The following is a 55,085-nucleotide window of genomic DNA, read 5'->3' on the forward strand; positions in this document are numbered from 1 at the left end:
GATGTGTATAAGAGACAGGCTCTGTCTGGGTCGACGGCAGCCGGGATGGGAGCTCCCCGCGCAGGTCGTCTCGCTGGGCACCGTTGAGGTTCAGGACCACAGTGAGATGCCGAAAGTTGGTGTGGGTAACTCCGCGGCTCCGGGCCTCATCGTCGAACGCATTGAGGAGGGCTTGCCGGGCCTTCCTGTACGGCTGTCCGGCGTGAGAGGAACGGGTCCCGCTGACTGCCCGCTCGACCTTCGCTAGATGGGCCGCCTGGTGCGAGGTCGGCTGGTTCCCCGGTGTTCCCCGTGGTTTACCCGCACAATCTGGCACGGCCTCAGGACGGCCGGCGGTTACGTCCAGGGAAGTGGTGTACGGGTTGCGACCTGATCCGGGGGTTTGCTCCGGCATCGGGATGGTGCCCGCATAGATGAACGGCCACCGGCTGATCTTCGAAGTGTCGAAGCCTCGAAGGAGATCAGCACGATGACCGCACCCGATCGTCTGGCCCTGACCGTGGCTGACCTCTGCATGTGGCACGGTTGTGGCACGAACCTCAGCCGACGACAGTCAGCCACGACGGCGGGTGCACTGGCCGACCAGGCGCGCGTATGCCTCGCTGCACCCCCACCGGCCTCAGCCACGCTATCGGAGGTGTCGTTGGCGACAGCCAGCAACGACGGCCGAACTTCTCACAACGGCGGGTAGCTCTACGTGACCCCGGTCGTTTGCTGGCCACCGCAAGAGGACTGGCTTTTTTCTTACCCTCAGTTAGAGGGCGCGCCATGCTCGGCGAGCCTATCAATACGAGTAAGTACCTGAATCATCTCGTCGGCCACCTCTTCCTTACGGATATGCCTTGCGAGCGCACCAAAGGAAACTGCCTTCCACTTTCCCTTCTGCAGGTATTCGTTCATCTCTGACAAAATGTCTTTAGGTGGGCATACGGAACGTCTATATTCCACGTCGGCCCATTTCAGTGCAAAATCGGCCAGTGTGGATGCCGTGATATTTACCTCGTGGAGCTTGGCTGATCTCTCTGTGGCCTGCCGCTCAAAGTTGATCTTTGCAAATACGTCACCATACATATTTTCCATGATCACGTTCATTGCTTGTTCGACCTCCGCCAGCGGGCATCCAGAGAGTCGAGAGATAGCTGCGGGTGAAATAAGGTAGCTTTCGAGTTCCTTCTTGTGCCATACATGGCAATGCAAGCCCGCTTCCGCCAGCTTTTCCGACACGGCCTCCACCTGTGCTGGCGTCCGGTAGTCGCGGTCAAGGATAATGATCGAGCCGACCGAACCCTTTAGAAAGTCTTTGACGAGCCACCCGAAGGCTTCAGCGCTGCCCCAATGGCTGTATCCATTGATAGGCACAACCGCCAGCTCCATGTCGGCCACGACATTAGTGAAGCTAAGATTCTTGGCGAGAATTCTTAGTGTCCTCAGATCCTTCCCTTCGACAAATACCACTCCTTTAGCTCTCAGTGCTTTCGCCATGCCCAAATTGAAAGCAGTGCCAAGTGTGGAACTGAGGATTTCCATACCCTCCTTCCGTGGGGCGCGAATGGCTCTCCTTTTTGACTTATCAATCCAAACGATCGCCTTACTGTCGGCTTCGGCCAGTACTTCGCTAGAGTGCGTCGCTAGTACAACCTGAATGCCCAGGGAGTCGATCAGTCGAATCAAGCGACGCTGCAAGTCGGCATGCAGAAAGACTTCGGGCTCATCGAGCACAAGCGTAGGAAAATTCTTCAGTCGGTAGATGTGCAATAGGAGTTGAAGCCAGATCTGTACGCCATCCCCGGCCCACACAAGCTCTTTCTCTTTGCCACTCCCAGGTTCCGTATAGAAGACATCAATATTTGTCTTTGGGCCATATCGAACAACGGGGACGGAGATCTCAATTCCACCCATCCAGGGTTCAGCGAAATCCAGGAAATCGTTCCATTCGTCGTAGTCTCCACTCAGGATGCGCAGCTGATTCCTGAAGTGGCGGCTGCTAAGTCGAGACGTCTGATTCTTCCTGACGTAGTCTGTCGTCAGGAATTCCTCCTCATGCTCGAGGGGAGTAAGTGCTGGAATGATTCCGATCGATGAGTATTCCTCTTTCACTTGTTTAGGCGTCTTTGGGATCCTTCCCATAACGTCCAGCAAATAAAAGTAGGGGGTGTCATCCCCTCCGGAAGTGCTCTCAGGCCAAATTGCCAGCAGCTTGCAACCGTTCTTCCAAGTCAATTCGAGGCTTGTCTCGTTGCTTTCTCTGAACTCGTGACGCACGCTCTCATTGAGGAGTTCGAACTCTTTTACCGGGATCGGATATCCTTGGACCCAGGAGTCGCCGTGCCTGCGACTCAGGGAGAACCTGGCCCGCTTCGCATTCCGCAGGCATGCTTCAGCAAACTTGAGTGATGACAGAATTGTGCTTTTCCCGGCGCTGTTCGGCCCCACGAGAAGCGATGATTCCTTGAGTGTGATGGTGAAGTCCTCGAAAGCTTTAAAGTTTCGAAGTCTGATCCTATCGATCATCGCATCCTCCCCAGCTGCGGCGTACTACAAGCCCGGAGACGGTGCCCGGCAGGCTTGATGTGAGGTGATCATAAGAGAGGGGGCAGGATGGCGGGCGTTGTTTCCCAATTCTGGGCATGTGGCATCCGCGGCTCTGATCGATAGGCGTTCGATGCAACGAACATGCGAACCCCGCTCAGTCGCAGCTCGCTGAGGCCTCTGCCATCGGTAGCTCACCATTGATAGCGCGGCACGGGCGCCGGCCGGGCTGGAGCGGGACGAAGGCAGGAGTGCAGGCCCGGCCGGGGGCCGGGCCGCGCGCGGGGAGCGGAGCGAGCCGCCTTGAACCCGTGAAGAAGGTTGTAACTCAGGCTACTGGTGGGCCTGACGGGTCCTCGGTGGCTTGAGCTTCCTTGGTCATCGCGAGGCTTCGGGATTCCGCGGCTGCTCGCCGGAGGGCGTCGGCTACCTGGTCGGCGTCGTCGGCGGAGAGCTGGATGTCTTGCGTCCAGAGGATCGACAGCCTGATGTTGCCGGTCGCGAGATTCAGGGCTACGTCGGCCTCCGCCCCGGTGCCGGTGACGTCCCGTGCCTCCAGGTTGAGATCGCTTCTGAAGACGCTCATCGTGGTTGCGTCTCGTCCTCGACGGCTGTCAGCTCCCAGAGGGGGGCTGCGTATCGATCCGGTCGGCTATGGAGGAGCAGTGCGCGGAGGTCTTCGCGCTGGCTGCCGGGAATGCCCAAAGCCTCGGTGAGCCGGCGGAACGTCGTGTGGGTGACTCCGCGGCTTCGGGCCTCGTTCTCGAAGTCGTCGAGCTGATGCAGCACGGTGGCGGGATCGAGTTCCACCGCCGGCTGGTCCTTGAGCCAGGCGGCCTTGTTGCGTTCGTAGTCGATTTCCGAGTAGCCGCAGACCTCGCGGCTGTGCGCCTCGACCTCGTCCAGGGTGCTGGTCGAGAGGATGGCGCGGGCCAGTTCGTTGCGGTTCAGGGCGTCGTCCAGGTCGACTTCGTGGAGCGTCGGGCCGGCGTCCGTGAGTGGGATGGGGAGTCCTGCATCCCGGACTTCGCAGATGCCGCGTATCCCTCGTGCTGTCGCTGCGAGCATCCCGGTTGCCTCGGACGGGTGCCACTCCAGGACTGCGCTGACCGGCTCAGTGTCCTTTGCGGTGAAGGTGTGGACGAGGGGGCCAAGCAGGCTGCGCACCTCGTCGGGCGGAAGTTCACCGTCCAGGCCGGGGCCTGCGACCAGGAGCCGCACGGGAGCGTTCACCTGGCAGCACGCGGCCAGAGTCAGAGCGTCGGCAAGCGGGCTCTTGAGCGTGGGCTCATCGCCTCGCGCGAGGATGTCACCTCCCACGTCCAGGAGGTCGATTGAGTCCGGCCTCAAACGGCTGATCAGCTCTTCGAGTTGGCGCGTGACACCTTCGACGCCGTGATACGGATCGATCAAAGCGAAGGTGTGCGGGAACTCTGCCGCGAGCCGGGGGAGTGTGGAGCCTGCTGGAGCGATCGGGCGGGCTTCGGCCGGCACCGACCAGACAGACGGGGTGAGTGGTTCGAGTCCCGTGAAGTCGGCGGGGCCGCGGGGACCCGGGACCGGGTCGACCAACAGGCGGTCCCACGCGTAGGTGAGGATCACCGCCTGGTCGGCGTCGCCGTACAAGGCGGCGTCAAGCATTGCGGAGGCGACTGCGTCGCCCCCTCCTCCTGCTGCGACGATCAACCGCGTCATGTGCGCAACATTACGGGTTCGGGGTCTGGCCACTCACCCTATAGTGGCTAGAGGCCATAGCCACTTGGACGAGGAGGGGACATGCCTCAGATCGAAGAGGCGCAACCGAAGTATCTCCAGATCGCTCATTACATCCGCGATCAGATCCTTCGGGGCGACCTCAGGCCGGGCGATGAGGTGCCCTCTGAGCGGCAGCTTGCGACGAACTGGAAGGTGTCCAGGCCGACGGCCGCGCGGTCGTTGGAGGCGCTGAGCAACCAGGGGCTCGTCGAGAAGCGGCAGGGCTCTGGCACGTACGTGCGCAGCCTTGAAGTGAACCGCAGGGCACGGGAGTTGTATGGGCGGGCGCGGCAGACGGGGAAGATCTACACCCCTGGTGAGTACGCGGTCATCACCTCGGCCGGCTGGTTGGATGCTCCGGATCACGTTGCTGAGGCGCTGGGTCTGGTGAAGGATCGGCGGGCCGTGCACCGTCGGCGCGTGACGAACAATCAGGACGGGCCCATCGCCCTGTCCACTTCGTGGTTCGCGCCGGACGTCGGGCAGCGGGCGCCCAAGCTCCTGGAGCCGGAGCGGATCCAAGAGGGCACCCTGATGTACGTCGAGAACATGACGGGGCGGCAGGGGAGTTACGCCGAGGACCGGATGTGTGCCCGGCAGGCGACCGACGAGGAGTCGGCAGACCTGCAACTCGACTCTGGATCCGCGGTCTTGATCGTGCACCACGTCGTCTTCGACCTCCAGGACCGGCCATTGGAGTTCGCCGAAGCCACGTACCCGCCGCAGCGCTGGGCGTTCGAGCAGGGCTACCCCCTCACCTGAGCGCACTTGATGGATCGTCATTTGGCGGTTTCGCTTGCGCAGCGTGAGTGGCTAATGCCACCATCCATTAAGTGGCTAAGGCCACTTAATGAAGGGGGCACGTTGTGACGGGTCAGCGGCCGGAGCAAGGCGCGCACTTAGCTTGCCGGGGATGCCGTGGGCGGGGCTGGAAACGCGTCAGCTCGCGCACGGCCCTGGTGCTGTCCACCGTCGACGACCGTGCCCGTGCCGCATCGAAACGGCGCTGCCTCGACTGTGACGGCAGCGGCAAGGAGTGAGCACGGATGGCCTTTACGATCGATCGCTATCCCTCTGAGGACTCGCCGCGACTCGGGGCGATGACCCTGTATCCCGTCGCGGAGTCCGTGCACCTGGCCAGGCGTTGGTTCCGGAAGTTCATCGCTCCGTACAACCCGGCCTGTTCGGTCGACGACTGCGTACTGATGATCTCGGAACTCGTGACGAACGCCATCGTCTACGGGCGGTCCGATGAGGTGTGGCGTGTTCGGGTGGAGTGGTTCCGGGACGGGGCCTCGCTCAAGGTCGAGGTGCACAACGCCGGCTTCCCGGCCAGGGTGAGGCTGCGGCAGCCTGACGCTGTCGACGCGCACGGGCGCGGACTGCTTCTCGTCGACTCCATCGCCGAGTCCTGGCACTCGGGGCCCAGTCGCTTCGGCGGGACGGTCGTCTCCTTCGTGATGGCCGATGCCTGGCCGACCTGAAGGCGGAGCCGGGTTCTTTTCTATATGCACTGTCGCTAGTCTGATTGACCAGTTGACTTGGCCAATCCTGACGGGCGGCGTGCATGGCGTATGAAGTAGAGGCGCCGAAGTACGTACGCCTCGCGCAGACGATTCAGCAGCGCATCGAGGACGGCACCTACCCGCCGGGCACGAAGGTCCCCAGTGAGAATCAGCTGGTCCAAGCGTTCGGAATGTCCCGCCCTACCGTCGTGCGCGCCCTTGAGCTGCTGAAACGAGACGGTTGGATCGAGTCCCGGCAGGGCTACGGCACCATCGTGCGGGGACGGCCGGCTGACGTCGAGCATCAGGAACGCCGCGGGCGCGAAGTGCTGGAGCGGGATGAGTTGCGGACTCCTGGACGCCTGGTTGTAGTGGACCAGGTGCCGGTTCCGGCGCGTGTGGCCTCCGTGCTCGGGCTGCCCAAGCGGGCCAAGGTCCTGATGCGCCGGTTCCTGGTCGAGGTGGATGGCGAGGCTGTTGAACTAGCGTCCTCGTACTTTCCGGCCGGCCTCGTCGAGGGCACTGAGTTGGGTGGCTCCGAGCCGCTGGGCGTGGGCGTCCGAGAGCACCTTGAGGGCCGGAAGAAGGTCCGATTCGACCATGTGACGGAGCGGGTCTCGGCCAGGATGCCGGATGCCGGTGAGGCCGAGCTCCTCGGCCTGCCTGATGGCGTGCCCGTCCTCAGCGTCCTGGTCGTCGCCCGCGACGCGTCCGGCCAGGCTTTGCAGGTCTCTGACGTGCTGCTTCCTGCTGATGGGCAGGAACTCGAAGATACCTACCGACTCGGCTGAGTTGTCCGGATGTGCGGGTCACGCGCGCTGCGTAGTGCGGTGGCTCGTCTCAGGTGCGTCGACCGGCGAGCCGGTAGACCACGTATGTGAAGCCGAGGATGACGTCGACGGCTGCCCATAGGCCGATGATGAGCCCTACGCCGATTGTCGTTCCGACTTCGCTCGCGTCTTCACACAGCTTCAGGTCGTCGCCTGTCAGGCTTCGGCAGTCTTCGGGCGTGCCGCTGGCGGTCGAAGCACCCGTGATCACCCAGATCAGGAACAAGAGCTGGACGGCAAGAAAGAGCCACAGGAAGACGCGTCGTCGCTTCTTCGGTTGGGCCGGCGGCTGCCCGCCCTGGTAGGGAGTGCTTGGCGGGGGCCCCTGTGGCGGTGTCGACCGGACGTCCCGTGGTGGCGTGGACCCTTGCGAGTCACGTGGATCCCATGGCTGTGGACCTTGAGCGCGGTCTCTTCGGCCCATGTCCCGCCCTCCTCTGTGCTGGCTGGCTTCATGGTGCGCTCGCGGTGCTGGCGACGCTCGTTGACGGGCACGGGAAGCACTTGACAAGTCAACCTGGCATCTCTAACTTCGAACTTGCTAAGTCAACTTGTCAGGTGGCGAGTTGGTCGACTTCAAAGGAGAAATCTCTGTGCGTGTGATCCGCGTTGACGCCTCGACCGCGACGATCCTGCTCACCGAAGCGCCGGCGCCGAAGGTGCGTGACCGGCAGACCGGTGAGATCGCCAAGGACGCCGTGAGCGGTGAGGCGCTGATGACCGTCGGCGTCGTTTTCATCGACGAGGGGGACTCGTCGCTCATCCAGGTCACGGTGCCCGAAAGCGGTGTGACGGAGGGCCTGGCCGTCGGCGCTCCGGTGTCCCTGCCGGGGCTCATCGCCCGGCCGTGGGAGAGCGTGTTCAACGGCCAGCAGCGGCATGGCATCGCCTACCGGGCTACCGCGATCGCGCCGGGTGCCTTCCCGGTCCCGGTCGCTCAGGCAGGCTGATCGTCGTGACGGACCTGATCACGTTGGCCGAGCTGGGCACACCGCTCGCTGCGATAGGCGGCGCAGCCTACGTCCGGCACACCAACCCGGCCGCGTACTGGTCCACGGTCGGGCTGCCGGTCTCGGTGGCCCGGCTGCTGGCCTCGTACTCCTCGACCATGGACGCCTGCGGTCTGACCGTCGAGCCGTCCCGGTTGCGGGTGCTGGCCATCAAGGCGACCAGCCGACGGGAGATCCGTCCGGTTCCGCCTCGGCGGGGCATCATCCGGCCTACTACGACCGGCCTGCGCGTCCGGCTCCGCCTCGCTCCGGGGCAGGAACCCGCCGACGTCGCCGCCTCGGCGGAACGACTTCGCCATGCCTGGGGCGTCCACGGCGTGTACGTGAAGGACGTCAAGCCCGGTGTCGTCGAACTACGGCTCATCGGCTTCGACGTCCTGCGCAAGGTCCGGATGCCCCGACGGATCGAGGACGGATTCCTCAAGGTGCCGGTGGCACTGCGGGAAGACGCCACGGCGTTCCTACGCGACTACCGCGCCGTCCCACATGAACTCGTCCTCGGAGCAACGCTGTCGGGCAAGTCCATGTACCTGCGGAACCTGATCACCAGGCTAGCCCGGCAGCCCGTCGCTCTGGTCGGCGTCGACTGCAAGCGGGGCGTGGAGCTGGCTCCGTTCGCTTCCCGCTTTACCGCGCTGGCGACCGATCCGGGCGAGGCTGCCGAGCTGCTCCCGGTCCTGGTCAAGGAAATGGAGGACCGATACGACCTGATCAAGGCTCGACAGGGGATCGCCCCCGGCATGCCCGACGAGGAGATCACCTCAGACATCTGGGGACTGCCCGGGAGCGAACGCCCGGTACCCGTCGTGCTGTTCGTCGACGAGGTGGCCGAACTCTTCCTCGTCGCGAGCCGCAAGGACGAGGAGCGGCGGGATGAGATGGTCACCCACCTCATCCGCCTCGCTCAGCTCGGCCGTGCGGCCGGTATCTACCTGGAGGTCTGCGGGCAGCGCTTCGGCGCCGAGCTGGGCAAGGGCGCGACCATGCTGCGGGCTCAGCTCACCGGCCGCGTATGCCACCGCGTCAACGACGAAGCGTCGGCCAAGATGGCCCTGGGCGACATCGCCCCCGAAGCGGTCTACGCCTCCTGCGCTATCCCTGCCGAGTTGCCGGGCCTGGCCGTGGCTGGTGACACTTCAGGCGGCTGGTCCCGCATCCGTACTCCGTACCTCTCCCTCGCCGCCGCTGCGGCCACCTGCCGGGACACGGCTCACCTCGCTCCGGACGTTCCGGCGCTCATGCCGTTCCGGCCGTACGTCCCGCCCGTAGTCCTCGACAGCCCCCAACCGGTGCCCACCGCGCATCTCGCCTCCTCCACGCCGGAGGAGTGAGCGATGCGCACCCACCGCATCCGCATCGACCCCGTACTGGTCCAAGCGGCCATCGCCGCCGCGCTCTCCTTCGCGCACCTGCACGACCTCGCTGCGGCGGCCGGACAGGACGGCTGGAAGGCGTGGGCCTACCCGATCAGCGTTGACCTGCTCCTCGTCGCGGCCTGGCGACGGCTGCGCTCCGGTGCGGCGAAAGCCGCTGGCTGGTGTTGGTTCGTTGTCGCCCTGGTCGCGTCGCTGGGCGCGAATGTCGCCACGGCCGGCCTGCTCGACCTCGGGGACGTCCCGGCTTGGCTGCGCATCCTCGTCGCCGGGTGGCCCGCGGTCGCCTTCCTCGGCGGAACGCTCCTCGCGCATGGCACCCCGGCCCCGGACAGAGACGAGGCTCCGGTCACGCCCGTCACGACTACCGCCCCAGCGCTGCCCGCCGTCGACCCGCAACCGGCCGCACAGCCCGCCGCCGCCCCTGTCCCGCCCGCGCTCGTCGCCCTCGCTCGCAAGGTCGCCGACGACCACCGGACTCGGACCGGGACTGACATCGATACCCCAACCCTTCGCACGCGCCTCGGCGTCCCGCTGCCGCTCGCCGAATCCATTGCCGCCCAACTCACCTGACCCCGGAGGACTTTCCACCTTGCGTCCGTCCACGCTCCGCGCGCTCAACCGCGCAGCCGAGCTGACCCGTCAGAACCGCCTCACCGAAGCAATGCTCATCGCCGAACCCGTGATCCTCACCGCCGACGAGTACGAGGGCGCAGAGATCCGGCGGTGGCTGCTCGACCACGTCGCCGACTTCACCGGCGAGAACCACGACGAACCGAAGGAGCTGCCCTGATGTCCATCAACCGCCGCTTCCGCAACGTCGTCCGCATCGGCCCCGTCCAGGTCGGCACCGCCTACGACGGCCGCGGCCGCGAGAAGCACACCGCCGTGTGCACTGCCCCCCGCTGCGACTTTTCCAACGACTTCGACACCCGCGCCGCCGCCGAACTCGCCGCCCGCACCCACCGCTGCCGCGTCCGCTGAGGGGACCCCGTGACCGTCTCGCTCCCGCTCGTCTTCGTCCTGGGCGTCATCGCCTGGGCCGCGATCAAGTTCCTCGGCGTGCGCATGTGGGTCGCCGTCGTGATCGCCCTGTTCGGCTTCTGGCTCTCCCACACCTTCCTCGCCCCCGCCATCGAGTCCGGCACCCGCTCCGGGGTCGGCGTCGTCAACGGCGACAACCGCTGAAAGGAGCTCCGCCATGTTCCGCCCCAAGCTGCCCGACGTTCCCACTCCGCCGTCGACCCTCATCCCGCAGCAGCACCACCAGCACAACCCGGCTCCGACCGCCGCCGGCCGCTCGCTCAGCCCTTACGCGGGTCTGGTCGCCGCAGTCCTGGTCGGCGGAGTCGTCCTCACCGCGCTCCTGGCGGCCGTCGCCATCACGGCCGTGTCCGTGGCCATCGCCGCCGTGGTCCTGCGCTCCTTGCTGAACGACGTCAAAAGGCGCTGACCGGCCGCCGGGGCGGCAAACGCCGCCAAGCATCCCGCCGCCCCGGGGCCGTCCCTCCCAACCGCAGAAACAGCCGAAAGGAAGTCCCATCATCACCCGGCAGACTCCGCCCCCGCTGGCGGAACTCTCCATGCTGGCCTCCCTCGGCACAATGCCCGAGCTGGCCCGCCAACTCTCCGGCCTGGGCGGCTGCACCCACCCCATCCGCCTCGACGGCCACCGCACCGAATACGCCGTCGACACGGCAACCGGCGAAATCGGCCGCACCCTGCACCACCTCGACTCGACCGCCCTCCCGGCCGGCCAACTCCTCGTCCGCTGCAACAACCGCCGCGCGACCCGCTGCCCTGCCTGCGCCGAGACCTACCGCCGCGACACCTACCACCTGATCACCGCCGGACTACGCGGCGGCAAAGGCACCTCGGACCAGGTCGCCACCCATCCCCGCGTCTTCGCCACCTTCACCGCCCCCGGCTTCGGCCCCGTCCACAACCGCCGCACCGACGGACGCCCCTGCCGCTGCGGTGCCCGCCACGACGAGAACGACAGCACGTTAGGCACGCCCCTCGACCCGGACCGGTACGACTACGAAGCGGCCGTGCTCTGGAACGCCCACGCCGGGCACCTCTGGCGGCGCTTCTCCATCTACCTCCGCCGGGAGATCGCCAAGCGCGCCGGCCTCACCCAACGCACCTTCCGCCACCATGCCCGCGTCTCCTTCGCGAAGGTCGCCGAGTATCAGAAGCGCGGTGCCGTGCACTTCCACGCGGTCATCCGCATCGACGGCCCGGAAGGCGGCGACACCCCACCGCCCGCCTGGGCGACGGCAGAGCTCCTGACCGACGCCATCCAGGCCGCAGCCTCCGCCGCCCGCGCCGACGGCCCGACCATCGACGGACGCGCCCATAGCTTCGCCTTCGGCCGCCAACTCGACGTCCGCACGATCCGGTCCGCCGACTTCGACGACGGCCAGGAGCTCACCGAACGAGCCGTCGCCTCGTACATCGCGAAGTACGCGACCAAGGGTGCCGAGACGGCAACGGGCACCCTCGACCGCCCGCTAAAGTTCCTCGCCGAACTCGCCCAGGCACGCATCAGCGAACACGCCCGACGCATGATCCGCGTCGCCTGGACCCTCGGCGCACGCCCCGAGCTCGCCGAGATCCGCCTACGGGCCTGGGCGCACATGCTCGGCTTCCGCGGCCACTTCTCCACCAAGTCCCGCCGCTACTCCACCACCCTCGGCGCGCTCCGCACCGCCCGCGCCGACTGGCGACGTGCACAGGTCGCCCCGGTGGTCGAGACAGAGCCGACGGAAACGACCCTCGTCCTCTCGCACTGGGTCTTCGCCGGAACCGGCCTCTCCCGCGCCGAAGCCTGGCTGTCCGCATCCCTCGAACCGGCCCCCGGAACGGAAGGAGAACCGACATGGATGCCCGTCGCGACGAGCTGATGACCGTTCGCCAGGTCCTGGACGAGCTGGGCGGCGTCTCTCGCCGCACCTTCTACCGCTGGCGGGAGCTGGGATACGGCCCGGCCGCGTTCAAGCTGCCCAACGGAGAGCTCCGGGTATGGCGGAGTGACTTCACCACGTGGCTTCGACAGCTGGAGGCAGCGGCGTGAAGTCCCTTGACGTGAAGGTCTGGGCGGTTCGCAAGCGGGACACCAAAACGCCCTCGTACGGTGTCCGCTGGTCCGTTGCTGGCAACGTGCTCTCGGAGTCATTCCGCACAAAGGCGCTCGCCGACCACTACCGCACGAAGCTCATGCGAGCGATGCGCGACGGTGAAGAGTTCGACACCGAGTCGGGCCTTCCGGCCTCGATGGAAGAGAAGAAGTCGGCCGTGTCCTGGTACGCCTTCGCCCTCAGATACCTCGCCATGAAATGGCCCCATGCCGCCCCCAATACGAGGGACGGCATCAATGAATCCCTCACCAGCGTGACGCTGGAGCTCCTCGACGAGCGTGCCGGACGGCCGTCCGATGAGGTGATCCGCAAAGCGCTGCGCAACTGGTCCTTCGTCTTGCCGGGGCCCGACGATCGGGAAATCCCGGACGACGTACGGAACGTTCTCCACTGGGTGTCCAAGGCCTCCCGACCGCTCGCCGATCTTGCTGATCCAGCCACGGCCCGAGCGGTCCTCGACTCGCTGAAGCTCAAGCTCGACGGCACGGCGGCAGCGGCAGAGACCGTGCGGCGCAAGCGTCGGACCCTCGTCAACGCTGCGAACTATGCGGTTGACCTGGGGGAGCTGCGCGAGAACCCCATTACGGCTGTCCGCTGGCAGAAACCGAAGGTGTCCAACCAGGTTGACCCGCGCGTCGTCGCCAACCCGGAGCAGGCGCGCAACCTCCTGGCGGCCGTCTCCTATGTGGGCGGATACCGGCGTGCCCGCGGCCGTCGTCTCGTGGGTCTGTTCGCCGCGATGTACTTCGGTGGCCTCCGGCCGGCTGAAGCGGTCGGCCTTGTCGAAACGGATCTGATCCTCCCCGACGAAGGCTGGGGCTCGGCGTTGCTCCACCGGACTCGTCCGTCGGTTGGCAAGCAGTGGACTGACTCGGGGGAGACCCACGACGATCGCGGGCTGAAGAACCGGCCGACCGAGGACGTCAGACGAGTGCCCATTCCGCCCCACCTCGTGGCCATGTTCCGCGAGCACCTGGCCACCTTCGGGACCGCGGACGACGGGCGCCTCTTCTCCAGCGAGAAGGGCTCGGTCGTCCCGTCCTCGACCTACTACCGCGTGTGGCAGGAGGCCCGGCTTCTCGCGCTCCCGCCGGCCATCGCCTTCTCACCGCTCGCGAGCCGCCCGTACGACCTCCGGCACTCGGCGCTGTCGACTTGGCTCAATGCCGGAGTCGATCCCACCGAGGTGGCCGAGCGCGCTGGCAACAGCGTTGAGGTACTGCTGACCCGCTACGCGAAGTGCCTGGACGGACGGCAGGACGTTGCCAACCGGCGTATCGAGGATCTGCTTCGTGAGTACGAGTGACACCGCCTGAATGTGTCCGAGGCCCCTGGCATGCCGTCCAGGGGCCTCTTCTTTTGAAGTGCCCTTCAATTCACCTCAGGGGCCTGAATTCGCTCGGCGGCGAGCAGCCGCTCCAGGTGTCTCCGCGAGCTGTCGAGCGTGGCGAGCATCTGCATACGAGCCTGCTCGAAGTTCGCGTTGACCTCGACACCGAGGTCATGTCGCAGCGCCACCCTCAGCAGGTACACGCCATCGGACATTGAACCGCTGAACCATGTCTTCGCCCGCGCGTATGCCCCGTCCAGGTCAGTGCTGCTCGGCAGCTGCTTGACGACCAAGTACCCGACTCCCAGTGCCCTGTTCAGGGTCGAGGCCACTTCCAGAACGTCCTTCGGCAGCGCCATCTGCGCCTGTGCGTACTGGTCGGCCCAAGCGTCCTTTGCGGCGTCTAGGACTGCCGGCTCGCTGCTTTCACCGCGCTCGGCTGCTCGGACGGCGTCTCGGGCGGCGATCCGGTAAGCGCGAGCCGTGGTGTTCAGCAGGGCATACAGATCGCGCTTGGCTTGCAGCGCTTGATCGGTGCGTTCCTCTGCCCGTTCACGATCGGCGCGCTGGTTCTGCTCTGCGGCTTGGGCCCGGCTGGCGCGCTGGCTGAGCACCGCCCCGCCCAGAGTGCCGCCCAGTGTTCCCCCGACGCTGATGAGCGCGACGGCAAGAGTGGTCACGTCCACGCGGTCCCCCAACCCGTCGATTCGACTGTCCAGGGAGCATTCTGCTCGGCGGTAAGGGCATCACCTGCGGGAAAGCCCCAAGATCCCGTCCACGCCTCGTCCACGGACCTCGACATAGAGCCGCTTCGGGCTGCATCTGCCTGCACATACGCCAAGACCCCGTCCTCAGCGAAAGCGCTGGTGGCGGGGTCTTTGGGCACCTGATTCAAGGTGCCCCCGGCAGGATTCGAACCTGCGCACACGGCTCCGGAGGCCGTTGCTCTATCCCCTGAGCTACGGGGGCGTGTCGGTCGTGAGGTGTTGCTCGCGGCGACGGGTAGAACACTACCAGCTCGCTCGGGGTGTTCATGAACGGGTTTCTGCGGGTCCGGGGAGGGGTGTGGGCCGCCCGCACGGGGTGGAAGTGGGGAAAACCCGGACGCGGTGGCCGGTCCCGACCTACTCTCGAGTTGTGCCAGGCGCGTCGGGCCGGGTGCTTGTTGTGGACGACAACAAGGTCATCCGGCAGCTGATCAGGGTCAATCTCGAGCTGGAGGGCATCGAGGTCGTGACCGCGGGCGATGGTGTCGAGTGTCTGGATGTCGTTCATCAGGTGCAGCCCGATCTCGTGACGCTCGATGTCGTCATGCCCCGGTTGGACGGGTTGCGTACCGCCGCTCGGCTGCGTGCCGATCCGCGGACGCGTGATCTCCCCCTGGTCGTCATCAGCGCCTGTACGCAGTACGAGGTCGAGGCCGGTCTTGAGGTCGGTGTCGACGCGTTCCTCGCCAAGCCCTTCGACCCTGCCGAACTCGTCTCCGTGGTAAGAGAGTTGATGGAGCGTAGGGGTGGTCTGGGTCTGGAGAGGGGGCTCGGGGGTGTGCTCGGGGCAGGGGAAGGCGTAGGGGTGGGGAAAGGTGTAGGGCCGGGCGGTGCGGGCTCAGGTGCCGAGTGACACCCTTCTGCAGGCCTGACGCAGGGCCCCGCATCGGTAGGTCGTGAGTCCGTCCTGGTCCGTCCCGGTCCGTTCCGTCCTGTCCACGTCTGTTCCGTGCCTGTTCCATGTCTGTGCGGTCCCAGTGGTTCCGCTGCTGCCCGCACCCTTCGCCCGGCACCACTGCCTGTAACGGTCTGCGCGGCCCGATGCCCGGCGTCCCGCTCCCTCCGCGGTCGGCGTCCCGCCTCTCCGCGGCCCGCGCTCCGCCTCTCCGCGCCCGCGCTCCGCCTCTCCGCGGCCCGCGCCCCGCCCCCTCCGCGGCCAGCGCCCCGCCTCTCCCGGCCCGCGCTCCGCCCCTCCGCAGTCGGCGTCCCGCCCCCAGTGTGGCTGCCGCCACGCCCCCAGTGTGGCTGCCGCCACGCCCCCTCACGCAGTCGGCATCCCGCCCTCCCCGCGCGTCCACATCCCGGACCTCTGGGAAACCGGCTCGCCTGCCCACCCCCCTCCTCCCCTACGCTTGTGCCGTGACTCCCGTCGAGCTCTCCCGTACCGTGCTGCGCGCGGTGCGTCGTGCTGTCGATGACGGGGAGCTGAGTGTGGTCGTGCCGGGGCGGGTCGTGGTCACCGCTCCTGGGCCCGGTGGCTGTGGGGACTACGCGACCAACATCGCCCTCCAGCTCGCGCGGCCGGCCGGGCAGCCGCCGCAGCGGGTCGCCGAGGTTCTCCGGCCGTATCTCCTCGGTGCCGTCGGTGTCAGTGATGTTGTGGTCACCGGGCCGGGGTTTCTCAATATCAGCCTGCACCGGGCAAAGGCGTCGGGCGCGCTCGTGCGGGAGATCCGCAGGAGCGGGGTGAGGTATGGGCACGCCGAGCGTCCTACCGGGCAGCTTGTGCAGCTGCACGCTCCTCATGAGGTACGCGCGGTCGTCGTCATGGACGTCGTCGCCCGGGTGCTGCGTTCGCAGGGCGCCCTCGTCCGTACCAGCTGTGTGGCGCGTCCCGAGCGGGAGTGGGCCGAGGTGCTCGGTGCCGAGGTCGACGCGTACGGCACGCCCGACGCGCCCGCTCCGCTCGAGGTCAACGTGCGGCCCGTCCCCGCCGCCCCGGGCGATCCCGTTCCTCTCGGTCGCGACGCCGGTCGTTGGGCTCTTCTCCACCCGGCCGCTCATGACCGGTCCCGCACGACGGCCGCGTTCCTGTCCCAGCGGGAGGGCAACCCGCTCTTCCGGGTCCGTTACGCGCACGCCCGCATCCGGGCGCTCAGCCGTAACGCCGCCGACCTCGGCTTCGACGCCCACCCCGGAGACGTCCAGGACGCACGTGAACTCGAGATCGCCCTCGCCGGCCATCCCCGCATCCTGGCCGCGGCGGCGGAGCGGCACGCTCCCGACCGGCTCGCCCGGCATCTCCTCGCCGTGGCCGACGCCGTCACCCCTTTCTTCCCCACCGTCCTGCCCCGTGGTGAGGAGAAACCCTCGGCCGCCCACCGTGCCCGGCTCGCGCTTGCCGAAGCCGCCGGGACGGTGCTGGCCGGTGGCCTGTCCCTGCTCGGCATCGACGCACCCGACCATCTCTGAAAGAGCACGCCCACGATGAGCCGTTCCGCCCACCCCGCCGGGCCCCGTCACGCCGACGTCTTTCCGGAGGGGCACTACTCGGCCCCGCCCGCCGATCTCAACGCCCTCCACCCCAAGGTCTGGGCGCACACCGTCACCCGTAACACCGACGGTGCGCTGACGGTGGGCGGTGTCGACGTCACCGCCCTCGCCGAGGAGCACGGCACGCCGGCCTACATCCTCGACGAGGCCGACTTCCGGGAACGGGCCCGTGCCTGGCGTACCGCCTTCGGGGCCGACGCCGACGTCTTCTACGCCGGCAAGGCGTTCCTGTCCCGGGCCGTCGTGCGGTGGCTGCACGAGGAGGGGCTCAACCTCGACGTCTGTTCGGGCGGCGAGCTCACCACCGCCCTCTCCGCCGGCATGCCCGCCGATCGCATCGCCTTCCACGGCAACAACAAGTCCGTCGACGAGATTCACCGCGCCATCGAGGCCGGTGTCGGGCGTATCGTCCTCGACTCCTTCCAGGAGATCGTGCGCGTCGCCCATGTCGCGCAGTCCCTCGGTAAGCGGCAGCGGGTGCAGATCCGTATCACCGTCGGCGTCGAGGCCCATACGCACGAGTTCATCGCCACCGCGCACGAGGACCAGAAGTTCGGGATTCCGCTCGCGGGCGGACAGGCCGCGGAAGCCGTCCGGCGGGCTCTTCAGCTCGACGGGCTCGAACTCATCGGGCTGCACTCCCACATCGGGTCGCAGATCTTCGACATGTCCGGCTTCGAGGTCGCCGCCCACCGGGTCGTCGGACTGCTCAAGGACATCCGGGACGAGCACGGCGTCGAGCTGCCCGAGATCGACCTCGGCGGCGGCCTCGGCATCGCCTACACCAGCGACGACGATCCCCGCGAGCCCCACGAGATCGCCAAGGCGCTCACCGAGATCGTCACCCGTGAGTGTGAGGGCGCCCGCCTCCGCACCCCTCGTATCTCCGTGGAGCCGGGCCGCGCGATCGTCGGTCCGACCGCCTTCACCCTCTACGAGGTCGGCACCATCAAGCCCCTCGACGGGCTGCGTACGTACGTCTCCGTCGACGGCGGCATGTCGGACAACATCCGTACCGCGCTGTACGACGCGGAGTACAGCGTCGCGCTGGTCTCCCGGACCTCCGACGCCGAGCCGATGCTCGCGCGGGTCGTCGGCAAGCACTGCGAGAGCGGCGACATCGTCGTGAAGGACGCGTTCCTGCCCTCCGACCTGGCACCGGGTGACCTGATCGCCGTGCCCGCCACGGGCGCGTACTGCCGGTCCATGGCCAGCAACTACAACCATGTACTGCGGCCGCCCGTGGTCGCCGTGCGCGAGGGGGAGTCGCGGGTCATCGTGCGGCGGGAGACCGAGGAGGATCTGCTGCGGCTCGACGTGGGCTGAGAGCAGGAACGCAACGGCGGAGAGAGCTGCGGAGAGAACGGCAGGGAACTGCAGCAGAAAACCGTAGAGAGAACGGCAGAGAGAACGGCAGGGAGGACGGCAGGGAGGACGGCAGTCGGGACGGTCGGCGGAACGGCCGACTGAAGGGCCGACCGGACGGCTGCCGGAAACTGTCGAGAGCCGCCGATGGACGCCGAACAGCCGTCGACGGAAAAGGGCGGAAGATCTCCTGTCTGCCGCCCCGGTGAAAATGAAATAGATGTCTCACGATCCGGACCAGGGATAGAAACTCCGGTCCGGTGAGTGAGACTGGGTCAACCGGAAACAACCGTAGACGGTATGAGGAAACGAGGTCGGATGATGCGTACGCGTCCGCTGAAGGTGGCGCTGCTGGGCTGTGGAGTGGTCGGCTCAGAGGTGGCGCGCATCATGACGACGCACGCCGACGACCTCGCCGCGAGGATCGGGGCCCCGGTGGAACTGGCCGGTGTGGCCGTTCGGCGCCCCTCCCGGGTCCGTGAGGGCATCGACCCCGCCCTCGTCACCACCGACGCCACCGCCCTCGTCAAGCGCGGCGACATCGACGTCGTCGTCGAGGTCATCGGGGGCATCGAGCCCGCTCGTACGCTCATCACCACCGCCTTCGAGTACGGCGCCTCCGTCGTCTCCGCGAACAAGGCGCTCCTCGCCCAGGACGGCGCCGCGCTGCACGCCGTCGCCGAGGAGCACGGCGAGGACCTCTACTACGAGGCCGCCGTCGCCGGCGCGATCCCGCTGATCCGGCCGCTCCGCGAGTCCCTCGCCGGGGACAAGGTCAACCGCGTGCTCGGGATCGTCAACGGCACCACGAACTTCATCCTCGACAAGATGGGCTCCACCGGCGCCGGGTATCAGGAGGCCCTCGACGAGGCCACCGCCCTGGGATACGCCGAGGCCGACCCCACCGCCGACGTCGAGGCGTTCGACGCCGCCGCCAAGGCGGCCATCCTCGCCGGGATCGCCTTCCACACGCGCGTGCGCCTCGACGACGTCTACCGCGAGGGCATGACCGAGGTGACGGCGGCCGACTTCGCCTCGGCGAGGGAGATGGGCTGCACCATCAAGCTGCTCGCCATCTGTGAGCGGGCCGCGGACGGCGGGTCGGTCACCGCGCGCGTGCACCCCGCGATGATTCCGCTGAGCCACCCGCTGTCCTCCGTGCGCGGCGCCTACAACGCCGTGTTCGTGGAGTCGGACGCGGCCGGGCAGCTCATGTTCTACGGTCCCGGCGCCGGCGGTGCTCCCACCGCCTCCGCCGTGCTCGGCGACCTCGTCGCCGTCTGCCGCAACCGGCTCAGCGGGGCAACGGGGCCCGGCGAGTCGGCGTATGCCGCCCTGCCGGTGTCGCCGATGGGCGACGTCGTCACGCGCTACCACATCAGCCTGGACGTCGCCGACAAACCGGGCGTTCTCGCCCAGGTGGCGACCGTGTTCGCCGAGCACGGGGTGTCCATCGATACGGTTCGCCAGCAGGGTAAGGACGGCGAGGCCTCTCTCGTCGTCGTCACCCACCGCGCCTCCGACGCCTCCCTCACCGGGACCGTCGAGGCGCTGCGCAAGCTCGACACCGTGCGGGGTGTCGCCAGCATCATGCGGGTTGAAGGAGAGTAACCAGCAATGACCCACCAATGGCGCGGAATCATCGAGGAGTACCGGGACCGACTGCCGGTATCCGACAGCACGCCGGTCGTGACGCTCCGTGAGGGCGGCACGCCCCTCGTGCCCGCGCAGGTGCTCTCCGAGCGCACGGGCTGCGAGGTCCACCTCAAGGTGGAGGGCGCCAACCCCACCGGGTCCTTCAAGGACCGCGGCATGACCATGGCCATCACGCGGGCCAAGGAGGAGGGCGCGCAGGCCGTCATCTGCGCCTCCACCGGCAACACCTCCGCCTCCGCCGCCGCCTACGCGGTGCGGGCCGGCATGGTCTCGGCCGTTCTCGTCCCCCAGGGCAAGATCGCGCTCGGCAAGATGGGGCAGGCGCTCATCCACGGCGCGAAGATCCTCCAGGTCGACGGCAACTTCGACGACTGCCTCACGCTCGCCCGTGCGCTGAGCGACAACTACCCGGTGGCGCTGGTCAATTCGGTGAACCCGGTGCGCATCGAAGGCCAGAAGACGGCCGCGTTCGAGATCGTGGACATGCTCGGCGACGCCCCCGACATCCACGTCCTGCCGGTCGGCAACGCGGGCAACATCACCGCGTACTGGAAGGGGTACCAGGAGTACGCCGCCGACAAGATCGCCCTGCGGACCCCCCGTATGTGGGGATTCCAGGCGTCGGGCAGCGCCCCGATCGTGCGCGGCGAGGTCGTCAAGGACCCGTCGACCATCGCCACCGCGATCCGCATCGGCAACCCGGCCTCCTGGAAGTTCGCGCTGGCCGCGCAGGAGGAGTCCGGCGGCTTCATCGACGAGGTGACGGACCGTGAGATCCTGCGCGCCTACCGGCTGTTGGCCGCGCAGGAGGGCGTCTTCGTGGAGCCCGCGTCCGCCGCGTCCGTGGCCGGTCTGCTGAAGGCCGCCGAGCAGGGCAAGGTGGACCCGGGGCAGAAGATCGTGTGCACCGTCACCGGCAACGGTCTGAAGGACCCCGACTGGGCCGTCGCCGGCGCCCCGCAGCCCGTCACCGTCCCGGTCGACGCGGTGACGGCGGCCGAGCGCCTCGGTCTCGCGTAAGCGGCCGGCACGTCGCGTCGCCCGTGAGTCGCCCGTGAGTCGCCGAAGCACTTGTGGGCGACTCGCGGGCAGCCGGAAAGCGGCTCGCAGGGGGCTTTCCCGCGCAGGGGTGCACAAAGGGCTTGCGACACGCATCGTGCGCCGCCCGTGCGCCCTATGTCGCCACAGAACCATCCTTCGATAGGCTGTACTGAATCCGCCCGCCGCATATGCCGCAGTGCCGCGTTCGTCACCGTGTCGTAGCCGCGTCGTCGCCGCGGACTCCAGGGTTCCCCGTACAGGTCTCCCGTACATATCGAATGTCATTCGACAGTCCCGCAGCTCAAGGAGAGTCATCGCGAGATGGCCGGTCCCGCCTTCCGTGCCGCCCCCGTCCGGGTGCGCGTCCCCGCCACCAGCGCCAACCTCGGCCCGGGCTTCGACGCCTTCGGCCTCGCGCTGGGACTCTACGACGACGTCGTCGTCCGGGTGGCCGACTCCGGGCTGCACATCGACATCGCGGGGGAGGGCAGCGAGACGCTTCCGCGTGACGAGAAGCATCTCCTCGTCCGCTCCCTGCGCACCGCCTTCGACGTCCTGGGCGGCCAGCCGCGCGGGCTGGAGATCGTCTGCGCCAACCGCATCCCGCACGGTCGCGGCCTCGGCTCCTCCTCCGCCGCGATCTGCGCCGGTATCGTCGCCGCGCGCGCGGTGACCATAGGCGGCGAGAGCAAGCTCGACGACGCGGCGCTGCTCGAACTCGCCACCGAGATCGAGGGTCACCCGGACAACGTGGCGGCCTGTCTGCTGGGCGGGTTCACCCTGTCCTGGATGGAGTCGGGCGCCGCGCGGGCGATCAGGATGGAGCCCGCCGATTCCATCGTTCCGGTGGTTTTCGTGCCCGGGAAGCCGGTTCTCACCGAGACCGCCCGCGGTCTGCTCCCGCGCTCCGTTCCGCACGTCGACGCCGCGGCCAACGCGGGCCGGGCCGCACTGCTCGTCGAGGCACTCACCCGGCGCCCCGAACTGCTGCTGCCCGCCACCGAGGACCGTCTGCACCAGGAGTACCGCGCACCGGCCATGCCCGACAGCGCGGCACTGGTGGAACGGCTGCGCGCCGACGGCATTCCCGCCGTCATCTCCGGTGCCGGGCCCACCGTGATGGCGCTGGCCGACGCGGGCACGGCCGACAAGATCGAGGCCTCGGCCGGCGCGGACTGGGCCGCGAACCGCCTGGCCCTGGACCTGAAGGGCGCGTGCGTACTGCCGCTCACGCCCGCTGGTGACAGCCACTCCGGCGACATTTAAGCGCACGGTTGCCGGATTTCGAGAGGGGGAATGTTTGTTGGATCCGGTAGTGTTAACCTCAAGTCTGCACCCGACCCCACCATGGCGAGGTGCTTCGTGTCCCCCTCCGGGACAGACATTCTTCCGGGAGCTCCCCAAGCCGCACTGCGTTCCGTACGTCGTACCTGGGCAGTACGCAGTACAGCGACGCTGAGTGGTCCACAGGGCACGCTCCGGAATCGGTGCGACCACGCCGCGTGACACTGGGTGTCACGGCTTGTCGCGGTAGCGCCATCACCAGCAAATACTCTTCCGCCGCTTTGGCGGACCACCGCCCCGGCTTCGCCACAGCAAGGACCGAAGTCGGACAGCACAAACGGTCGCCGAGCCAGACAGGCCGACGTCCGCTCCAGGGAAGGACCCTTCGTGAGCGACACCACCGATCTGATGGGCGCGCGTGTCGAGGAGACCGCTGCCGCGCCCGCCACGGACGCCTCCGCGCCTGCCACCGGTGCCGGCTCCCGGCGGCGCCGCGGTACCGGCCTCGAGGGCATGGTGCTGGCCGAGCTTCAGCAGGTCGCATCCGGCCTCGGCATCAGGGGCACGGCGCGTATGCGCAAGAGCCAGCTGATCGAGGTCATCAAGGAGGCGCAGGCGGGAGGCGGATCAGCCGCTCCCAAGGCCGCGACGACCCCCGCAGGGGACGCCGCCGAGACCAAGCCCAAGCGCCGCGCCACCTCGAAGGCGCGCACCGGCGACGAGGCCGCCGAGAAGAAGGCGGACACCGCCAAGGCCGAGGCCCCCGCCGAGAAGGCCGTGGCCCAGCAGCAGATCGAGATCCCCGGCCAGCCGGCCAGCAACGACGCGCCCACCGAGCGCCGTCGCCGCCGTGCCACCGCCGACGCGGGCAGCCCGGAGACGGTCGTCGCCGAGGCGAAGGCCGCCCCGAAGGCCGAGACGCCCGCCCCGGCGCAGACCGAGGCCCAGGCGCAGCCGCAGGGCGACGCCGACGGTGGCGAGGGCCGCCGCCGCGACCGCCGTGAGCGCGGCCGCGACCGCGGTGAGCGTGGCGACCGCGGTGAGCGTGGCGACCGCGGTGACCGTCGCAAGGGCGACGACCAGCAGGGCGGCGGGCAGCAGGGCGGCGGCCAGCAGCAGCGGGGTGGCCAGCAGCAGGGCCAGCAGCAGAGCGGTGGCCGTCAGGACCGTCAGGACCGTCAGCAGCGCGACAACGGCCCGCAGGACGACGACGAGTTCGGCGATGGCCGGCGTGGCCGTCGCGGCCGTTACCGCGACCGCCGCGGCCGTCGTGGGCGTGACGAGATCGGCGCCGCCGAGCCGCAGGTCGCCGACGACGACGTCCTGATCCCCGTCGCGGGCATCCTGGACATCCTCGACAACTACGCCTTCATCCGTACGTCGGGCTACCTGCCGGGCCCCAACGACGTGTACGTGTCGCTGGCCCAGGTCCGCAAGAACGGCCTGCGCAAGGGCGACCACGTCACCGGTGCGGTACGTCAGCCCAAGGACGGCGAGCGCCGCGAGAAGTTCAACGCGCTGGTCCGTCTGGACTCCACCAACGGCATGGCGCCCGATTCCGGGCGCGGGCGACCGGAGTTCAACAAGCTGACCCCGCTCTACCCGCAGGACCGCCTCCGTCTGGAGACGGACCCGGGTGTGCTGACGACCCGCATCATCGACCTCGTGTCGCCGATCGGAAAGGGCCAGCGCGGTCTGATCGTGGCCCCGCCGAAGACCGGCAAGACCATGATCATGCAGGCGGTCGCCAACGCGATCACGCACAACAACCCCGAGTGCCACCTGATGGTCGTCCTGGTGGACGAGCGTCCGGAAGAGGTCACCGACATGCAGCGGTCGGTCAAGGGCGAGGTCATCTCCTCGACCTTCGACCGCCCGGCCGAGGACCACACCACGGTCGCCGAGCTCGCCATCGAGCGCGCCAAGCGTCTGGTGGAGCTGGGCCACGACGTCGTCGTGCTGCTCGACTCGATCACGCGTCTGGGCCGTGCGTACAACCTCGCCGCCCCGGCCTCCGGCCGCATCCTGTCCGGTGGTGTCGACTCGACCGCCCTGTACCCGCCGAAGCGCTTCTTCGGTGCGGCCCGCAACATCGAGGACGGCGGCTCGCTGACCATCCTCGCCACCGCTCTGGTGGACACCGGGTCCCGCATGGACGAGGTGATCTTCGAGGAGTTCAAGGGCACCGGCAACATGGAGCTCAAGCTCGACCGGAAGCTCGCCGACAAGCGCATCTTCCCCGCGGTGGACGTCGACGCGTCCGGTACCCGTAAGGAAGAGATCCTGCTCGGCAACGATGAGTTGGCCGTCACCTGGAAGCTCCGCCGGGTGCTGCACGCGCTCGACCAGCAGCAGGCGATCGAGCTGCTCCTCGACAAGATGAAGCAGACGAAGTCGAACGGCGAGTTCCTGATGCAGATTCAGAAGACGACGCCGTCGACGGGCAACAACGACTGACGTCCGACGTCTGACGTGGTTTCGCCGAACACCGACTGAGGGCCGCCCCCCGTGCAGGGGGCGGCCCTCAGTCGTGCCGTGCAGCGGGATACGATCTCGCCCTTCACACATTCTTCAGATCGAACTTCTTCGAACTTCTTGATCCCTAGGGGGGACACAAGTGGGTACACCCACGTCAGGGAGCGGTCGGCACAGACGCCGGATACGGATCGCGCTGCCCGTCGCCGCGGCCGGACTTGCCGCCGCCGTCGCCGGAGCGCTGTTCCTGTCCTCGGCGCAGGCCGCCGAGGCGCCGCCGTCGCCGGCTCACGGTACGACGCTGTCGACCGAGCGACTCGAGAAGCTCGCCGCCGTGGCCGTCGCCGGTGACGACATCCCGGGCGAGACCGCCAAGGCGTCCCTGAGCGCGAGCGGCAGCGCCACCAAGGTCGACCCGAAGATCATCGGTGGGACGACTACGACCATCACCAACGCGCCGTGGATGGCCCAGCTCTGGTACGGAGACGACCGGGGCACCACCACGACCAGCGACGACATCGGCTTCTTCTGCGGCGGCTCGGTCATCTCGCCGACGAAGATCCTCACCGCCGCGCACTGCGTCAAGGGCTACAACTGGAACGCCCACGGCTTCGTCGTCACGGGCAGCACGCAGCTGCTGGGCGACGACGGCGACCTGCACGGCGGTACCGCCACCGGCGTCTGGCGCCAGTGGAACCACTGGTCGTACAGCGACACGACCCTCGACAACGACATCGCCGTGCTGACCCTGCCGAACCCGGTCAAGGCCACGCCGATCCGGATGACGAGCAACACGGACAGCGCCTCGTACGCGACCGGCACCCAGGCCACGCTGTACGGCTGGGGCCGCACCACCTCCACCACGCAGGACATCTCCGAGACGCTGAAGACGGCCGTGCTGCCGATCCAGTCGAACGCCACCTGCAGCGGCTACTACGGAGCCGAGTACCTCAAGGGCCACATGGTGTGCGCGGGCACGCCCGCCACCGGCAGCGACACGGGCACCACCACCGCCTGCAACGGCGACTCCGGCGGCCCGCTGATCGTGAACAACCGGATCGTGGGCGTCGTCTCCTGGGGCGTGAAGGACTGCGTCGAGAGCGGCGCGTACAGCGTCTTCAGCAAGGTCTCCACGTACGCCGCCAGCGCCTACCCGCGCGTCGACGACACCAACCTCAGCGGTGACCACCTCGCCGACCTGTGGGCGCGCAACTCGTCCACCAAGACCGGCTACGAGCTGGACTCCAAGGGCACCTCGCTCGCCTCCCGCGAGTCGTGGGGCACCTGGAGCGGATTCAACCTCGTCCTGCAGAGCGACCTGGACCGCGACGGTTACCAGGACCTGATCCTGCGCCGCGCCTCGGACGGCGACGTCTTCTGGAAGCACTACGTGGCCTCCAGCGAGACCTGGGCGACCAAGCTCATCGGCGACAACTGGAAGACCCGCACCCAGATCGTCACCCCCGGCGACGTCACGGGCGACTACCTTGCGGACCTCATCGCCGTCGACTCGGCCGGCGCGATGTGGGTCTACCCGGGCAAGGGCAACGGCACCTTCGCCGCGCCCGTCAAGAACGGCACCGGCTGGAACGCGTACAACGTCGTGCGCGGCCACGGAGACTTCAGCTTCGACGGCAAGACGGACCTGATCGCCCGTGACAAGGCCACCGGCGCGCTCTACCTGTACAAGGGCAACGGCACCGCCACGAGCGCCTTCGCGGCCCGCATCAAGGTCGCCACCTGGAGCAACACGACGTACAACGTCATCGCCGCCGTCGGAGACGTCAACGGCGACGGTCTGGCCGACCTGCTGGCCCGCACCCCGGCAGGCACCCTGTACCTGTACAAGGGCACCGGAAAGGCCACCAGTGCGATCTTTGCCACAAGGGTCTCACTCGGGACGTCTTTCAAGCAGTACGACCTGTTCGGCTGAGTCCGGCCGAACTCGCAGGTGAGCCGGGGTAGACCCCGCCCACCCGTGTCACGCAGCGTGCCCGGTCCACCGCGGACCGGGCACGACGCGTTGTGCAACCCTGTCCCGAGTTTCCCCGTCTGACCTGGCGGAGTGACGATGGTGAGGTCGCACGAGAACAGAGGAGCACATGGCCGCCGAGAGCACGCCGGAGCCCGGAACCCCGGGTGAGGCCGGCACAACGAGCGGGGCGACCGGCAGCGACGGTCCGCGCCACCGCAGACAGCGTGGCCGCCGTAAGGGGGTGCTGATCGCCGCGTGGACCGCCGCGGGCGTCCTCGTGCTGGGCGGCACCGGCGTCGGCTACCTCTACTTCAAGCTCAACGGCAACATCAAGAGCGTCGACATCGACCAGGTCCTGGGGACCGACCGGCCCACCAAGGTCGACAACGGCTCCGAGAACATCCTCGTGCTCGGCTCGGACACCCGCTCCGGCACCAACAAGAAGCTCGGCGGCGGCACGGACGACGGCAGCGCCCGCTCCGACACCGCGATGGTCATCCACGTGTACGAGGGCCACAAGAAGGCCAGCGTGGTCTCCATACCGCGCGACACGCTCATAGACCGGCCCGCCTGCACCGACACGGGCGGTGTCACGCACGACGCGGCGTCCGACGTGATGTTCAACTCGGCGTACTCGACGGGTGGCGCGGCCTGCGCCGTGAAGACGGTCGAGTCGATCAGCGGCATCCGTATGGACCACTACCTGGAAGTCGACTTCTCCGGCTTCGAGACGCTCATCGACGAACTCGGCGGCGTCGAGGTCACCACGACCAAGGCCATCGACGACCCCGACAGCCACCTGAACCTCAAGGCCGGCACGCACACGCTCACCGGCGAGCAGGCCCTCGGTCTGGTCCGCACCCGGCACGGCGTCGGCGACGGCTCCGACCTCGGCCGCATCCAGCTCCAGCAGGCCTTCATCAAGGCCCTGGTCAACCAGGTCAAGCACGTCGGCCTGTTCACCAGCGGCACCAAGCTGTACGACCTCGCCAACACCGCGACCAAGGCCGTCACGGCCGACTCCCGGCTCGGCTCGCTGAACTCCCTGATGTCCTTCGCGAACGGACTCAAGGGCATCAGCGCCGCCAACATGAACATGGTCACGATGCCGGTCCGGTACGACCCGTCCAACCTCAACCGCGTCGTCGTCGCCGAGGCGAAGGCGAAGCAGGTCTGGACGGCCCTGAAGAACGACCGGGCCATCCCGAAGGCGGCCACCGAGGGCACCGCCACGGGCGAGGCGGCGGGGGTCGTGACGTCGTCCTGAGGGGCTCGTCGGGGCCCTGGGGAATAGATCCCCCCGCCCCCCGGTTTTGGGGGATGCGCCCAGTCCTGGCAGACTGGTACGTCGGCTCCGGTTCACGTTTGTCGTATCCCGCGGCAGCGACCCGGCGCCCTCCCGAAACTAGGAGACACCTTGAAGCGCGACATCCACCCCGAGTACGTCGAGACGCAGGTCAGCTGCACCTGTGGCGCCTCGTTCATCACCCGTAGCACGATCGAGAGCGGTTCCATCCGCGCCGACGTCTGCTCCGAGTGCCACCCGTTCTACACGGGCAAGCAGAAGATCCTCGACACCGGTGGCCGTGTGGCCCGCTTCGAGGCCCGCTTCGGCAAGGCTCCCGCCGGCTCCAAGTAGCGAGCCCCTTTTCGCCGGTCCACGGCCGTGTCCCTGCCCAGGGGCACGCCGGGACCGGCGTTTTTGGTCGCCCGCCCTTCCCCCACGCACGTCATTCAGGAGCGCATCATGTTCGAGGCCGTCGAGGAGCTGCTCGGAGAGCACGCCGACCTGGAGAAGAAGCTCGCCGACCCGTCGGTCCACGCCGACCAGGCCAACGCGCGCAAGCTGAACAAGCGCTACGCCGAGCTGACCCCGATCGTCGGCACGTACCGCTCCTGGAAGCAGACCGGTGACGACGTGGAGACGGCGCGCGAGTTCGCCTCCGCCGACCCGGACTTCGCCGCCGAGGTCAAGGTGCTGGAGAAGCAGCGCGAGGAGCTGACGGAGAAGCTGCGGCTGCTGCTCGTGCCGCGGGACCCGTCCGACGACAAGGACGTCATCCTCGAGATCAAGGCGGGCGCGGGCGGCGACGAGTCGGCCCTGTTCGCCGGCGACCTGCTGCGCATGTACCTCCGGTACGCCGAGCGCGTCGGCTGGAAGACCGAGATCATCGACGCGACCGAGTCCGAGCTGGGCGGCTACAAGGACGTCCAGGTCGCGGTGAAGACCAAGGGCGGCCAGGGGGCCACCGAGCCCGGGCAGGGCGTCTGGGCGCGGATGAAGTACGAAGGCGGCGTGCACCGGGTGCAGCGGGTGCCGGCGACCGAGTCCCAGGGGCGGATCCACACCTCCGCCGCCGGCGTGCTCGTGACGCCCGAGGCCGAGGAGGTCGACGTCGAGATCAACGCGAACGACCTCCGCATCGACGTCTACCGGTCCTCCGGGCCCGGCGGGCAGTCGGTGAACACCACCGACTCCGCCGTGCGCATCACGCACATTCCCACCGGAGTCGTCGCCTCCTGCCAGAACGAGAAGAGCCAGTTGCAGAACAAGGAGCAGGCGATGCGTATCCTGCGCTCCAGGCTGCTCGCAGCGGCGCAGGAGGAAGCGGAGCGGGAGGCCGCCGACGCCCGCCGCAGCCAGGTCCGCACCGTCGACCGCTCCGAGAAGATCCGCACGTACAACTTCCCGGAGAACCGCATTTCGGACCACCGCGTCGGCTTCAAGTCGTACAACCTGGACCAGGTCCTGGACGGCGACCTCGACGCGGTGATCCAGGCCTGCGTCGACGCGGACTCGGCCGCCAAGCTCGCAGCCGCGTAAGCGTTGTAGGACGTACGCACGACGAGTACGACACGGAGGACTTGCGTGAACCTGCTGCTCGCAGAGGTGGCCCAGGCCACCCAGCGGCTGGCCGACGCCGGCGTGCCCTCGCCGCGCAACGACGCGGAGGAGCTCGCCGCGTTCGTGCACGGCGTGAAACGCGGTGAACTCCACTCCGTGAAGGACTCCGACTTCGACGCCCGTTACTGGGAGACCATCGCCCGGCGGGAGCAGCGCGAGCCGCTCCAGCACATCACCGGGCGGGCCTTCTTCCGGTATCTGGAGCTCCAGGTCGGCCCCGGCGTCTTCGTCCCGCGCCCCGAGACCGAGTCGGTGGTCGGCTGGGCCATAGACGCGGTACGCGCCATGGACGTCGTCGAGCCCCGCATCGTCGACCTGTGCACCGGCAGCGGCGCCATCGCGCTCGCTCTCGCCCAGGAGGTGCCGCGCTCGCGTGTGCACGCCGTGGAGCTGTCCGAGGACGCCCTGCGCTGGACGCGCAAGAACATGGAGGGGTCCAGGGTCGACCTGCGTCAGGGAGACGCCCTGGACGCCTTCCGCGACCTCGACGGCCAGGTCGACCTGGTCATCTCCAACCCCCCGTACATCCCGCTCACCGAATGGGAGTACGTGGCGCCCGAGGCGCGCGACTACGACCCCGAACTCGCCCTGTTCTCGGGGGAGGACGGCCTCGACCTGATCCGCGGCATCGAACGCACCGCGCACCGGCTGCTGCGTCCCGGCGGTGTCGTCGTCATCGAGCACGCCGACACCCAGGGCGGCCAGGTCCCGTGGATCTTCACCGAGGAGCGGGGCTGGGCCGACGCGGCCGACCACCCCGACCTCAACAAGCGCCCGCGCTTCGCGACCGCCCGTAGGGCGACGCCGTGAGCGCCCCCCGCACCTTCGACCCGCAGCAGTACGTGTACGAGGAGGCCCGCTAGATGGCACGGCGATACGACACCAACGACGCGACCGACCGTGTGACCGGTCTGCGCGAGGCCGCGTCCGCCGTCCGCCGTGGCGAGCTCGTGGTCCTCCCGACCGACACGGTGTACGGCATCGGCGCCGACGCGTTCTCCTCGGAGGCCGTCGCCGATCTCCTCCAGGCCAAGGGCCGGGGCCGCAACATGCCCACCCCTGTCCTCATCGGCTCCCCGAACACGCTGCACGGGCTCGTCACGGACTTCTCCGAGATGGCCTGGGAGCTGGTCGACGCGTTCTGGCCGGGCGCGCTGACGCTCGTGGCCAAGCACCAGCCGTCCCTCCAGTGGGACCTGGGCGACACCCGCGGCACGGTCGCCGTCCGTATGCCGCTGCACCCGGTCGCCATCGAGCTGCTGACGGAGGTCGGCCCGATGGCGGTGTCGTCGGCGAACCTGACCGGGCACCCCGCGCCGGAGAACTGTGACTACGCCCAGGAGATGCTCGGCGACTCCGTCTCCGTCTACCTCGACGGCGGCCCGACCCCCGGCAACGTGCCCTCCTCGATCGTCGACGTCAGCCGAGAGGTGCCGCTGCTGCTGCGCGCGGGCGCGATCTCCGCGGACGAGCTGCGGAAGGTCGTACCCGACCTCGAGGTGGCGAATTGACAGCCCCTGACGCGGGGCGTGGCATAGGCAACGGGGACCGTGCCGCGGAACAGACGACGACGTTCGGGTTTCCGCGCGACAGCTTCCGCATCCTCCACGTCAGCACCGGCAACGTCTGCCGCTCGCCGATCACCGAGCGGCTGACCCGGCATTTCGTGTCGCAGCGGCTCGGGGTGCTGGGCCGCGGGCTGATCGTGGAGAGCGCGGGCACCTGGGGTCATGAGGGCGCGTCCATGGAGGCCAACGCGGAGACCGTGCTGGCCGACTTCGGCGCGGACGCCACCGGGTTCACCGGCCGCGAGCTCCTCGACGAACACGTCATCATGGCCGACCTGGTCCTGACGGCGACCCGCGACCACCGCGCCCAGGTCATCTCCATGGGCCACTCGGCGGGCCTGCGCACCTTCACCCTCAAGGAGTTCACCCGCCTGGTGAACGCCATCGACCCGGCCACCCTCCCGCCGCTGGACGAAGGCGTGGTGATGCGCGCCCGTGCCCTGGTCCGCGCGGCGGCGGCGCTACGCGGGTGGCTCCTCGCCCCGACACTCGAGGCGGACGAGGTCTACGACCCGTACGGAGCGCCCCTGCCGTTCTTCCGCTCGATCGGCGACGAGATACACCAGGCCCTGGACCCGGTCGTGACCGCGCTGACGGGTGTCCCCGCGCGCGCTTGACGCCGGCCCGCCGCCCGCGAGGCCTGCCGGGACGGAGCGGTGCGAGGGGCGCGTCAGGGAGGGGACCGCACCCGGTCCCGGACCCGGCCGGCACGGCGTTCACCGGCGTCCCCGCGAGGATGTGGCGACCGCGCGCGCCCCAGACCCCGGGCCTACATTGGACGTACGTCACCGTCGACGTCCGGAGCGCACCATGTCGGTCACCCATGTTCCCGAGGCCGATGTCCTGCGCCGGCAGGACCCCGAGCTGGCCGAGATCCTGCTCGGGGAACGGGAGCGGCAGGCGTCGACGCTCCAGCTGATCGCCGCCGAGAACTTCACCTCGCCCGCCGTGCTGGCCGCCCTCGGCTCGCCGCTCGCCAACAAGTACGCGGAGGGTTATCCGGGGGCCCGGCATCACGGCGGCTGCGAGATCGTGGACCTCGCCGAGCGGATCGCAGTGGACCGCGCCAGGACGCTGTTCGGCGCCGAACACGCCAACGTGCAGGCCCACTCGGGCTCTTCCGCGATGCTGGCCGCCTACGCCGCCCTGCTCCGGCCCGGTGACACCGTCCTGGCCCTGGGGCTGCTCGACGGCGGCCATCTCACGCACGGCTCGCCGGCGAACTTCTCCGGCCGCTGGTTCGACTTCATCCCCTACGGGGTGGACGCGGAGACCGGGCTCGTCGACCACGAGCAGGTCCGTACGCTGGCTCGGGGGCACCGGCCCAAGGCGATCGTGTGCGGGTCCACCGCCTACCCGCGCCACCTCGACTACGCCTTCTTCCGCGAGGTCGCCGACGAGACGGGCGCCTTTCTGATCGCCGACGCAGCGCATCCCATCGGGCTCGTCGCCGGGGGAGCGGCGCCCAGTCCGGTGCCCTACGCCGACATCGTCTGCGCCACCACGCACAAGGTGCTGCGTGGGCCGCGTGGCGGGATGCTCCTGTGCGGCGGTGGACTCGCCGAGCGGGTGGACCGGGCGGTCTTCCCGTTCACGCAGGGCGGCGCCCAGATGCACACCATCGCCGCGAAGGCGGTCGCGTTCGGCGAGGCGGCGACCCCGGCGTTCTCCGTGTACGCCCATCAGGTGGTCGCCAATGCGAGGGTTCTCGCGGCGGCCCTGGCGGGGGAGGGGCTGACCGTCACGACCGGCGGGACCGACACCCACCTCATCACCGTCGACCCGGCGCCGCTCGGTGTCGACGGGCGCACCGCGCGCGGGCTGCTCGCGGCCGCCGGGATGGTGCTGGACTGCTGCGCCCTCCCGCATGTGCGGGACGCCGATGTCACCGCCGCGCACGCCCGTGGCCTGCGTCTGGGCACCGCGGCGCTGACCACGCAAGGCATGCGCGAGGAGGACATGACACGGGTCGCGGCACTGCTGGCGGGAGTGTTGCGGGACGAGGTCGAGAGCAGGAAGGCCCGCGACGAGGTGCGCGAGCTGGCCCTGGCGTTTCCGCCGTATCCGGCCGAACCGGGGTAGGCGCATCACGTGCCCACCCCCGTGCGCACCCCCCGTGCGTCCTTGTGCACAGCCTCACGTGAAACCATCGTCACTACCCGGTAGTCCTCACACATATGCGCCGTGCGGTGGTCGATCGCTAGGGTGTGGGACTGAGATGGCCGGCGAGACCTGTGGGGAAGCCCGTGCGTGAATACCTGCTGACGCTCTGCATCACGGCCGCGGTGACGTATCTGCTGACAGGGCCGGTACGGAAGTTCGCGATCGTGGCCGGAGCGATGCCGGAGATCAGGGCCCGTGACGTGCACCGGGAACCCACTCCGCGGCTCGGCGGGATCGCCATGTTCTTCGGCCTGTGCGCCGGACTGCTGGTCGCCGATCATCTGACCAACCTCAACGAGGTCTTCGAGAAGTCGAACGAACCGCGCGCCCTGCTCTCAGGGGCCGCGCTGATCTGGCTGATCGGCGTCCTGGACGACAAGTTCGAGATCGACGCCCTGATCAAGCTGGGCGGCCAGATGATCGCCGCCGGCGTCATGGTCATGCAGGGTCTGACCATCCTGTGGCTGCCGGTGCCGCTGGTCGGCACGGTTGCCCTGACCCAGTGGCAGGGCACCCTGCTGACGGTCGCGCTGGTGGTCATCACGATCAACGCGGTCAACTTCGTGGACGGCCTCGACGGTCTGGCGGCGGGCATGGTGTGCATCGCCTCGGCGGCGTTCTTCATGTACGCCTACCGCATCTGGTACTCGTACGGCATCGAGGCCGCCGCCCCGGCGACGCTGTTCGCGGCGATCCTGATGGGCATGTGCCTGGGCTTCCTGCCGCACAACATGCACCCCGCGCGGATCTTCATGGGCGACTCCGGCTCGATGCTGATCGGGCTGGTGCTGGCGGCGGGCGCGATCTCCGTGACGGGGCAGGTCGACCCGGACATCATGCGGCTGTTCTCCGGCTCGGAGCGCAACGCGGTGCACCAGATGGTGCCGGTCTACATCCCGCTGCTGATGCCGTTGACGATCATCGCGATCCCGGCCGCCGACCTGATCCTGGCGATCGTGCGCCGCACCTGGCGCGGTCAGTCGCCGTTCGCCGCGGACCGAGGGCACCTGCACCACCGGTTGCTGGAGATCGGGCACTCGCACAGCCGCGCGGTGCTGATCATGTACTTCTGGTCGGCGCTGATCGCCTTCGGCGCGCTCACCTACTCCGTCAACGCGGCTTCCATGTGGATCGTCCTCGGTGTCGTGATCCTCAGCGCGATCGGTCTGGCGCTGCTGCTGCTGCCGCGCTTCCGGCCGCGCACCCCGCGCTGGGCCGAGGCCTTCGTGCCGCCGCGTTACCGGCGCCGGGGCGGCCTGCAGGCCGGGGCTCAGGAGGCCGGGGAGTCCGCGGCACAGGAGCCCGCGGCGCCCGCCGGGCAGTACGGGCCGGTCGGCCCCGGGCAGCCCGCCGCCGTCGACGGGCAGAGCCCCGTCACGGTGGGGGTGGCGGGGGCGAACGGGGCCACCGCGGTCGGTGGCCGGGGCAGCTCCAAGGTAAGAATCTGACTAGAGCATTGCCAAGTCGTGGGAGAACCTGTGGTGGGCAAAGCATCCCAATACCAGACAAGCTCCCCTGGTTCCTGCACAGACGTGCACTGTCACTCTCATGTGTGACAGCGAGCACACCCGCCAGGTAAAGACCTCATCAAATAGTTTGTGATACGGTTCACGAGAACCCCCGGAGAGAGCCGAAGGACCGCACTACGACGGTTCATTGGAGTGAGGCGGCGTGAGGTCTCTCGCCCCTCGGGCCGGGACTACGCTCGTCCATGACGACGCCCTGCCCCCTTGAATGCGGAGTTGCCGCCATGCAGTCCAACGACGTACGAACACTCCTGCACTGTGCCCTGCCCACCGCGACCGCGGGTGTGGCGGGAGTCGCGGTGAGTGCCGCCGTTGCCGGCGGCAAGGGAGCGCTCGGCGCCGTCTTCGGTGCGGTTCTCGTCCTGCTGTTCATGGGCGGCGGTCTGGTGGTGCTGCTGCGCACCGCGCGCCAGCTTCCCCATCTGTTCCAGTCGATGGGGCTGTTGCTCTACACCACCCAGATCCTGTTGCTGATGATCGTGCTGATCACGTTCAAGGGGACCTCGGCCTTCAACCCGAAATGCTTTGCCTTCACGCTGCTGGGGGCCACCCTGGTGTGGATCGCCGCCCAGGTGGTCTCGCACATGAAGGCCAAGGTCCTCTACGTCGAGCCGGATTCCGCTCGGGCGTCGTCGTGACCTGTAGGGCCGGTGTAAGGGGACTTCCGCTCTTTTGCTATGGTCTCGCCACAACTGCGGCAGAGCTGGCGCGGGCGGCAGTCGAGCCTGTGACGTCTCACGGTTCGGAGCCCAGTAGCCGCCCCCACATCCGCAAGTCCAGTCCAGTGCCGTCCCGCGGTCGCAGGCCGCGCCGACACATCGAGGTTGCCGTACCCATGCGCCACGCTGAAGGAGCTCGCGGTGAGTAACGCCAAGACGCTCGCCTTCGAGACCGACTGTCATATTTTCGACGGGTGCGGTTTCCCGACCCCCGGCCTGCACTCGTTCCTCTTCGAACCGCTCTTCACCGTCGGCGGCATCGAATTCAACAAGCCGATGCTGCTCTCGCTGGTGAGCACCGTCATCGTCATCGGATTCTTCTGGGCGGCCTTCGCGAAGCCGAAGCTGATTCCCGGCAAGCTCCAGATGGTCGGCGAGGCGGGTTACGACTTCGTCCGTCGCGGGGTCGTGTACGAGACGATCGGCAAGCGCGAGGGCGAGAAGTACGTCCCGCTGATGTTCTCGCTGTTCTTCTTCATCTGGATCATGAACCTGTGGTCGATCATCCCGATCGCGCAGTTCCCGGCCACCGCGGTCATCGCGTTCCCGGTCGGTCTCGCCGCCCTCGTCTACATCGTGTGGATGAGTGTGACGTTCAAGCGCCACGGCTTCATCGGCGGCTGGAAGAACATCACCGGCTACGACCCGTCGCTCGGCCCGGTGTTCCCGATGGTCATGTTCTTCGAGTTCCTGTCGAACGTGTTCATCCGGCCGTTCACCCACGCCGTCCGGCTCTTCGCCAACATGTTCGCCGGGCACGTCCTGATCCTGATCTTCACCATCGGGACCTGGTACCTGCTCAACGGCATCGGCATCGCCTACTCGGCGGTCTCGTTCCTGATGGTCATCGTGATGACGGTCTTCGAGCTGTTCATCCAGGCCCTCCAGGCCTACGTCTTCATCCTCCTGTCCTGCAGCTACATCCAGGGCGCGCTCGCCAAGCACCACTGAGCACCTGATCAACATCCCCTGAACTTCCGGTGGCCAACCCCCACCGGCCTGCGTAAAGAGAAGGAAGTTACGGCATGTCCGCTCTCGACACCCTCGCCGCGGTCGAAATCAAGGGCAACCTCGCTGCCATCGGCTACGGTCTCGCGGCCATCGGCCCCGGCGTCGGCGTTGGCATCATCTTCGGTAACGGCACCCAGGCGCTGGCTCGCCAGCCCGAGGCCGCCGGCCTGATCCGCCAGAACCAGATCCTCGGCTTCGTCCTCTGTGAGGCGCTCGCCCTGATCGGTCTGGTCATGGGCTTCGTCTACCCGACGTCCTGATCCGGTCTACGCCGACGAGAGAATTCCACGGAAGGAACTGATGTGATCTCGCCCTTGCTGCAACTCGCGGCTGAGGAGGAGGCCCAGAATCCTCTGATCCCGGAGATCCCCGAGCTCGTCATCGGTCTGATCGCGTTCGCGATCGTGTTCTTCGTCCTGGGCAAGAAGCTCCTTCCGAACATCAACAAGGTTCTGGAAGAGCGTCGCGATGCCATCGAGGGCGGGATCGAACAGGCCGAGATTGCTCGCACTGAGGCCCAGAGCGTCCTGGAGCAGTACAAGGCCCAGCTCGCCGAGGCCCGCCACGAGGCCGCGCGACTGCGCCAGGAGGCGCAGGAGCAGGGCGCCGCACTCATCACCGAGATGCGTGCGGAAGGCCAGCGCCAGCGCGAGGAGATCGTCGCCGCCGGACACAGCCAGATCGAGGCGGACCGCAAGGCCGCCGCGTCCGCGCTGCGTCAGGACGTCGGCAAGCTCGCCACCGAACTGGCCGGCAAGCTCGTCGGGGAGTCCCTCGACGACCACGCCCGCCAGAGCCGCGTCATCGACCGCTTCCTCGACGACCTCGAGGAGAAGGCCGAGGCGTCTCGATGACCGCACACGGAGCGAGCCGCGAGGCATTCGCAGCAGCCCGTGAGCGTCTCGACGCGCTGACGGACTCCACGTCCGTGGACGCTGCGCAGCTCGCCGACGAACTGGCGGCGGTCACCGCGCTGCTCGACCGCGAGGTCTCGCTGCGTCGGGTCCTCACCGACCCGGCGCAGGCCGGCGAGGCCAAGGCCGAGCTGGTCCAGCGCCTGCTCGGCGCCCAGATCAGCGGCACCACCGCCGACCTGGTGTCCGGCACGGTGCGTGCCCGCTGGTCGCAGTCCCGCGACCTGGTGGACGTGCTGGAGGAGCTGGCGAACATCGCCGACCTCACCGCCGCGCAGAAGTCCGGCACGCTCGACAACGTCGAGGACGAGCTGTTCCGCTTCGGACGGATCGTCTCCTCGAACACCGAGCTGCGCGCCGCACTGACCAACCGGAAGGCCACCGCCTCGGCCAAGAGCGAGCTGCTGCGCAGCCTGCTCGGCGGCCGGGCCGACGCGGCCACCGAGCGACTGGTGACGCGTCTGGTGACCGCGCCCCGGGGACGTAGCCTGGAAGCGGGCCTCGAAGCCCTCTCCAAGCTCGCCGCTGAGCGCCGGGACCGCATGGTCGCCGTCGTCACCTCGGCGGTACCGCTGAGCGACCCGCAGAAGCAGCGCCTCGGCGCCGCCCTCGCCAAGCTCTACGGCCGCCCGATGCACCTCAACCTCGACGTGGACCCCGCGGTCCTCGGCGGGATCCGGGTGCAGGTCGGTGACGAGGTGATCAACGGCTCCCTCGCGGACCGCATCGAGGACGCCGCCCGCCGCATGGCGAGCTAGCAGCAACTCAAGACCGCAGTACGAACTGATGGCGGCCCTGGTTGGGCCGTGCAGAGGATTCACCTCTTTCAGGGGGGAGTCCCCATCCCCCCAAAGTGAAACTTCGGGCCCAACAAGGAGAGCAGGGAACCCAGATGGCGGAGCTCACGATCCGGCCGGAGGAGATCCGGGATGCGCTGGAGAACTTTGTCCAGTCGTACAAGCCGGACGCGGCCTCGCGCGAGGAGGTCGGTACGGTCACCCTTGCCGGCGACGGCATCGCAAAGGTCGAGGGCCTTCCCTCGGCCATGGCCAACGAACTGCTGAAGTTCGAAGACGGCACCCTCGGCCTCGCGCTCAACCTCGAAGAGCGCGAGATCGGTACCGTCATCCTCGGCGAGTTCAGCGGCGTCGAAGAGGGCCAGCCGGTCACCCGCACGGGAGAGGTCCTGTCCGTCGCCGTCGGCGAGGGCTACCTCGGCCGTGTCGTCGACCCGCTCGGCAACCCGATCGACGGCCTCGGCGAGATCGAGACGTCCGGCCGCCGTGCCCTGGAGCTCCAGGCTCCGGGTGTCATGGCCCGTAAGTCGGTGCACGAGCCGATGGAGACCGGCTACAAGGCCGTCGACGCGATGACCCCGGTCGGCCGTGGTCAGCGTCAGCTGATCATCGGTGACCGCCAGACCGGCAAGACCGCCCTGGCCGTCGACACGATCATCAACCAGCGTGACAACTGGCGCTCCGGTGACGTGAACAAGCAGGTCCGCTGCGTCTACGTCGCCATCGGCCAGAAGGGCTCGACCATCGCCTCCGTGCGTGGCGCCCTCGAAGAGGCCGGCGCGCTGGAGTACACGACCATCGTCGCCGCCCCGGCGTCCGACCCGGCCGGCTTCAAGTACCTGGCGCCGTACACCGGTTCGGCCATCGGTCAGCAGTGGATGTACGAGGGCAAGCACGTCCTCATCATCTTCGACGACCTGTCGAAGCAGGCCGACGCCTACCGCGCCGTGTCGCTGCTGCTGCGCCGCCCGCCGGGCCGCGAGGCCTACCCGGGCGACGTCTTCTACCTGCACTCCCGTCTGCTGGAGCGCTGCGCGAAGCTCTCCGACGACCTGGGCGCCGGCTCGATGACCGGTCTGCCGATCGTCGAGACGAAGGCCAACGACGTCTCGGCGTTCATCCCGACCAACGTCATCTCCATCACCGACGGCCAGTGCTTCCTGGAGTCGGACCTGTTCAACGCCGGTCAGCGCCCCGCGCTGAACGTCGGTATCTCCGTCTCCCGAGTCGGTGGTTCCGCGCAGCACAAGGCGATGAAGCAGGTTTCCGGCCGTCTGCGCCTCGACCTCGCCCAGTACCGTGAGCTGGAGGCGTTCGCCGCCTTCGGTTCCGACCTGGACGCCGCGTCGAAGTCCCAGCTCGAGCGCGGTCAGCGACTGGTCGAGCTGCTCAAGCAGGCTCAGTACCAGCCGATGCCGACCGAGGACCAGGTCGTCTCCGTGTGGGCCGGTACCACCGGCAAGATGGACGACGTTCCGGTCTCCGACGTCCGCCGCTTCGAGAAGGAGCTCCTGGAGTACCTGCACCGCAAGGAGCAGGGCCTCATGACCTCCATCAAGGAGGGCGGCAAGATGTCGGACGACACCCTCATCGCCATTGCCGACGCGATCGCCGAGTTCAAGAAGCAGTTCGAGACCTCGGACGGCAAGCTTCTCGGCGAGGACGCCCCGGCCGCGGCCAAGTGACGTAAGGAAGGGACCTGACTCATGGGAGCCCAGCTCCGGGTCTACAAGCGTCGCATCCGATCCGTCACCGCGACCAAGAAGATCACCAAGGCGATGGAGATGATCGCCGCCTCGCGTGTCGTCAAGGCACAGCGCAAGGTGGCGGCCTCCACGCCGTACGCGACCGAGCTCACCCGCGCGGTCACGGCGGTCGGTACCGGTTCGAACACCAAGCATCCGCTGACCACGGAGGCGGAGACGGCGACCCGCGCCGCGGTGCTGCTCCTCACGAGCGACCGCGGACTGGCCGGCGCCTTCAACTCCAACGCGATCAAGGCCGCCGAGCAGCTGACGGCGCGTCTTGAGGCGGAGGGCAAGGAGGTCGACACGTACATCGTCGGCCGCCGTGGTCTGGCCCACTACAACTTCCGCGAGCGCAAGGTCGCGGAGTCGTGGTCGGGCTTCACCGACGAGCCCACCTATGCGGACGCGAAGAAGGTCGCGGGTCCGCTGATCGAGGCCATCGAGAAGGAGACGGCGGACGGCGGCGTGGACGAACTCCACATCGTCTTCACCGAGTTCGTCTCGATGATGACGCAGACGGCGCTCGGCGACCGTCTGCTGCCGCTCAGCCTCGACGAGGTGGCCAAGGAGTCGGCGCCGAAGGGCGAGATCCTTCCGCTGTACGACTTCGAGCCGTCGGCGGAGGACGTCCTCGACGCCCTGCTGCCGCGGTACGTCGAGAGTCGTATCTACAACGCTCTGCTCCAGTCGGCTGCCTCCAAGCACGCCGCCACGCGCCGTGCGATGAAGTCGGCGACCGACAACGCGGGAGACTTGATCAACACGCTCTCCCGCCTTGCCAACGCGGCCCGCCAGGCCGAAATCACCCAGGAAATCAGCGAGATCGTCGGTGGCTCCGCAGCCCTGGCCGACGCGTCCGCGGGGAGTGACAGGTAATGACGACGACAGTTGAGACGGCCGTTGCCACGGGCCGCGTCGCCCGGGTCATCGGCCCGGTCGTCGACGTGGAATTCCCCGTCGACGCCATGCCGGAGATCTACAACGCCCTTCACGTCGAGGTCGCCGACCCGGCGAACGACGGCGAGAAGAAGACGCTGACCCTGGAGGTCGCCCAGCACCTGGGTGACGGCCTGGTCCGCACCATCTCCATGCAGCCCACCGACGGTCTGGTCCGCCAGTCCGTGGTCACCGACACCGGCAACGGCATCACCGTTCCGGTCGGCGACTTCACCAAGGGCAAGGTGTTCAACACCCTCGGTGAGGTGCTGAACACCGACGAGCAGTACGAGGGCGAGCGCTGGTCCATCCACCGCAAGGCCCCGCGCTTCGACGAGCTCGAGTCGAAGACCGAGATGTTCGAGACCGGCGTCAAGGTCATCGACCTGCTGACCCCGTACGTCAAGGGCGGCAAGATCGGTCTGTTCGGCGGCGCCGGCGTCGGCAAGACGGTGCTCATCCAGGAGATGATCTACCGCGTCGCCAACAACCACGACGGTGTCTCCGTGTTCGCCGGTGTCGGCGAGCGCACTCGTGAGGGCAACGACCTCATCGAGGAGATGGCGGAGTCGGGCGTCATCGACAAGACCGCCCTGGTCTTCGGTCAGATGGACGAGCCCCCGGGCACCCGTCTGCGCGTGGCCCTGGCCGGTCTGACCATGGCGGAGTACTTCCGCGATGTGCAGAAGCAGGACGTGCTGTTCTTCATCGACAACATCTTCCGCTTCACCCAGGCCGGTTCCGAGGTCTCGACCCTGCTCGGCCGGATGCCCTCCGCGGTGGGCTACCAGCCGAACCTGGCCGACGAGATGGGTCTCCTCCAGGAGCGCATCACCTCGACCCGTGGTCACTCGATCACCTCGATGCAGGCGATCTACGTCCCCGCGGACGACCTGACCGACCCGGCCCCGGCCACCACCTTCGCCCACCTCGACGCGACGACGGTGCTCTCCCGTCCGATCTCGGAGAAGGGCATCTACCCGGCCGTGGACCCGCTGGACTCCACGTCCCGCATCCTGGACCCCCGCTACATCGCGGCGGACCACTACAACACCGCGATGCGCGTCAAGACGGTCCTGCAGAAGTACAAGGACCTTCAGGACATCATCGCGATCCTCGGTATCGACGAGCTCGGCGAGGAGGACAAGCTCACCGTCCACCGTGCCCGTCGCGTGGAGCGCTTCCTGTCCCAGAACACCCACGTCGCCAAGCAGTTCACCGGCGTCGACGGGTCGGACGTCCCGCTGGACGAGTCGATCGTGGCCTTCAACGCGATCATCGACGGCGAGTACGACCACTTCCCGGAGCAGGCGTTCTTCCTGTGCGGTGGTATCGAGGACCTGAAGGCGAACGCCAAGGAGCTGGGCGTCTCCTGAACTCCCTGAGTTCGATGTGAGCCCTTCGGCTCACGTCCGAGGGGGCGGGCGCGTCCCGCCCCCTCACTCACGCCCACTAGACTTGTAACCAACACCCGGCATACCCGCCGGGTGGTGACCCGAGGAGCCACCTTGGCTGCTGAGCTGCACGTCGCGCTGGTCGCGGCCGACCGAGAGGTCTGGTCCGGCGAGGCCACCCTGGTCGTCGCGCGCACCACGTCGGGCGACATCGGCGTCATGCCCGGTCACCAGCCGCTGCTCGGTGTGCTGGAGTCGGGCCCCGTGACCATCCGTACGAGTGATGGTGGAACGGTCGTCGCCGCGGTGCACGGCGGTTTCATCTCGTTCGCGGACAACAAGCTGTCGCTGCTGGCCGAGATCGCCGAGCTGTCGGACGAGATCGACGTCCAGCGTGTGGAGCGGGAGCTCGAGCGCGCGAAGGCGGAGGGCGATGCCGCCGCCGAGCGTCGCGCGGACGTACGACTGCGTGCGGCGGCCTCGCGCTGACCGTGGGGGCCCCTCCCAGGCCCTTTAGGATCTGGGGGAGCAGGGCCGCTTGACGTCACTCAGCCGCGGTCGGCACCGGAGCAATCCGGAGCCGACCGCGGCTGAGGCAGATATGGATGTTTTTTCCGTTCCGTTACCTATTTTCGGTACCTAGGAGACGAGGAGGTCGGTGTCGATGGTCCTCGCTCTGACTGTGTGCGGAAGCGTCGTGGCCCTGGTGGCGCTGGGGTTGTTCGTCTTCGGCCTGCGCCGCAGACTCATCCAGCGGTCCGGCGGCACCTTCGACTGTTCCCTGCGCTGGGACGTCTCCGAGAAACTCGACACGAGCGGAAAAGGCTGGAGTTACGGCGTCGCCCGCTACAACGGCGACCGCATCGAGTGGTACCGCGTCTTCTCGTACGCCTACCGCCCGCGCCGGGTCCTGGAGCGCGGCTCGATCGAGGTGGCCGGCCGCCGTCTTCCCGAGGGCGAGGAGGAGCTGGCGCTGCTGTCCGACGCGGTGATCCTGACCTGTGTGCACCGGGGCACGCGTCTCGAGCTCGCCATGAGCGAAGACGCGCTGACCGGTTTTCTCGCGTGGCTTGAGGCAGCCCCGCCCGGTCAGCGCGTCAATGTCGCTTGATCACGCGAACTTTTCTACGGCTGTTACGACAGTCCGCTGTTGATGGCGGTCACCAGTTCGCCGTTGGTGGTGTCTCCGCTGAACTCCCAGAAGAACGCGCCGCCCAGACCCTGGTTCTTGGCCCAGGTCATCTTCCCGGCGATGGTGGCCGGGGTGTCGTAGGACCACCAGTTGCTGCCGCACTTGGCGTACGCCGTGCCGGCGATGGTGCCGGTGGCCGGGCAGGACGTCTTGAGGACCTTGTAGTCCTCGATGCCCTGCTCGTAGGTGCCGGGCGCCGGACCCGTGGCCGTGCCGCCCGGGGCGTCCTGGGTGACACCGGTCCAGCCGCGGCCGTAGAAGCCGATGCCGATGAGCAGCTTGCTCGCGGCCACGCCCTTCGCCTTGAACTTGGCGATCGCGTCGGCCGTGGTGAATCCGGCCTGCGGGATGCCGCTGTACGAGGTGAGCGGGGAGTGCGGGGCCGTCGGCCCGTCCGCGTCGAAGGCACCGAAGAAGTCGTAAGACATCACGTTGTACCAGTCGACGTACTGCGAGGCGCCCGCGTAGTCGGCGGCGTCGATCTTGCCGCCTGAGGTGCCGTCGGCCGTGGTGGCCGCGGTGACCAGGTAGTTCGCGCCGAACTTGGCACGCAGCGCCTGCATCAGGTTCTTGTAGGCCGCCGCCCCGCTGGTGTCGCAGGACAGGCCACAGGCGTTCGGGTACTCCCAGTCGATGTCGATGCCGTCGAAGACATCGGCCCAGCGCGGGTCCTCGACCAGGTTGTAGCAGGACTGCGCGAACGCGGCCGGGTTGGCCGCGGCCTGGGCGAAGCCGCCGGACCAGGTCCAGCCGCCGAAGGACCACAGCACCTTGATGTTCGGGTACTTGGCCTTCAGCTGGCGCAGCTGGTTGAAGTTGCCGCGCAGTGGCTGGTCCCAGGTGTCGGCGACGCCGCTGACCGACTGGTCCGCGGTGAAGGCCTTGTCGTAGTCGGCGTAGGAGTCGCCGATCGCGCACTGGCCGCCTGTGACGTTGCCGAAGGCGTAGTTGATGTGCGTGATCTTCGCGGCCGAACCGGACGTCACCAGGTTCTTGACGTTGTAGTTGCGGCCGTAGATGCCCCACTCGGTGAAGTAGCCGAGCTTGACCTTGGAGCCGGTGGTCGGGGGAGTGGTGCCACCGCCGGTGGTGTGGACCGCGACCGCGCCGCTGACCGGACCGGTCTGGTCGGCGGTGTCACGGGCCTGGACGGTGTAGGAGTAGTCGGTCCCGGCCGTCAGGCCGCTGTCGGTGTACGAGGTCGTCGTGACGGTGGCGACCTTGGCGCCGTCGCGCAGGACGTCGTAGTTCTTGACGCCCTTGTCGTCGGTGGCGGCGGCCCAGGTCAGCTTCACCGAGGTGTCGGTGAGGGCGGAGGAGGCCGGGGTGCCCGGGGCGGACGGTGCGGCGTCGCCCGGGACCGTCGTGCCGTCGCAACCGCCGCCGTTGAGCTTGCAGTTGGACGGGGAGCCGGGGCCGGCGCCGTTGAATCCGAAGGAGACGGACGCGCCGGCGGCGAGGGTGCCGTTCCAGGACTTGTTCTTGGCGGTCCAGTGGGTGCCGGAGGACGTGACGTCGGCGTCCCAGGCGGAGGTGACGGAGGTGCCGGAGGGGAAGTCCCACTCGACCGTCCATGAACTGATGGCGGTGGTACCGGTGTTCTTCACCGTCCACCTGCCCTCGAAGCCGGTGCCCCAGTCCGATGCCTTGGTGTAGGTGGCGGTGGCCGTCGTGGCGGCCTCGGCTGGGCTCGCGAGGCCGACCAGGCCGGCCAACGGGAGCAACAGGGTCGCGAACCCTGCCGCGGCTCTGTGTCTGAAGCGCATCCTGCGCCTCCTCGGGGGAGTCGGGGGGCGTGACTGAGCCTTCACGCCCACGGTGCCGCGAGAATAGAAAGGTCTGGACCACAGGTCAATAGGTCTGGACCACTGCGGCCCGTTAAACCTCCGGCGCCCCTTCGGATCCCGCCCGGATACCCAACTCCTGCGCCAGCACCGCCGCTTGCACCCGGCTGCGTAGCTCCAGCTTCCCCAGCAGACGGCTGACGTGCGTCTTCACCGTCGCCTCCGCCATGTCGAGGCGCCCGGCGATGCCCGCGTTGGACATCCCCTCGCCCAGACAGGCCAGCACCTCGCGCTCGCGCCGGGTCAGGGTGTTCAGGACGGCCGGGTCGGCCTTCGGCGCCCGCACCGGCTTCGCGGCGAACTCGGCGATCAGCCGTCGGGTCACCGCGGGAGCGATCAGCCCCTCCCCGCCGGCCACCGTACGGACCGCCGCCAGCAGATCCCTCGCCTCCGTGTTCTTCAGCAGGAACCCCGCCGCGCCCGCCCGCAGCGCCCCGAACACATACTCGTCGAGGTCGAAGGTGGTCAGCACCAGTACGTCGGCGAGCCCCTCCTCGACGACTCTCCGGGTCGCCGACACCCCGTCGAGACGCGGCATCTGAACGTCCATCAGCACCACGTCGGGCCGCAACTCCCGGGCCAGCGACACCGCCTGCTCCCCGTCCGCCGCCTCTCCGACCACCTCGATGTCGGACGCGCTGCCCAGGATCAGGACGAGCCCGGCGCGCACGGCGGACTGGTCCTCGGCGACGAGGACCCGGATGGCGGAGCTCATACGGGCTCTCCTTCGACCAGGGGGAATGTGGCGCGCACGGTCCAGCAGGAGTTCTCAGGACCGGCGTCGAACGTGCCGTCCAGCAGCGCCGCGCGCTCCCGCATCCCGACGAGCCCGGCGCCGGAACCGGGAGCGCGGGGCCCGTCCCGATGCCCGTAGGGACTCCGTACCCGCACGTCGAGCAACCCGTCGCGCTGGACGAGGGCGACGGTGACCCGGCCGGGGCACGCGTGCTTCAGCGCGTTGGTCAGCGACTCCTGGACGATCCGGTAGGCGGCGAGTTCGACGGGGGCCGGCACCTCGCCGTGCTCGACGGCGAGGGTGACGTCGAGACCATTGGCACGGGCGCCGTCGACGAGCGCCTCCAGGCCGTCCAGGGTGGGGGCCGCGGCCGGCTCGCGGTCCCCGCTGCCGTCGCGCAGGATCCCGATCAGCCGCCGCATCTCCGCCAGCCCCTCGACGCTGTTCTCGCGGATGACGCACAGCGCCTGCCTGGACGTGTCCGGGTCGTCGATCGAGAGCGCCGCCGTCGAGTGGATGGCGATCGCGGACAGGTGGTTGGCGACCATGTCGTGCAACTCCCGTGCCATCCGCGCCCGTTCGGTCGTGACGGCCTGGGTCCGGTCCATCTCGGCCAGCAGCGCGGTCTGTTCGGCCCGCAGCCGGGCGGCCTCGGCCGCGTCGCGGTGGTCGCGCACGATCCAGCCGGTGGCGGCGGGCGCGTAGGCCACGATGCCGACCACCACCCCGATCAGCAGTGCTTCCGGCACCCGCCACACCGCGAACGGCACCAGCGTCCCGACCACCGTCAGCAGTCCGGTGATCCACTGGATCCGGCGGGCCGACGTGAGCGGGCCGTACAGGACGGCCGCGTACATCACGTCGGTGTACATCAGCACCGTGAACAGGTTGCCCCGGGTCAGGGTGTCCACGACGATCGCGGCCGTGCCGATCAGCAGGGCCGTACGCGGCGCGACCCGGCGCAGCACCTCGCAGCCGGCCAGCGCACAGAGCGGCGCCAGGACCGGCCAGGGGCCGTCGAGGAGCACGATCGGATCGTCGGACGGCCGGGTGCCCAGGCCGATGGCGACCAGCAGCAGCCCGCCGAGCAGCCCGCCGACCGCGATGTACACGTCGAAGCGGTGCGGACGGCGCGGGCGGTGCGGATCTCGGACGGCCATGTCCTCCATCCAACACGCCGCGCGTCCCGTCCGCCTGCTCCCCGGGAACGGTCCCGAACTGCATCTTTCGATGTACCGCGAGTTCGTCACCGCCGACGACGAGACGCGCGCTCCCGCCCGGGAGCCTGTGAAGGGTGAGCGAGAGGAGCGAACCGTGATCGTCGCACTGATCATCGCCTGCGAGGTGGCCTTCTGGGTGCTGCTGGCCGCCGGGCTGGCCTTCCGGTACGTGTTCCGGATGCCGCGTCTGGGGCTGGCCCTGCTGCTGTGCGAGCCGCTGCTGGAGGTCGTGCTGTTCGCGGTGACCGCGATCGACCTCGGACACGGCGCCGAGCCGGACTGGCGCCACGGGCTCGCCGCCGTCTACATCGGCTTCACCGTGGGCCTCGGCCACTCCACCGTCAAGTGGGTGGACGCCCGGGTCGCCCACCGCTTCGCCGGCGGCCCGCCGCCCGTGCGGCCGCCGAAGTACGGCAGGGCCCGCGCCGTCCACGAATGGAAGGTCGCGGGCCGCTGGACCCTCGCCGCGGTGGTCGCCATGGCACTGCTCCAGGCGGCCGTCCGGCACGTCGGCGGGGACGGCGAGACCGGCTCGTTGCGGGCGTGGCAGCTGCGGATGCTGTGGGTGATCGGCATCAACCTCGTCATCGCGGGGAGCTACACCCTGTTCCCGAAGGCCGCACCGAAGGCCGCACCGAAGGCCGCACCGAAGAGCGAACCGAAGAGCGAACCGAAGTCCGAACCGAACGGCGGATCGGAGCGGGAACCGGCCAAGATGCGCTAGCGCTCCCCGCCCGGCACCCAGAGCACGTCGCCGACCGCCTGGTTGGCGGTGCGGGCCAGAATGAACAGCAGGTCCGAGAGCCGGTTGAGATAGGTCGCGGTGAGCGGGTTCATCCGCTCGCCGTGCACCTCCAGCGCCGCCCAGGTGGAGCGTTCGGCCCGCCGGACGACCGTGCAGGCCTGGTGGAGCAGGGCCGCGCCCGGGGTGCCGCCCGGCAGGATGAACGACCGCAGCTTCTCCAGCCGCTCGTTGAACCGGTCGCAGTCCGCCTCCAGACGGTCGACGTAGAACTGCTCGACCCGCAGGGGCGGGAACTCCGGGTTCTCCACCACCGGCGTCGACAGGTCCGCGCCGACGTCGAACAGGTCGTTCTGGACCCGGGTGAGGACCCCGACGAGCTCCTCGTCCAGTCCGCCCAGCGCGAGCGCCGTGCCGAGCGCCGCGTTCGCCTCGTTGGCGTCGGCGTACGCGGCGATCCGCGGGTCGGTCTTGGCGACCCGGCTCATGTCGCCGAGAGCGGTGGTGCCCTGGTCGCCGGTCCTCGTGTAGATGCGCGTCAGATTGACCATGCGGCCAATCTAGACCGTCCCCGGGAATGCGTTCCGTTCCCTTCGTCACTGCGGTCGGCGCCCGGTCAGTCCGGGTTCAATCGGTGTGAATCGGACAGTAATTGACGACGTGACCGGCGTCTCACGCCCTGAGACGTGAGCCGCGTTACTAACCGGTCACACAGCGCCTCACGCCCGCTAATCTCCGGCCGAGAGGCATGCGGAGCGGCTGCGCCGGATGGTTGACGCCGGTGACATCGGACGCCTGAGCGGGCAGGGCTTCTACAGGCACCGAAACCGCACAGGCCCCATGGGCCTCACCCCTGCGAGTGAATTCGGTATCGGTTCGCTCACAGACGGCAACCTCCGACCGCTTCCCGCAGTCAGAGGATGCAACACCGGACACCACACCGCGGAGCACGAGACGCACGCTTAGGGGAGCGCTATGCACATCAGGGGCGACCACGTAGAGCTGGTCGTCGGGGGCCGTCTCGACGTCCGCAGTGCGGCGGACGCACGTACGGCCCTGCACACGGCCGTGGACGACGGAGTCGGCGACCTGGTGCTCGACCTGTCCGAGCTGGACTCCTGGGACGCCACCGGACTCGGCGTCATCATGGGCGTCCACCGACGGGCGGGCCGGTGCGGCCGACGGCTGGTGCTGCGCGGAGTGCCTCCGCAGATGCAACGCCTGCTGGTGGCCACCCGACTGCACCGGATCCTCGCGATCGAGGGCGGTATCGGAGTGGAGTCCCTGCCCCGGGTCTGACCCCCAGGGCGCGTGGCCTGCGGCGGAAAACGTGCGACGGGCGCAATCCTCACGAGACTGTGACGCTTCGGGCGGCCCGGCACCCCGGGCTGTCGTAGATACTGTGCGAAGGTTTACGGTTCGTCTGCCCGCCGCTCTCAGCCCTCGAGCGGGCACCGGACCAGAAGCGACAGCGCGGTGTGCAGCAAGGCCGGGAGGGGCTACCGCCACACGACGCTTTTGGGGGGCTTGAACCTATGGACCCGAACACCCGGGGACCCGAGGAGTACGGCCAGGACGACGACGGCGGCACGCCGCGCCCGCGCCCGTCCAGGGACCCCCTCACACCGGACTTCGGCCAGCACGCGCCGGCCCTGGCCCGCACCGTGCGGCTCGTCACGGGCGAACACCTGCTCACGGTCAACCCGGTCGACGGTAGCGAGATAGAACTCTGCCCGCCCACGGAGATACCCGAGCGCCCCGCCAAGCGCACCGCGGAGCAGCGGGCCGAGGCCGAGCGCGCCGCCCGGCCGCCGGCCCCCGCCGGAACAGCCCGGCCCGCCCAGCCGCTCCTGGGCCGCCAGGACGAACGCGAACAACTGGTCCGCCTGCTGGCCCGCGGCCGTTCCGTCCGTCTCACCGGACCGGCCGGCTCCGGCCGCACCAGCCTCCTCGACCTGGTCGCCGAGGACTGCGAGGACCTCGCCCCCGACGGCGTCGTCCGCCTCACCGGCTTCCGCCACACCTCGGCCGACCTGCTGCACGACCTCTTCCACGCCGTCTACGACGCCCCCCGGTTCCGTCCCGAGGGCGACGACCTGCGTGCCCTGGTCCGCGAGATCGGCGCGGTCGTCGTGGTCGACGACCTCGACCTCGGCGGCGCCGCGCTCGACGAACTGCTGGACGCGACCCCCGAGTGCGCCTTCCTGCTCGGCGCCACCCCGGACACCCCGCTGCCCTCCGCGGAGTCCGCCGTCGAGGAGGTCGTCCTCACCGGACTGGACCGGGCGGGCGGCGTCGAGGTGATCGAGCACGCCGTCGGCCGCGTCCTCACCGAGGAGGAGGCCAACTGGGCCGGCGACCTGTGGTTCGAGTCCGAGGGCCTGCCGCTCCGGTTCGTCCAGGCCGGCGCCCTGCTCTCGCAGCGCGACCGACTGCGGGCCGGCGCCGACGCGGTCGACGCGTTCGGTGTCTTCGAGGACGCCCGGCCGTTCACCGACGCCGTCGACGGCCTGGCCGGAGCCGGCGAGGCCGAGGAGATACCCCTGCCCTCGCTCGGCGAGGCCGCCGCGCCCGCGCCGCTGCTCGCGGCCCGCCTCAGCGCGTCCGCCCGCGCCACCCTGCGCTTCGCCGTCGCCCTGGACGGTGAGGTCCCGCACCAGGCCCATCTGCCCGCCCTGGTCGGCGACACCCACGCCGACGCGGCCCTCGGCGAACTGACCGCCTGCGGACTCGTCTCCCCCGTCGGCACCCGCTACCGGCTCGCCGCCGGCGTCCAGACCCAGCTCGAGGTCGCCGGATACGCCGACGACGTCGAGGCCCGCGCCCACACCGCCGCCCAGCACTACGCCTGGTGGACCGGACACCCCTCGGTCACCCCCGAGCGGGTGTGCGCGGAGGCAGACGCCGTGCTCGCCGCCCTCACCGTGATCGTCCCCACGACGACCCGGACCGGCGAGGACGAGGAGTCCACCGCCGTCCAGCTCGCCCGCACCGCGGCACCCGCGTTCGCCGCGGGCCTGCACTGGAGCGCCTGGGAGAGCACCCTGCACGAGGGCGCCGAGGCGGCCCGGCTCGCCGGGGAGTCCGCCGACCGCGCCTACTTCCACCACGAGCTGGGCGTCCTCGCCCTCTGCGGCGGAGACCTCGACCGGGCCCGCTCCGAGCTGGAGGCCTCCCTCGCCCTGCGCGGGGCGATCGCCGACAAGCGCGGCACCGTCGCCGGCCGCCGCGCCCTCGCCCTGGTCTCCGACCGTTCCGGGGACATGCCCGGCCTCGCGGCGGCGACGGCCGCCGAGGAGGTGCCCGACGCCCGTCACGAGGAGTCGGCGTCCCCGCCGCGCGGCATCCAGGCGGTGCTCCCGACCCACCCGCCGGAGGCCGAGACCGTCGTCGCCCACCGTCGGCCCGTCGGCCCGCCGACCCGTCACAACCGGGGCGGACTGAAGGCCCTGGCCAAGCGCAACCTCGTCGCGGCAGGCGCGGGCGCGCTGCTCGTCGCCGTCCTCGGCACGGTCGTGACGCTCGGCGCGACCTCCAACAACGACGCCAACGACCCCTCCGACCGGGTCGGCGTCAACCCGTCCGCCAGCGCCGGCGTGGACGACGGCGGCCTGGAGTCGGACACCCCGGGCGACGACGGCGGTTCCGCCGACACCGGCGAGGCGACCAGCAGGCCGACGGACCCGGGCCCGGACGGAACGATGGGCACCTCGGACGACCCGACCCCCACGGGGGAGGCGGAGCCGTCGTCGTCGACGAGCAGCTCGCACGGCACGGGGAGCGGCGGCTCGTCCGGTACGCCGAAGCCGTCGTCGTCGAGTTCGCACTCCGAGTCTGCGTCCCCGTCGCCGTCCGGCTCGTCCAGCAGCGGTTCGGGCTCGGCGTCGCCCTCGCCCTCGGCGTCGGAGTCCGACACCACCACTACCCCGCCCCCGGCCGGCAGCAGCCCGCCGATCTCGAACTCGGCAAGCAGCTCGATGTCCTCCTCGCCCGCCAGCTCGATCAGTTCCTCCGGCCCCTCCGCTCCGGTCTCGCCGGATCAGGTGATCTGAGCCCCAGGCACACGAGAAGGGCCGGGTTCCTCTCCAGGAACCCGGCCCTTCTCGTCGTGCGGGTGAGCGGGTCAGAAGAGCCGCAGCTTGTCGTCCTCGATGCCCCGCATCGCGTTGTAGTCCAGGACCTGGCAGCCGATGCCGCGGTCCGTGGCGAGGACGCGGGCCTGGGGCTTGATCTCCTGGGCCGCGAAGACACCGCGGACCGGGGCGAGATGCGGGTCGCGGTTCAGCAGCTCCAGATAGCGCGTGAGCTGCTCGACGCCGTCGATCTCGCCGCGTCGCTTGATCTCCACCGCGACGGTCTGTCCCGCCGCGTCCCGGCACAGGATGTCGACCGGGCCGATGGCGGTCATGTACTCGCGGCGGATGAGGGTGTAGCCGTCGCCGAGGATCTCGATGCGGTCGGCGAGCAGTTCCTGGAGGTGCGCTTCCACGCCGTCCTTGATCAGGCCGGGATCGACGCCGAGTTCGTGCGACGAGTCGTGGAGGATCTCCTCCATCGTGATGATGAGCTTCTCTCCGCCCTTGTTGACGACGGTCCAGACGCCTTCCTCGTCGCCCGCGCCCTCCTTCAGCGTGCAGGGCGGCGACATCCAGTTGAGGGGCTTGTAGGCCCGGTCGTCCGCGTGGATCGAGACGCTGCCGTCCGCCTTCACCAGGATGAGACGGGGGGCGGAGGGCAGGTGGGCGGTGAGCCGGCCGGCGTAGTCCACGGAGCACCGGGCGATGACGAGACGCATGGTCCGCAACGCTATCCGACGCCCCACCGCGCACGCGATTCGCCCACCCGTCTCCCCCCACCACCCGCAACCGGAGCCCCTTCGGGCCCGCCCCTTTCGACCTGGAAAACGATCATTCGACAGTGGCCGATTGTGTGCCCACTGGGGGTTCCCTATGTGCCCATTCTCCTGGTGCGGTCACGGTCCGTTGCCTACCGTAGTGAACGGGAGGTCGCGATGCGTGTACTCAGCGTGTGCGGTGTTTCGGCATGCGAACTCCCTTTCCCTGTCCGGCAACCCCTGTTGTTCCGGGGGTGCGAGAGGAGTACCCATGTCGCTCGACGTCTCACCGGCCCTACTCGAACAGGCCGAGCGAGGCGAGGTCGACGAAGCAGAATTCGTCGACTGCGTCCGGACCTCCCTGCCCTACGCATGGGAGATGGTCAGCTCCCTGGTGGCCCAGCTGAAGGTGGACGGCGGAGACTTCGCCGACAACCAGACGCCCCCGCCGGACGAGCAGGCACGCGGGCAGTTGCTGCGCGCGCTCGCGAGCGACGCCATACGCGGCGCGCTTCAGCGGCACTTCGGTGTGCGGCTGGCCTTCCAGAACTGCCACCGGGTGGCGGTTTTCCCGTTGGAGCCGGCTGTCGACGAGAAGCTCGTCCGTTTCACCTCGGTCCGCAGCCAGGTGCTGAACCAGTCCCCGGAATTCCGGGACTGCTGACACGTGAGCCTGTTGCTTGCCGCTCCTGACGCGGGAGGTTCCATCAGTACGGGAGCGGCAAGCCTCGCGGTCGGCTGGGCTGTTCACCGGAGGTGGGGGAGCACCTCCGAGCCCAGTCGCCGTACGTTCTCCTCGGTGGCCGCCAGGTCGCCGGAACCTTCGACCAGCAGGGCGAAACGCGAGATGCCGGTCCGCTCGCCGGTCGCCGCGAGACGGTCGACGCACAGCCGCGGGGTGCCCACCGGGTGCAGCCCGCAGAGCAGTTCGGTGTATGCCACCGGGTCCCGCATGGAGCGGGCCCGGCCGTCGACCGTGACATGCGCGTCGAGCCCCTGCCGCAGCCAGCCCGGCATCGCCTTCACCAAGGTCTCCACCGCGTCCGTGCGCCGGTCCGCGATCTGGCAGACGCCCGCCGAGACATGGGCCGCGCCCCGGATCTCGTCCCCGGACCGCCCGGCCGCGCGCGCGTACTGCCGCCACGCGGCGACCATCTCGGCCTTCTCCTCGTCCCCCACGTGCATGCCGAGGAGCATCGGCAGCCCGCGTTCGGCGGCCAGCCGTACGCTCGCCGGCGAGGTGCACGCGACCACGATCTCCGGGCCCGACGCGTCCGTCAGCGCCTCCGACGGCCGGGGGACTACGGGGACTTCACGGAAGCGGAACCGCTCGCCGTCGGCGCCCACCGAGGGGTCGCGCAGCCAGCGGACCAGCAGATCGAGTGATTCCGGGAACCCCCGCTCGTACGCCTCCAGGCCTGCGCCGAACACCTCCAGGTCGACCCACGGGCCGCCGCGTCCCACGCCCAGCGAGAAGCGGCCGCCGCTCGTCAGGTGCAGCAGGGCGGCCTGCTCGCCCAGGGCGACGGGGTGGACGGTGGGCAGTACGCTGACCGCCGTGCCGACCCGGATGCGGCTGGTGCGGCCCAGCAGCAGGGCGGCGAGCGTGACCGCCGACGGGCACGTGCCGTACGGCACGAAGTGGTGCTCGGCCAGCCAGACCGAGTCGAGGCCCGCCTCCTCGGCCACCTCGGCCGAGCGGACCGCGCGGTGCAGCGCCTCTCCCTGGCCCTGGCCGGGGAACTGGGCTCCCAACACGAAACTTCCAACGCGCATGGACTTTCCCGCTTCCTTGGCTCCGACGCGGAGCTCCCCCACCCGGCATAACCGTCTGACACGTGCCGAGGACACGGCCTGGCGGAGAGATTTGCGGATTGTCTGGAGAATGGGACGTCGGGGAGGGCGACTTGTGGGCGCCGCTGCCCTACGGGTACCCGCGCGCACGCCGCGTAGGCTGGACACCAATCCTGCTCCCTGTATAGCCCCGTGAGGTGTCCCGTGTCCCCGCGTCGCAACCGACCCAAGGGTGAGGGCCCGTCCGGCCAGAGCGCCGAGGAGGACCGCACGAGCCGGTACGGCGGCTGGCAGTCGGGGGAGAGCTGGCAGGGCGAGCAGTGGAGCGTGCGGCACGTGGCGGGCTCGAGCGCCCAGGGCAAGGCGTACCGGTGCCCCGGCTGCGACCAGCTGATCCCCGACGGCGTGCCGCATGTCGTCGTCTGGCCCGAGCACGCGGGCGTCGACGACCGCCGGCACTGGCACAAGGCGTGCTGGAACGCACGGGACCGCCGCACCCCGGGGGTGCGGCGGT

At 68.9% G+C, this 55,085-nt stretch carries 55 protein-coding genes and 1 tRNA gene; 44 read left to right on the forward strand and 12 right to left on the reverse strand.

What is annotated here, in order from left to right:
- Positions 1-750 precede the first annotated feature (750 nt).
- The 3 genes from ACFWBD_RS33205 to ACFWBD_RS33215 form a co-directional block, all read right to left on the reverse strand.
- Positions 751-2,511: an ATP-dependent endonuclease gene (locus ACFWBD_RS33205; protein ID WP_385675107.1), complete on the reverse strand. Its 1,761-nt coding sequence runs from the start codon at positions 2,509-2,511 to the stop codon at positions 751-753.
- A 346-nt stretch (positions 2,512-2,857) separates the two neighbouring features.
- A complete protein-coding gene (locus tag ACFWBD_RS33210) occupies positions 2,858-3,115 on the reverse strand; it encodes a hypothetical protein (protein ID WP_385675110.1) in 258 nt (85 codons plus the stop codon).
- A complete protein-coding gene (locus tag ACFWBD_RS33215) occupies positions 3,112-4,224 on the reverse strand; it encodes a DUF1152 domain-containing protein (protein ID WP_385675113.1) in 1,113 nt (370 codons plus the stop codon). The genes ACFWBD_RS33210 and ACFWBD_RS33215 overlap by 4 nt, the downstream gene beginning before the upstream one ends.
- Positions 4,225-4,305: 81 nt before the next feature.
- On the opposite strand from ACFWBD_RS33215, the gene ACFWBD_RS33220 reads away from it, so the two are divergent.
- From ACFWBD_RS33220 to ACFWBD_RS33230, 3 genes are all read left to right on the forward strand, one after another.
- Entirely contained in the window at positions 4,306-5,046 is a 741-nt protein-coding gene (locus ACFWBD_RS33220) for a GntR family transcriptional regulator (RefSeq protein WP_385675115.1), read from the forward strand.
- A 284-nt stretch (positions 5,047-5,330) separates the two neighbouring features.
- On the forward strand, positions 5,331-5,768 hold the full coding sequence (locus ACFWBD_RS33225; protein ID WP_057603433.1) for an ATP-binding protein: 438 nt from the start codon (positions 5,331-5,333) through the stop codon (positions 5,766-5,768).
- Between the two features lie 83 nt (positions 5,769-5,851).
- Positions 5,852-6,580, forward strand: coding sequence for a GntR family transcriptional regulator (locus ACFWBD_RS33230; protein ID WP_385675117.1), 729 nt, complete (start codon positions 5,852-5,854; stop codon positions 6,578-6,580).
- Positions 6,581-6,629: 49 nt separating this feature from the next.
- Here the strand turns inward: ACFWBD_RS33230 and ACFWBD_RS33235 are convergent, their stop codons facing one another.
- Entirely contained in the window at positions 6,630-6,845 is a 216-nt protein-coding gene (locus ACFWBD_RS33235) for a hypothetical protein (RefSeq protein ID WP_385675120.1), read from the reverse strand.
- A gap of 367 nt (positions 6,846-7,212) precedes the next feature.
- Between ACFWBD_RS33235 and ACFWBD_RS33240 the strand changes: the two genes are divergently transcribed.
- From ACFWBD_RS33240 to ACFWBD_RS33285, 10 genes are all read left to right on the forward strand, one after another.
- Positions 7,213-7,569, forward strand: a complete 357-nt coding sequence (locus ACFWBD_RS33240) for a hypothetical protein (protein ID WP_385675122.1) — start codon at positions 7,213-7,215, stop codon at positions 7,567-7,569.
- Between the two features lie 5 nt (positions 7,570-7,574).
- Entirely contained in the window at positions 7,575-8,960 is a 1,386-nt protein-coding gene (locus ACFWBD_RS33245) for an FtsK/SpoIIIE domain-containing protein (protein ID WP_385675125.1), read from the forward strand.
- Between the two features lie 3 nt (positions 8,961-8,963).
- The gene (locus tag ACFWBD_RS33250) at positions 8,964-9,575 is read left to right on the forward strand and encodes a DUF2637 domain-containing protein (RefSeq protein WP_385675127.1); all 612 of its coding nucleotides are present in this window, start codon (positions 8,964-8,966) and stop codon (positions 9,573-9,575) included.
- 19 nt (positions 9,576-9,594) lie between these two features.
- Positions 9,595-9,795 carry a hypothetical protein gene (locus ACFWBD_RS33255; RefSeq protein WP_099936267.1) on the forward strand — a complete coding sequence of 67 codons (201 nt, stop codon included), beginning with the start codon at positions 9,595-9,597 and terminating at the stop codon, positions 9,793-9,795.
- Positions 9,795-9,986 carry a mobile element transfer protein gene (locus tag ACFWBD_RS33260; RefSeq protein WP_385675130.1) on the forward strand — a complete coding sequence of 64 codons (192 nt, stop codon included), beginning with the start codon at positions 9,795-9,797 and terminating at the stop codon, positions 9,984-9,986. Before ACFWBD_RS33255 ends, ACFWBD_RS33260 begins: the two co-directional genes overlap by 1 nt.
- Positions 9,987-9,995: 9 nt before the next feature.
- A complete protein-coding gene (locus tag ACFWBD_RS33265) occupies positions 9,996-10,190 on the forward strand; it encodes a hypothetical protein (protein ID WP_037680541.1) in 195 nt (64 codons plus the stop codon).
- A 13-nt stretch (positions 10,191-10,203) separates the two neighbouring features.
- A complete protein-coding gene (locus ACFWBD_RS33270; protein WP_385279966.1) occupies positions 10,204-10,455 on the forward strand; it encodes a SpdD protein in 252 nt (83 codons plus the stop codon).
- Positions 10,456-10,585: 130 nt separating this feature from the next.
- Positions 10,586-11,908, forward strand: a complete 1,323-nt coding sequence (locus tag ACFWBD_RS33275) for a replication initiator (protein WP_385675133.1) — start codon at positions 10,586-10,588, stop codon at positions 11,906-11,908.
- A complete protein-coding gene (locus tag ACFWBD_RS33280) occupies positions 11,884-12,078 on the forward strand; it encodes an AlpA family transcriptional regulator (RefSeq protein WP_132888890.1) in 195 nt (64 codons plus the stop codon). The genes ACFWBD_RS33275 and ACFWBD_RS33280 overlap by 25 nt, the downstream gene beginning before the upstream one ends.
- On the forward strand, positions 12,075-13,448 hold the full coding sequence (locus ACFWBD_RS33285; protein WP_385675136.1) for a tyrosine-type recombinase/integrase: 1,374 nt from the start codon (positions 12,075-12,077) through the stop codon (positions 13,446-13,448). The genes ACFWBD_RS33280 and ACFWBD_RS33285 overlap by 4 nt, the downstream gene beginning before the upstream one ends.
- Positions 13,449-13,513: 65 nt before the next feature.
- Here the strand turns inward: ACFWBD_RS33285 and ACFWBD_RS33290 are convergent, their stop codons facing one another.
- Together ACFWBD_RS33290 and ACFWBD_RS33295 are read right to left on the reverse strand one after the other, a co-directional pair.
- Entirely contained in the window at positions 13,514-14,152 is a 639-nt protein-coding gene (locus tag ACFWBD_RS33290; protein ID WP_385675139.1) for a hypothetical protein, read from the reverse strand.
- A 217-nt stretch (positions 14,153-14,369) separates the two neighbouring features.
- Positions 14,370-14,441: transfer RNA gene (locus tag ACFWBD_RS33295), tRNA-Arg, on the reverse strand.
- Positions 14,442-14,561: 120 nt separating this feature from the next.
- Here ACFWBD_RS33295 and ACFWBD_RS33300 point away from each other — a divergent pair.
- The 26 genes from ACFWBD_RS33300 (at position 14,562) to ACFWBD_RS33425 (ending at position 43,320) form a co-directional block, all read left to right on the forward strand.
- Positions 14,562-15,092, forward strand: coding sequence for a response regulator (locus ACFWBD_RS33300; RefSeq protein ID WP_385675219.1), 531 nt, complete (start codon positions 14,562-14,564; stop codon positions 15,090-15,092).
- Between the two features lie 506 nt (positions 15,093-15,598).
- A complete protein-coding gene (gene nrtL / locus ACFWBD_RS33305) occupies positions 15,599-16,651 on the forward strand; it encodes an ArgS-related anticodon-binding protein NrtL (RefSeq protein WP_385675142.1) in 1,053 nt (350 codons plus the stop codon).
- 15 nt (positions 16,652-16,666) lie between these two features.
- Entirely contained in the window at positions 16,667-18,058 is a 1,392-nt protein-coding gene (gene lysA, locus ACFWBD_RS33310; RefSeq protein ID WP_385675145.1) for a diaminopimelate decarboxylase, read from the forward strand.
- A gap of 357 nt (positions 18,059-18,415) precedes the next feature.
- Positions 18,416-19,708 (forward strand): homoserine dehydrogenase, encoded by a 1,293-nt coding sequence (locus tag ACFWBD_RS33315; RefSeq protein WP_385675148.1) that lies wholly within the window; start codon positions 18,416-18,418, stop codon positions 19,706-19,708.
- Between the two features lie 6 nt (positions 19,709-19,714).
- On the forward strand, positions 19,715-20,773 hold the full coding sequence (gene thrC, locus ACFWBD_RS33320; RefSeq protein WP_351760786.1) for a threonine synthase: 1,059 nt from the start codon (positions 19,715-19,717) through the stop codon (positions 20,771-20,773).
- Between the two features lie 342 nt (positions 20,774-21,115).
- Positions 21,116-22,060, forward strand: a complete 945-nt coding sequence (thrB, locus tag ACFWBD_RS33325; RefSeq protein WP_385675152.1) for a homoserine kinase — start codon at positions 21,116-21,118, stop codon at positions 22,058-22,060.
- Positions 22,061-22,465: 405 nt separating this feature from the next.
- Positions 22,466-24,535, forward strand: a complete 2,070-nt coding sequence (gene rho / locus ACFWBD_RS33330) for a transcription termination factor Rho (RefSeq protein WP_385675155.1) — start codon at positions 22,466-22,468, stop codon at positions 24,533-24,535.
- Positions 24,536-24,695: 160 nt separating this feature from the next.
- Positions 24,696-26,486, forward strand: coding sequence for a trypsin-like serine protease (locus ACFWBD_RS33335; RefSeq protein ID WP_385675158.1), 1,791 nt, complete (start codon positions 24,696-24,698; stop codon positions 26,484-26,486).
- A 169-nt stretch (positions 26,487-26,655) separates the two neighbouring features.
- The gene (locus ACFWBD_RS33340) at positions 26,656-27,795 is read left to right on the forward strand and encodes an LCP family protein (RefSeq protein WP_385675161.1); all 1,140 of its coding nucleotides are present in this window, start codon (positions 26,656-26,658) and stop codon (positions 27,793-27,795) included.
- A gap of 150 nt (positions 27,796-27,945) precedes the next feature.
- Positions 27,946-28,167 (forward strand): 50S ribosomal protein L31, encoded by a 222-nt coding sequence (gene rpmE / locus ACFWBD_RS33345; RefSeq protein ID WP_385675164.1) that lies wholly within the window; start codon positions 27,946-27,948, stop codon positions 28,165-28,167.
- A gap of 108 nt (positions 28,168-28,275) precedes the next feature.
- Positions 28,276-29,352, forward strand: coding sequence for a peptide chain release factor 1 (prfA, locus tag ACFWBD_RS33350; protein WP_355704134.1), 1,077 nt, complete (start codon positions 28,276-28,278; stop codon positions 29,350-29,352).
- Positions 29,353-29,397: 45 nt separating this feature from the next.
- The gene (gene prmC / locus ACFWBD_RS33355) at positions 29,398-30,243 is read left to right on the forward strand and encodes a peptide chain release factor N(5)-glutamine methyltransferase (RefSeq protein WP_310433515.1); all 846 of its coding nucleotides are present in this window, start codon (positions 29,398-29,400) and stop codon (positions 30,241-30,243) included.
- A gap of 53 nt (positions 30,244-30,296) precedes the next feature.
- Positions 30,297-30,944 (forward strand): L-threonylcarbamoyladenylate synthase, encoded by a 648-nt coding sequence (locus tag ACFWBD_RS33360; RefSeq protein ID WP_355704135.1) that lies wholly within the window; start codon positions 30,297-30,299, stop codon positions 30,942-30,944.
- Positions 30,941-31,618 (forward strand): protein-tyrosine-phosphatase, encoded by a 678-nt coding sequence (locus ACFWBD_RS33365; protein ID WP_351760763.1) that lies wholly within the window; start codon positions 30,941-30,943, stop codon positions 31,616-31,618. Before ACFWBD_RS33360 ends, ACFWBD_RS33365 begins: the two co-directional genes overlap by 4 nt.
- 193 nt (positions 31,619-31,811) lie before the next feature.
- Positions 31,812-33,083, forward strand: a complete 1,272-nt coding sequence (gene glyA / locus ACFWBD_RS33370; RefSeq protein WP_385675168.1) for a serine hydroxymethyltransferase — start codon at positions 31,812-31,814, stop codon at positions 33,081-33,083.
- Positions 33,084-33,247: 164 nt separating this feature from the next.
- On the forward strand, positions 33,248-34,612 hold the full coding sequence (locus ACFWBD_RS33375) for an MraY family glycosyltransferase (RefSeq protein ID WP_385675171.1): 1,365 nt from the start codon (positions 33,248-33,250) through the stop codon (positions 34,610-34,612).
- Between the two features lie 302 nt (positions 34,613-34,914).
- Positions 34,915-35,328 carry a hypothetical protein gene (locus tag ACFWBD_RS33380; RefSeq protein WP_385675174.1) on the forward strand — a complete coding sequence of 138 codons (414 nt, stop codon included), beginning with the start codon at positions 34,915-34,917 and terminating at the stop codon, positions 35,326-35,328.
- A gap of 222 nt (positions 35,329-35,550) precedes the next feature.
- A complete protein-coding gene (gene atpB, locus ACFWBD_RS33385; RefSeq protein WP_385675177.1) occupies positions 35,551-36,360 on the forward strand; it encodes a F0F1 ATP synthase subunit A in 810 nt (269 codons plus the stop codon).
- 74 nt (positions 36,361-36,434) lie between these two features.
- The gene (locus ACFWBD_RS33390) at positions 36,435-36,680 is read left to right on the forward strand and encodes an ATP synthase subunit C (RefSeq protein WP_020131181.1); all 246 of its coding nucleotides are present in this window, start codon (positions 36,435-36,437) and stop codon (positions 36,678-36,680) included.
- A gap of 42 nt (positions 36,681-36,722) precedes the next feature.
- On the forward strand, positions 36,723-37,274 hold the full coding sequence (locus tag ACFWBD_RS33395; RefSeq protein ID WP_385675180.1) for a F0F1 ATP synthase subunit B: 552 nt from the start codon (positions 36,723-36,725) through the stop codon (positions 37,272-37,274).
- On the forward strand, positions 37,271-38,092 hold the full coding sequence (locus tag ACFWBD_RS33400) for a F0F1 ATP synthase subunit delta (RefSeq protein WP_385675183.1): 822 nt from the start codon (positions 37,271-37,273) through the stop codon (positions 38,090-38,092). Before ACFWBD_RS33395 ends, ACFWBD_RS33400 begins: the two co-directional genes overlap by 4 nt.
- Positions 38,093-38,226: 134 nt before the next feature.
- Positions 38,227-39,816 carry a F0F1 ATP synthase subunit alpha gene (gene atpA, locus ACFWBD_RS33405; protein WP_385675186.1) on the forward strand — a complete coding sequence of 530 codons (1,590 nt, stop codon included), beginning with the start codon at positions 38,227-38,229 and terminating at the stop codon, positions 39,814-39,816.
- 21 nt (positions 39,817-39,837) lie between these two features.
- On the forward strand, positions 39,838-40,755 hold the full coding sequence (locus ACFWBD_RS33410) for a F0F1 ATP synthase subunit gamma (RefSeq protein ID WP_385675188.1): 918 nt from the start codon (positions 39,838-39,840) through the stop codon (positions 40,753-40,755).
- Entirely contained in the window at positions 40,755-42,191 is a 1,437-nt protein-coding gene (gene atpD, locus ACFWBD_RS33415) for a F0F1 ATP synthase subunit beta (RefSeq protein ID WP_385675191.1), read from the forward strand. The genes ACFWBD_RS33410 and atpD overlap by 1 nt, the downstream gene beginning before the upstream one ends.
- Before the next feature lie 132 nt (positions 42,192-42,323).
- The gene (locus tag ACFWBD_RS33420) at positions 42,324-42,698 is read left to right on the forward strand and encodes a F0F1 ATP synthase subunit epsilon (protein ID WP_057584029.1); all 375 of its coding nucleotides are present in this window, start codon (positions 42,324-42,326) and stop codon (positions 42,696-42,698) included.
- 175 nt (positions 42,699-42,873) lie between these two features.
- Positions 42,874-43,320, forward strand: coding sequence for a DUF2550 domain-containing protein (locus tag ACFWBD_RS33425; RefSeq protein ID WP_385675194.1), 447 nt, complete (start codon positions 42,874-42,876; stop codon positions 43,318-43,320).
- A gap of 23 nt (positions 43,321-43,343) precedes the next feature.
- Here ACFWBD_RS33425 and ACFWBD_RS33430 read toward each other — a convergent pair whose 3' ends face one another.
- From ACFWBD_RS33430 to ACFWBD_RS33440, 3 genes are all read right to left on the reverse strand, one after another.
- Positions 43,344-45,167 (reverse strand): glycosyl hydrolase family 18 protein, encoded by a 1,824-nt coding sequence (locus ACFWBD_RS33430; RefSeq protein ID WP_385675197.1) that lies wholly within the window; start codon positions 45,165-45,167, stop codon positions 43,344-43,346.
- A gap of 112 nt (positions 45,168-45,279) precedes the next feature.
- A complete protein-coding gene (locus ACFWBD_RS33435; RefSeq protein ID WP_385675200.1) occupies positions 45,280-45,960 on the reverse strand; it encodes a response regulator in 681 nt (226 codons plus the stop codon).
- Complete coding sequence (locus ACFWBD_RS33440) at positions 45,957-47,141, reverse strand: sensor histidine kinase (RefSeq protein ID WP_385675203.1); 1,185 nt, start codon at positions 47,139-47,141, stop codon at positions 45,957-45,959. Before ACFWBD_RS33440 ends, ACFWBD_RS33435 begins: the two co-directional genes overlap by 4 nt.
- A 154-nt stretch (positions 47,142-47,295) precedes the next feature.
- On the opposite strand from ACFWBD_RS33440, the gene ACFWBD_RS33445 reads away from it, so the two are divergent.
- Entirely contained in the window at positions 47,296-47,925 is a 630-nt protein-coding gene (locus tag ACFWBD_RS33445) for a hypothetical protein (protein WP_385675222.1), read from the forward strand.
- Here ACFWBD_RS33445 and ACFWBD_RS33450 read toward each other — a convergent pair.
- Positions 47,922-48,494 (reverse strand): cob(I)yrinic acid a,c-diamide adenosyltransferase, encoded by a 573-nt coding sequence (locus ACFWBD_RS33450; RefSeq protein WP_385675206.1) that lies wholly within the window; start codon positions 48,492-48,494, stop codon positions 47,922-47,924. The two genes, ACFWBD_RS33445 and ACFWBD_RS33450, sit on opposite strands and share 4 nt — an antisense overlap.
- 424 nt (positions 48,495-48,918) lie before the next feature.
- Between ACFWBD_RS33450 and ACFWBD_RS33455 the strand changes: the two genes are divergently transcribed.
- Both ACFWBD_RS33455 and ACFWBD_RS33460 read left to right on the forward strand, forming a co-directional pair.
- Entirely contained in the window at positions 48,919-49,242 is a 324-nt protein-coding gene (locus tag ACFWBD_RS33455) for an STAS domain-containing protein (protein ID WP_020131168.1), read from the forward strand.
- 236 nt (positions 49,243-49,478) lie between these two features.
- The gene (locus ACFWBD_RS33460; protein WP_385675209.1) at positions 49,479-51,995 is read left to right on the forward strand and encodes an ATP-binding protein; all 2,517 of its coding nucleotides are present in this window, start codon (positions 49,479-49,481) and stop codon (positions 51,993-51,995) included.
- Positions 51,996-52,066: 71 nt separating this feature from the next.
- Here ACFWBD_RS33460 and nucS read toward each other — a convergent pair whose 3' ends face one another.
- On the reverse strand, positions 52,067-52,738 hold the full coding sequence (gene nucS / locus ACFWBD_RS33465; protein WP_351760717.1) for an endonuclease NucS: 672 nt from the start codon (positions 52,736-52,738) through the stop codon (positions 52,067-52,069).
- 310 nt (positions 52,739-53,048) lie between these two features.
- On the opposite strand from nucS, the gene ACFWBD_RS33470 reads away from it, so the two are divergent.
- Positions 53,049-53,441 (forward strand): SCO5389 family protein, encoded by a 393-nt coding sequence (locus tag ACFWBD_RS33470; RefSeq protein ID WP_307165450.1) that lies wholly within the window; start codon positions 53,049-53,051, stop codon positions 53,439-53,441.
- An 83-nt stretch (positions 53,442-53,524) separates the two neighbouring features.
- Here ACFWBD_RS33470 and ACFWBD_RS33475 read toward each other — a convergent pair whose 3' ends face one another.
- Complete coding sequence (locus tag ACFWBD_RS33475; protein WP_385675213.1) at positions 53,525-54,553, reverse strand: LLM class flavin-dependent oxidoreductase; 1,029 nt, start codon at positions 54,551-54,553, stop codon at positions 53,525-53,527.
- 222 nt (positions 54,554-54,775) lie between these two features.
- On the opposite strand from ACFWBD_RS33475, the gene ACFWBD_RS33480 reads away from it, so the two are divergent.
- Positions 54,776-55,085, forward strand: a 310-nt coding sequence (locus tag ACFWBD_RS33480; protein WP_385675216.1) for an ATP/GTP-binding protein, incomplete at its 3' end; no start/stop codon positions are given.

Origin of the sequence: Streptomyces sp. NPDC060002 (assembly GCF_042737245.1) — a bacterium.
Lineage (GTDB): Bacteria > Actinomycetota > Actinomycetes > Streptomycetales > Streptomycetaceae > Streptomyces.

Bases quoted from the DNA above. Each gene is read 5' to 3' on its own strand.
- ACFWBD_RS33205 (WP_385675107.1), bottom strand. From the start codon at position 2,511: ATGATCGATAGGATCAGACTTCGAAACTTTAAAGCTTTCGAGGACTTC.
- ACFWBD_RS33210 (WP_385675110.1), bottom strand. From the start codon at position 3,115: ATGAGCGTCTTCAGAAGCGATCTCAACCTGGAGGCACGGGACGTCACC.
- ACFWBD_RS33215 (WP_385675113.1), bottom strand. From the start codon at position 4,224: ATGACGCGGTTGATCGTCGCAGCAGGAGGAGGGGGCGACGCAGTCGCC.
- ACFWBD_RS33220 (WP_385675115.1), top strand. From the start codon at position 4,306: ATGCCTCAGATCGAAGAGGCGCAACCGAAGTATCTCCAGATCGCTCAT.
- ACFWBD_RS33225 (WP_057603433.1), top strand. From the start codon at position 5,331: ATGGCCTTTACGATCGATCGCTATCCCTCTGAGGACTCGCCGCGACTC.
- ACFWBD_RS33230 (WP_385675117.1), top strand. From the start codon at position 5,852: ATGGCGTATGAAGTAGAGGCGCCGAAGTACGTACGCCTCGCGCAGACG.
- ACFWBD_RS33250 (WP_385675127.1), top strand. From the start codon at position 8,964: ATGCGCACCCACCGCATCCGCATCGACCCCGTACTGGTCCAAGCGGCC.
- ACFWBD_RS33260 (WP_385675130.1), top strand. From the start codon at position 9,795: ATGTCCATCAACCGCCGCTTCCGCAACGTCGTCCGCATCGGCCCCGTC.
- ACFWBD_RS33270 (WP_385279966.1), top strand. From the start codon at position 10,204: ATGTTCCGCCCCAAGCTGCCCGACGTTCCCACTCCGCCGTCGACCCTC.
- ACFWBD_RS33275 (WP_385675133.1), top strand. From the start codon at position 10,586: ATGCTGGCCTCCCTCGGCACAATGCCCGAGCTGGCCCGCCAACTCTCC.
- ACFWBD_RS33280 (WP_132888890.1), top strand. From the start codon at position 11,884: ATGGATGCCCGTCGCGACGAGCTGATGACCGTTCGCCAGGTCCTGGAC.
- lysA (WP_385675145.1), top strand. From the start codon at position 16,667: ATGAGCCGTTCCGCCCACCCCGCCGGGCCCCGTCACGCCGACGTCTTT.
- ACFWBD_RS33315 (WP_385675148.1), top strand. From the start codon at position 18,416: ATGATGCGTACGCGTCCGCTGAAGGTGGCGCTGCTGGGCTGTGGAGTG.
- thrC (WP_351760786.1), top strand. From the start codon at position 19,715: ATGACCCACCAATGGCGCGGAATCATCGAGGAGTACCGGGACCGACTG.
- thrB (WP_385675152.1), top strand. From the start codon at position 21,116: ATGGCCGGTCCCGCCTTCCGTGCCGCCCCCGTCCGGGTGCGCGTCCCC.
- ACFWBD_RS33340 (WP_385675161.1), top strand. From the start codon at position 26,656: ATGGCCGCCGAGAGCACGCCGGAGCCCGGAACCCCGGGTGAGGCCGGC.
- prfA (WP_355704134.1), top strand. From the start codon at position 28,276: ATGTTCGAGGCCGTCGAGGAGCTGCTCGGAGAGCACGCCGACCTGGAG.
- ACFWBD_RS33360 (WP_355704135.1), top strand. From the start codon at position 30,297: ATGGCACGGCGATACGACACCAACGACGCGACCGACCGTGTGACCGGT.
- glyA (WP_385675168.1), top strand. From the start codon at position 31,812: ATGTCGGTCACCCATGTTCCCGAGGCCGATGTCCTGCGCCGGCAGGAC.
- ACFWBD_RS33380 (WP_385675174.1), top strand. From the start codon at position 34,915: ATGCAGTCCAACGACGTACGAACACTCCTGCACTGTGCCCTGCCCACC.
- ACFWBD_RS33390 (WP_020131181.1), top strand. From the start codon at position 36,435: ATGTCCGCTCTCGACACCCTCGCCGCGGTCGAAATCAAGGGCAACCTC.
- ACFWBD_RS33400 (WP_385675183.1), top strand. From the start codon at position 37,271: ATGACCGCACACGGAGCGAGCCGCGAGGCATTCGCAGCAGCCCGTGAG.
- atpA (WP_385675186.1), top strand. From the start codon at position 38,227: ATGGCGGAGCTCACGATCCGGCCGGAGGAGATCCGGGATGCGCTGGAG.
- ACFWBD_RS33410 (WP_385675188.1), top strand. From the start codon at position 39,838: ATGGGAGCCCAGCTCCGGGTCTACAAGCGTCGCATCCGATCCGTCACC.
- atpD (WP_385675191.1), top strand. From the start codon at position 40,755: ATGACGACGACAGTTGAGACGGCCGTTGCCACGGGCCGCGTCGCCCGG.
- ACFWBD_RS33425 (WP_385675194.1), top strand. From the start codon at position 42,874: ATGGTCCTCGCTCTGACTGTGTGCGGAAGCGTCGTGGCCCTGGTGGCG.
- ACFWBD_RS33430 (WP_385675197.1), bottom strand. From the start codon at position 45,167: ATGCGCTTCAGACACAGAGCCGCGGCAGGGTTCGCGACCCTGTTGCTC.
- ACFWBD_RS33435 (WP_385675200.1), bottom strand. From the start codon at position 45,960: ATGAGCTCCGCCATCCGGGTCCTCGTCGCCGAGGACCAGTCCGCCGTG.
- ACFWBD_RS33440 (WP_385675203.1), bottom strand. From the start codon at position 47,141: ATGGCCGTCCGAGATCCGCACCGCCCGCGCCGTCCGCACCGCTTCGAC.
- ACFWBD_RS33450 (WP_385675206.1), bottom strand. From the start codon at position 48,494: ATGGTCAATCTGACGCGCATCTACACGAGGACCGGCGACCAGGGCACC.
- ACFWBD_RS33455 (WP_020131168.1), top strand. From the start codon at position 48,919: ATGCACATCAGGGGCGACCACGTAGAGCTGGTCGTCGGGGGCCGTCTC.
- ACFWBD_RS33460 (WP_385675209.1), top strand. From the start codon at position 49,479: ATGGACCCGAACACCCGGGGACCCGAGGAGTACGGCCAGGACGACGAC.
- nucS (WP_351760717.1), bottom strand. From the start codon at position 52,738: ATGCGTCTCGTCATCGCCCGGTGCTCCGTGGACTACGCCGGCCGGCTC.
- ACFWBD_RS33470 (WP_307165450.1), top strand. From the start codon at position 53,049: ATGTCGCTCGACGTCTCACCGGCCCTACTCGAACAGGCCGAGCGAGGC.
- ACFWBD_RS33475 (WP_385675213.1), bottom strand. From the start codon at position 54,553: ATGCGCGTTGGAAGTTTCGTGTTGGGAGCCCAGTTCCCCGGCCAGGGC.